The sequence below is a fragment of the Kitasatospora sp. NPDC043950 genome, from assembly GCF_056435345.1.
The window spans coordinates 59,953-117,623 of sequence record NZ_JBWKER010000010.1 but is presented as its reverse complement, the minus strand read 5'-3'; the positions used below and the strand labels follow the sequence as shown (position 1 = coordinate 117,623).

The 57,671-nt window shown below is 72.9% G+C and carries 45 protein-coding genes and 2 CRISPR repeat arrays (1 of these 47 running past the window's edge); of the genes, 22 read left to right on the top strand and 23 right to left on the bottom strand.

What is annotated here, in order from left to right; translation table 11 throughout:
• From AC07BF_RS09545 to AC07BF_RS09505, 9 genes are all read right to left on the bottom strand, one after another.
• Window positions 1-1,221, bottom strand: partial view of a lantibiotic dehydratase family protein gene (locus tag AC07BF_RS09545; protein ID WP_478333155.1) — the 5' portion only. It extends 1,104 nt beyond the left edge of the window; the window shows 1,221 of its 2,325 coding nt (coding positions 1-1,221); the start codon lies at window positions 1,219-1,221; its stop codon lies beyond the left edge, outside the window.
• Window positions 1,218-2,708: a hypothetical protein gene (locus tag AC07BF_RS09540; RefSeq protein WP_478333154.1), complete on the bottom strand. Its 1,491-nt coding sequence runs from the start codon at window positions 2,706-2,708 to the stop codon at window positions 1,218-1,220. The genes AC07BF_RS09545 and AC07BF_RS09540 overlap by 4 nt, the downstream gene beginning before the upstream one ends.
• An 8-nt stretch (window positions 2,709-2,716) precedes the next feature.
• Window positions 2,717-5,038 (bottom strand): lantibiotic dehydratase family protein, encoded by a 2,322-nt coding sequence (locus AC07BF_RS09535; RefSeq protein ID WP_478333153.1) that lies wholly within the window; start codon window positions 5,036-5,038, stop codon window positions 2,717-2,719.
• Window positions 5,035-7,545 carry a hypothetical protein gene (locus tag AC07BF_RS09530; RefSeq protein WP_478333152.1) on the bottom strand — a complete coding sequence of 837 codons (2,511 nt, stop codon included), beginning with the start codon at window positions 7,543-7,545 and terminating at the stop codon, window positions 5,035-5,037. The genes AC07BF_RS09535 and AC07BF_RS09530 overlap by 4 nt, the downstream gene beginning before the upstream one ends.
• A gap of 4 nt (window positions 7,546-7,549) precedes the next feature.
• Window positions 7,550-9,337, bottom strand: coding sequence for a hypothetical protein (locus tag AC07BF_RS09525; RefSeq protein ID WP_478333151.1), 1,788 nt, complete (start codon window positions 9,335-9,337; stop codon window positions 7,550-7,552).
• Between the two features lie 14 nt (window positions 9,338-9,351).
• Window positions 9,352-9,642 carry an ammosamide/lymphostin RiPP family protein gene (locus AC07BF_RS09520; RefSeq protein ID WP_478333150.1) on the bottom strand — a complete coding sequence of 97 codons (291 nt, stop codon included), beginning with the start codon at window positions 9,640-9,642 and terminating at the stop codon, window positions 9,352-9,354.
• 147 nt (window positions 9,643-9,789) lie between these two features.
• A complete protein-coding gene (locus AC07BF_RS09515; RefSeq protein WP_478317464.1) occupies window positions 9,790-10,431 on the bottom strand; it encodes an NADPH-dependent FMN reductase in 642 nt (213 codons plus the stop codon).
• Window positions 10,432-10,517: 86 nt separating this feature from the next.
• Window positions 10,518-11,348, bottom strand: a complete 831-nt coding sequence (locus AC07BF_RS09510) for an AfsR/SARP family transcriptional regulator (protein ID WP_363586677.1) — start codon at window positions 11,346-11,348, stop codon at window positions 10,518-10,520.
• A gap of 331 nt (window positions 11,349-11,679) precedes the next feature.
• Complete coding sequence (locus AC07BF_RS09505) at window positions 11,680-11,997, bottom strand: hypothetical protein (RefSeq protein WP_478333149.1); 318 nt, start codon at window positions 11,995-11,997, stop codon at window positions 11,680-11,682.
• A gap of 370 nt (window positions 11,998-12,367) precedes the next feature.
• A CRISPR array of direct repeats spans window positions 12,368-13,312; the repeat unit is 29 nt; unit sequence CGGCTGACCCCCGCGGGTGCGGGGAGGAG.
• A gap of 457 nt (window positions 13,313-13,769) precedes the next feature.
• On the opposite strand from AC07BF_RS09505, the gene cas3 reads away from it, so the two are divergent.
• From cas3 to AC07BF_RS09460, 9 genes are all read left to right on the top strand, one after another.
• Entirely contained in the window at window positions 13,770-16,595 is a 2,826-nt protein-coding gene (gene cas3 / locus AC07BF_RS09500) for a CRISPR-associated helicase Cas3' (protein ID WP_478333148.1), read from the top strand.
• Between the two features lie 215 nt (window positions 16,596-16,810).
• Entirely contained in the window at window positions 16,811-18,409 is a 1,599-nt protein-coding gene (gene casA, locus AC07BF_RS09495; protein ID WP_400843352.1) for a type I-E CRISPR-associated protein Cse1/CasA, read from the top strand.
• Entirely contained in the window at window positions 18,406-19,275 is an 870-nt protein-coding gene (gene casB, locus AC07BF_RS09490) for a type I-E CRISPR-associated protein Cse2/CasB (RefSeq protein ID WP_478333147.1), read from the top strand. The genes casA and casB overlap by 4 nt, the downstream gene beginning before the upstream one ends.
• Before the next feature lie 56 nt (window positions 19,276-19,331).
• A complete protein-coding gene (cas7e, locus tag AC07BF_RS09485) occupies window positions 19,332-20,501 on the top strand; it encodes a type I-E CRISPR-associated protein Cas7/Cse4/CasC (protein WP_478333146.1) in 1,170 nt (389 codons plus the stop codon).
• Window positions 20,498-21,325, top strand: coding sequence for a type I-E CRISPR-associated protein Cas5/CasD (cas5e, locus tag AC07BF_RS09480; protein WP_478333145.1), 828 nt, complete (start codon window positions 20,498-20,500; stop codon window positions 21,323-21,325). The genes cas7e and cas5e overlap by 4 nt, the downstream gene beginning before the upstream one ends.
• Window positions 21,322-21,978, top strand: a complete 657-nt coding sequence (gene cas6e, locus AC07BF_RS09475; RefSeq protein WP_400328477.1) for a type I-E CRISPR-associated protein Cas6/Cse3/CasE — start codon at window positions 21,322-21,324, stop codon at window positions 21,976-21,978. The genes cas5e and cas6e overlap by 4 nt, the downstream gene beginning before the upstream one ends.
• Window positions 21,979-22,043: 65 nt before the next feature.
• Window positions 22,044-22,967: a type I-E CRISPR-associated endonuclease Cas1e gene (cas1e, locus tag AC07BF_RS09470; RefSeq protein ID WP_400803801.1), complete on the top strand. Its 924-nt coding sequence runs from the start codon at window positions 22,044-22,046 to the stop codon at window positions 22,965-22,967.
• Between the two features lie 43 nt (window positions 22,968-23,010).
• The gene (gene cas2e / locus AC07BF_RS09465; RefSeq protein WP_400802902.1) at window positions 23,011-23,331 is read left to right on the top strand and encodes a type I-E CRISPR-associated endoribonuclease Cas2e; all 321 of its coding nucleotides are present in this window, start codon (window positions 23,011-23,013) and stop codon (window positions 23,329-23,331) included.
• A 349-nt stretch (window positions 23,332-23,680) separates the two neighbouring features.
• Window positions 23,681-24,442: a hypothetical protein gene (locus AC07BF_RS09460; protein ID WP_478333144.1), complete on the top strand. Its 762-nt coding sequence runs from the start codon at window positions 23,681-23,683 to the stop codon at window positions 24,440-24,442.
• A 345-nt stretch (window positions 24,443-24,787) separates the two neighbouring features.
• On the opposite strand, the gene AC07BF_RS09455 is transcribed toward AC07BF_RS09460, so the two are convergent.
• A complete protein-coding gene (locus AC07BF_RS09455) occupies window positions 24,788-24,994 on the bottom strand; it encodes a NaeI family type II restriction endonuclease (protein ID WP_478333172.1) in 207 nt (68 codons plus the stop codon).
• Window positions 24,995-25,183: 189 nt separating this feature from the next.
• Window positions 25,184-26,921: a CRISPR direct-repeat array (repeat unit 29 nt; unit sequence CGGCTGACCCCCGCGGGTGCGGGGAGAAC).
• Between the two features lie 1,440 nt (window positions 26,922-28,361).
• Window positions 28,362-29,168 (bottom strand): exodeoxyribonuclease III, encoded by an 807-nt coding sequence (locus AC07BF_RS09450; RefSeq protein WP_478333143.1) that lies wholly within the window; start codon window positions 29,166-29,168, stop codon window positions 28,362-28,364.
• A 276-nt stretch (window positions 29,169-29,444) separates the two neighbouring features.
• Between AC07BF_RS09450 and AC07BF_RS09445 the strand changes: the two genes are divergently transcribed.
• The gene (locus AC07BF_RS09445) at window positions 29,445-30,218 is read left to right on the top strand and encodes a GntR family transcriptional regulator (protein WP_363586693.1); all 774 of its coding nucleotides are present in this window, start codon (window positions 29,445-29,447) and stop codon (window positions 30,216-30,218) included.
• A 187-nt stretch (window positions 30,219-30,405) separates the two neighbouring features.
• Here the strand turns inward: AC07BF_RS09445 and AC07BF_RS09440 are convergent, their stop codons facing one another.
• From AC07BF_RS09440 to AC07BF_RS09430, 3 genes are all read right to left on the bottom strand, one after another.
• Complete coding sequence (locus tag AC07BF_RS09440) at window positions 30,406-31,584, bottom strand: ROK family protein (protein ID WP_363586694.1); 1,179 nt, start codon at window positions 31,582-31,584, stop codon at window positions 30,406-30,408.
• 247 nt (window positions 31,585-31,831) lie between these two features.
• Window positions 31,832-31,981 (bottom strand): hypothetical protein, encoded by a 150-nt coding sequence (locus AC07BF_RS09435; RefSeq protein ID WP_363586695.1) that lies wholly within the window; start codon window positions 31,979-31,981, stop codon window positions 31,832-31,834.
• A 20-nt stretch (window positions 31,982-32,001) separates the two neighbouring features.
• Window positions 32,002-33,639 carry a hypothetical protein gene (locus tag AC07BF_RS09430; RefSeq protein WP_478333142.1) on the bottom strand — a complete coding sequence of 546 codons (1,638 nt, stop codon included), beginning with the start codon at window positions 33,637-33,639 and terminating at the stop codon, window positions 32,002-32,004.
• A 431-nt stretch (window positions 33,640-34,070) separates the two neighbouring features.
• Here AC07BF_RS09430 and paaK point away from each other — a divergent pair, with 431 nt between their 5' ends.
• The 5 genes from paaK to AC07BF_RS09405 all read left to right on the top strand — a co-directional run bounded on the left by paaK (window position 34,071) and on the right by AC07BF_RS09405 (window position 38,728).
• Entirely contained in the window at window positions 34,071-35,327 is a 1,257-nt protein-coding gene (paaK, locus tag AC07BF_RS09425) for a phenylacetate--CoA ligase PaaK (RefSeq protein WP_363586719.1), read from the top strand.
• Between the two features lie 268 nt (window positions 35,328-35,595).
• Window positions 35,596-36,651, top strand: a complete 1,056-nt coding sequence (locus AC07BF_RS09420; RefSeq protein WP_478333141.1) for a substrate-binding domain-containing protein — start codon at window positions 35,596-35,598, stop codon at window positions 36,649-36,651.
• A gap of 45 nt (window positions 36,652-36,696) precedes the next feature.
• Window positions 36,697-37,428, top strand: a complete 732-nt coding sequence (locus AC07BF_RS09415; protein WP_363586698.1) for a class I SAM-dependent methyltransferase — start codon at window positions 36,697-36,699, stop codon at window positions 37,426-37,428.
• A 66-nt stretch (window positions 37,429-37,494) separates the two neighbouring features.
• Window positions 37,495-37,962: a GNAT family N-acetyltransferase gene (locus AC07BF_RS09410; protein ID WP_363631093.1), complete on the top strand. Its 468-nt coding sequence runs from the start codon at window positions 37,495-37,497 to the stop codon at window positions 37,960-37,962.
• A gap of 127 nt (window positions 37,963-38,089) precedes the next feature.
• Entirely contained in the window at window positions 38,090-38,728 is a 639-nt protein-coding gene (locus AC07BF_RS09405) for a hypothetical protein (protein WP_478333140.1), read from the top strand.
• Between the two features lie 78 nt (window positions 38,729-38,806).
• Here the strand turns inward: AC07BF_RS09405 and AC07BF_RS09400 are convergent, their stop codons facing one another.
• Both AC07BF_RS09400 and AC07BF_RS09395 read right to left on the bottom strand, forming a co-directional pair.
• Window positions 38,807-40,243, bottom strand: coding sequence for an aminopeptidase P family protein (locus AC07BF_RS09400; protein ID WP_478333139.1), 1,437 nt, complete (start codon window positions 40,241-40,243; stop codon window positions 38,807-38,809).
• A 230-nt stretch (window positions 40,244-40,473) separates the two neighbouring features.
• Entirely contained in the window at window positions 40,474-40,884 is a 411-nt protein-coding gene (locus tag AC07BF_RS09395) for a DUF397 domain-containing protein (protein WP_478333138.1), read from the bottom strand.
• Between the two features lie 199 nt (window positions 40,885-41,083).
• Between AC07BF_RS09395 and AC07BF_RS09390 the strand changes: the two genes are divergently transcribed.
• Window positions 41,084-41,311 carry a hypothetical protein gene (locus AC07BF_RS09390; protein ID WP_363586702.1) on the top strand — a complete coding sequence of 76 codons (228 nt, stop codon included), beginning with the start codon at window positions 41,084-41,086 and terminating at the stop codon, window positions 41,309-41,311.
• A 220-nt stretch (window positions 41,312-41,531) separates the two neighbouring features.
• Here the strand turns inward: AC07BF_RS09390 and AC07BF_RS09385 are convergent, their stop codons facing one another.
• From AC07BF_RS09385 to bioB, 4 genes are read right to left on the bottom strand one after another with little or no spacing between them, the layout of a single operon-like run.
• On the bottom strand, window positions 41,532-41,978 hold the full coding sequence (locus AC07BF_RS09385) for a hypothetical protein (RefSeq protein WP_363586703.1): 447 nt from the start codon (window positions 41,976-41,978) through the stop codon (window positions 41,532-41,534).
• A 54-nt stretch (window positions 41,979-42,032) separates the two neighbouring features.
• Window positions 42,033-42,791 carry a dethiobiotin synthase gene (bioD, locus tag AC07BF_RS09380; protein WP_478333137.1) on the bottom strand — a complete coding sequence of 253 codons (759 nt, stop codon included), beginning with the start codon at window positions 42,789-42,791 and terminating at the stop codon, window positions 42,033-42,035.
• The gene (locus tag AC07BF_RS09375; RefSeq protein ID WP_478333136.1) at window positions 42,788-44,092 is read right to left on the bottom strand and encodes an adenosylmethionine--8-amino-7-oxononanoate transaminase; all 1,305 of its coding nucleotides are present in this window, start codon (window positions 44,090-44,092) and stop codon (window positions 42,788-42,790) included. The genes bioD and AC07BF_RS09375 overlap by 4 nt, the downstream gene beginning before the upstream one ends.
• 22 nt (window positions 44,093-44,114) lie before the next feature.
• Entirely contained in the window at window positions 44,115-45,347 is a 1,233-nt protein-coding gene (bioB, locus tag AC07BF_RS09370; protein ID WP_478333135.1) for a biotin synthase BioB, read from the bottom strand.
• A gap of 306 nt (window positions 45,348-45,653) precedes the next feature.
• Between bioB and AC07BF_RS09365 the strand changes: the two genes are divergently transcribed.
• On the top strand, window positions 45,654-46,505 hold the full coding sequence (locus tag AC07BF_RS09365; protein ID WP_400987117.1) for a hypothetical protein: 852 nt from the start codon (window positions 45,654-45,656) through the stop codon (window positions 46,503-46,505).
• A 61-nt stretch (window positions 46,506-46,566) separates the two neighbouring features.
• On the opposite strand, the gene AC07BF_RS09360 is transcribed toward AC07BF_RS09365, so the two are convergent.
• On the bottom strand, window positions 46,567-49,059 hold the full coding sequence (locus AC07BF_RS09360) for a DEAD/DEAH box helicase (RefSeq protein WP_478333171.1): 2,493 nt from the start codon (window positions 49,057-49,059) through the stop codon (window positions 46,567-46,569).
• 171 nt (window positions 49,060-49,230) lie between these two features.
• Between AC07BF_RS09360 and AC07BF_RS09355 the strand changes: the two genes are divergently transcribed.
• Both AC07BF_RS09355 and AC07BF_RS09350 read left to right on the top strand, forming a co-directional pair.
• The gene (locus AC07BF_RS09355) at window positions 49,231-50,430 is read left to right on the top strand and encodes an 8-amino-7-oxononanoate synthase (protein WP_363586709.1); all 1,200 of its coding nucleotides are present in this window, start codon (window positions 49,231-49,233) and stop codon (window positions 50,428-50,430) included.
• Window positions 50,431-50,513: 83 nt separating this feature from the next.
• Window positions 50,514-51,035, top strand: coding sequence for a hypothetical protein (locus AC07BF_RS09350; protein WP_363586710.1), 522 nt, complete (start codon window positions 50,514-50,516; stop codon window positions 51,033-51,035).
• A gap of 4 nt (window positions 51,036-51,039) precedes the next feature.
• Here the strand turns inward: AC07BF_RS09350 and ligD are convergent, their stop codons facing one another.
• Window positions 51,040-52,047 carry a non-homologous end-joining DNA ligase gene (ligD, locus tag AC07BF_RS09345; RefSeq protein ID WP_478333134.1) on the bottom strand — a complete coding sequence of 336 codons (1,008 nt, stop codon included), beginning with the start codon at window positions 52,045-52,047 and terminating at the stop codon, window positions 51,040-51,042.
• A gap of 128 nt (window positions 52,048-52,175) precedes the next feature.
• On the opposite strand from ligD, the gene AC07BF_RS09340 reads away from it, so the two are divergent.
• Complete coding sequence (locus AC07BF_RS09340; RefSeq protein WP_363586712.1) at window positions 52,176-53,237, top strand: ATP-dependent DNA ligase; 1,062 nt, start codon at window positions 52,176-52,178, stop codon at window positions 53,235-53,237.
• Window positions 53,238-53,317: 80 nt separating this feature from the next.
• Here AC07BF_RS09340 and AC07BF_RS09335 read toward each other — a convergent pair whose 3' ends face one another.
• On the bottom strand, window positions 53,318-54,751 hold the full coding sequence (locus AC07BF_RS09335) for a serine hydrolase domain-containing protein (protein WP_363631117.1): 1,434 nt from the start codon (window positions 54,749-54,751) through the stop codon (window positions 53,318-53,320).
• 467 nt (window positions 54,752-55,218) lie between these two features.
• Here AC07BF_RS09335 and tdh point away from each other — a divergent pair, with 467 nt between their 5' ends.
• Window positions 55,219-56,247: an L-threonine 3-dehydrogenase gene (gene tdh / locus AC07BF_RS09330; protein ID WP_363586714.1), complete on the top strand. Its 1,029-nt coding sequence runs from the start codon at window positions 55,219-55,221 to the stop codon at window positions 56,245-56,247.
• A gap of 31 nt (window positions 56,248-56,278) precedes the next feature.
• On the top strand, window positions 56,279-57,472 hold the full coding sequence (locus AC07BF_RS09325; RefSeq protein ID WP_400802855.1) for a glycine C-acetyltransferase: 1,194 nt from the start codon (window positions 56,279-56,281) through the stop codon (window positions 57,470-57,472).
• Window positions 57,473-57,671 lie beyond the last annotated feature (199 nt).

Here is a 57,671-nt window from a genome sequence, read left to right as displayed (position 1 = left end):
CGCCGCGCGCTGGGCGGCTTGCCCGTGCGCGGCGCACACCTCCATCACGGGGGCGAGCTGCCGCTCCCAGTCGCCGACCAGCCCGGCTCCGAGGGTCAGCGCGAAGGGCGACGCGCACTCCTCGAAGAACACGGCGCGGTCGGCGTACGCCGCACCGGCGCCCCGCCTGGCCGGCCTGCCGGTGAACTCGGTGAACCGCTCCTCCAAGGCGGCGACGGCGGCGGCCTTGCGCTCCAGCGGCACCTCCGCCAACTCGCCGATGAGGGACGAGAGTTCGGCTGTCCGGTCGAGCCACAGCTCGCGGGCCGGCGAGGCGGGCAGCGCGGAGAGCTGGTCCCGCAGGGTCGCGAGGGGCTCCAGGTCGTAGTCGCCGCCGCCGAGGCCGATGGTGACGGCCTCCTCGGCCACCAGCCGCATCAGCGTCCTGGCCACGTCGCGGGCCGGTTGCCCGGCGGCGCGCACCACGTCGCGGAACACCGTTCCGTCCGGGGCCACGAGCGGCAGCAGCGGCTCCCGCGCCGCGTCACCACGTCCGGTGGAGTGGAACGCGAGATGCGGAAGGATCTTGGGGTCCCGGGCGATCGCCGTGGCCAGCGCACGCGCCGCCCAGTGCGAGAAGAACACCCGGCGGACGCGGGGCACGTCGTCGCGCAGTACGGCGCCCTCACCCTCGCCCACCGTGCCGTACGCCATGGGCCCGAAGAAGCTCACCGTCTCGTTCTTCGCGCAGAACCGCTGCACGTACGTGAACATCTGCCGGCGCACCCGGCGCCAGCGCGAGGTCAGCGGGCCTTCGTACGCCAGCAGCGGGAGCAGCATGTTGCGGTACGCGTCCGGGTTGGACAGGAACACGGCCTCGGAGACCCGCGGATCCGCCAGTAGGTCCCGCAGCCGCTTGCCGGCCTCGTCGTCGGCCTGCCGGCAGGCGAGCGCGTAGCGTTCCCAGGCGTCGGCCCAGGCGCTCACCGCCGGGCTCCACTGCGCCCCGCCGGACGCCGGCAGCTGCCGCGCCCGTCCGCGCAGCACGTCGGAGCGCAGCGACTCGGCGCGGGGCCCGCTGAACTGCGTCTCCACCAGCTCCAGTACGGTCCGCTCGCGGTCGAGCAGCTCGTCCGCGAGTTCCAGCAGGGAGTGGGGCGCGCCCAGCTCCTCCAGCCAGTCGAACGGCATTCCCGCATGGCGCAGGATGAACTCCCGCCCGATGCGCCACTGTCGGCTCACTGGCTCCTCCGCATCACACCGGCCTGGACCAGCCGGTCGGTCAGTTTCCTTCGGGCACCGTCGCTGATCCGGTCCAGGACGGCGGTGTCGCCGGACGAGAGCCGCTCCACGACCGGCGTCAGCTTCGGATGCAGCCGGAACGCGCTGCCCGTCCGCAGGTTCACCACGAACGAACCCGGGCCCTGGCCGTCCGGGCCGGGCCCCTCCCCGGCCACGACGGCGGCCGACGGCTCCCACACCGCGGGCCCGTCCGGTGCGGCGAGCACGCAGCAGGCGAACCGGCCGGGGAACAGGTCGGCCACGGCACCGAGTTCGGCGTTGAGTGCGCCGATCGCCGCGGCGCGCGCCGCTTCGTCGAGCGTCCCGGGCCCGCTGAACCGGTCCCAGCGGGGCAGATCGTGCCCCGGGGCCGTGTGCCGGATCAGCGGCACGCCGTCCCAGGCCTGCGGTGCCGCACCGCCACCGGCCGTCGGCAGTCGGAACGGGCTGAGCCCCGCGAGCCGGGGGCCGGGCCCGGACAGCAGGCTCCGCGCCGTGCCGGTCGTCTCCTCGGCACCCACCCCGGGCGCCCCGACGAGCAGTTCGACCCGGAGCAGGGCCCCGTCCGCCCCGTCCACCGCGTCCGCAGCGTCCAGGACGGCCCGCAGATCGGTACGGCTGCCGTCCGCCCCCGTCACCTCGGCCCAGGACGCCAGCCGTGCCACGGTCAGCGCCGCGCCCCGGCACTCGCGCCACGCCCCGGCGGGCAGCGCCGCCGCCTCGTCCGGGGCCAGCCAGCCCGCCCAGGGGGCGCCGGCCTGCCAGTCGGCCGCGCGGCGGACCCAGCGGACCGGCGTGTCGTCCCCCGACCACTCCTTGCCCAGCCGCCAGGCCGGAGCCCAGTCGTCGAAGCCCGCCGCCGCCGAGAACGGGGCGAGCGCGCGCAGCGCCTCCCGGTGCGCGGTGGCGAAACGCCCGCACAGCACGACCCTTCCGGGGCCGAGCGCCTCCAGGAGCACCGCGGCCGCAGGGAGTTGCTGGTCGGTCTCGATCACCAGGTGCACCCGCCCGTCCGGGGCCGCCGCGCGCGTCCACCGCGCCTCGGGCCCCAGCAACTCGGTCCGCTGCGCGGCCAGCACCACATCGGCGCCGCACTCGGTGGTGCCGTCGACGAGTTCCACGTCGTCCGCGGCCAGCCGCAGGGCCGGATCGGCCTCGCCCGCCAGCCGCAGCGCCATGCCCATGGCGCGCAGCCGGCCCGCGCCATGGCCGCCCCGCGCGGTGACCAGCGCGGTGACCCGTGCGGCGGCCCGCGCGAACAGCGCCCTGGTCCGGTCCTCCGCGGGGTCGCTCCCGCCGCGCCTGCCGAGGGCGTAGTCGTCGGCCAGCGCGGCGAGTGCCCCGGTGCCCGCGAGGCGTGCGACGAAGTGCGCGTTCACGTCGATCAGTTCGTCGTCCGGCCCGAGTTCCGGTTCCAGACTCGGATCGAACAGGGGAGGGAGCACCACCCGGCGCGTCACCGCTCACCACCGCCCCGCAGATACACACAGCGCAGCTCGGAGGCGAAGCGCAACTCCCCGTCCCGCAGCCAGGCGTCCTCGGGTGCGGGCAGCGTCTCGGACAGCAGGAGCTGTTCCGCCGTGCCCGCCAGCCGGGCCATGCCCTTGAGGAGTTCGGGGCTCGCGGTGTCCACGTACACCGGTTTGCGTTCGGCCGGTGACTTCGCGAAGAAGCGGTCGGGCAGGCCCCGTTCCCGGAGCAGCCGGGCCGAGGCGAGCAGCCGCTCGGCCTCCCGCCGGCTGCCGTGCGCCTCCAGCAGCGCCGCGCTCGGCAGCGCCCAGCGGCGCCGCGAGAACACCACGTTGCCCCAGCGCAGCCGCGGCACGTGCGGCAGGTCCGGCAGCACCGGGCGGCGGATCCGGGGCAGTGCCAGCGCGGTGTGCACGGCGGTGTCGAGCTCGCCGTTGTGGAACAGCAGGCTCCGGCCGGGGTGGGTGTCGCCGTGCAGGACGACCCGTTCGCCGTCGCTCTCCAGCCACAGCTGGTCCAGGCCGATCCGCTCCCGGTCCGCGCCGGCCCTGCCGCCCAGTTCGAGCACCACGCCGGGGAACTCCAGCGGCGGCAGCCCGGTCGTACGACGGGAGATCACGTTGACGGCCAGCTGGTCGCCCAGGGCCCTGCGCACCCCGGCGTCCCGCTCGGCGAGCAGCGCCGCGGCGTCCGGATGGAACTGCAGCGCCCACGGGGTGAGCAGCGCCGCGTCGTGGATGTCGCCGAGCACGAGCGGGGTCACCCCCGGCTCGTACCCGGCCAGGTCGGGCGCCGCGATCAGGACGTCGATGGAGCACAGCACCGGGGCGGCAGGCGGTGGCGGTGCGGCGAGCAGCCCCGCCACGTCGAGTTCGGCCCGGTCCGCGCCTTCGGCCTCGACCACCCGGCTCAGCTCGGCGCCGAGCTCTCCACCCGGCTCGATGGCGAGGTCCGCGCACTCCCGCAGCGCCCGCAGCAGCGGGATCCTTCCCGCTCCGAGCCGGGCCGCGACCGCCCGGTTGGTGCGTACGCGGGTCGCCTCGGCCTCGTGGGCCAGCAGGTCGAGCACCGGCGCGACGGCGTCGCACATGTCGCGGGCCAGCGGTCCACGGACCTCCAGCCCAGCCGTGCCGACGGCGGCCTCGTGGATGATGACCCGGTCGTTGTAGAAGCGTCCGCGTTCCGCCGAGCGGTCGGTGACGGGCAGCAGCGACTCCAGTTCGGCCTGGACGGTCAGTTTCCGCTCGGGCGGCGCCGACGGGTAGCCGTCGAGCAGTTCGAGCACCTTCACCAGCAGGGCCCGCACCCCGGCCGCGCGGGCGGCCGTCTCGGTGTCCGAGGCGTCGATGCGCTCCAGGGTCCAGCGCAGCGGGTCGACCACGGTCGCCGGCGGACACAGGGTGTGCGTCAGCGTCCCCTTCGCCACGGCGGCCGCGAACGCCTCCACCGCCTCCAGGGCACCGGCGCCGCACCCGGACGCGATCCCGGCCACCGTCCGTACGCCGTCGGCCTCCCGCAGCAGCGCCGCGCCGACGCCCGTACCGCGGGGCGGCCCCGTCATCGTCTTGCGCACCGGTGCCAGCCGCTCGGCCAGCGCCGGGTCGCCCAGCAGCAGGTCCTGCACGGCGTCGTTGACCCGGGCCGCGGTGTGCGCCTGGCGGACCCGGATCGCCGTGTGGCCCTCCCAGTCCAGCGCCGTGGCGGCGTCGGAGCCAGGGCTGAGCCTGCCGTAGTTGATGGGCCCGAAGAAGCTCATCGTCTCGCTCTTGGACGCCAGCCGCTGTGCGTAGGAGGCGAGTTGGCGCCGGATCCGGCCGCCGGTCGCACCCCGTGCGAGATCGCGGTGGACGGCGGGCGATGAGCAGACGATGGCGTCGTTGACCCGCGGATCGGTGCGGACGGCGGCGAGCGCCTCGTCGACCGCCGCCGTGTCGGCCTCGACGGTGGCGGCGAGCCGCTCCCGCACCGCGCTCACCCGCTCCGCCGCGGCGTTCCACTCGGCCAGCCAGTCGGCGGGCAGGTTGTCCGACGCGGGCAGCGGCCGCAGACCGCGCAACTTCGCCTGCTGGCCCCGGGACAGCCGCCCCGCCGGGTGCAGCCGTGACGCCACGTCGCCCGACCGGGCCTCCAGGGCGAACAGCTCCTCGGTGAGCAGACGGGTCCGTTCGCAGGCCAGTCGCTCGACCATCTGCCAGGGGAACCCGGCGCTGCGCAGGACGACCGTGGGCAGCAGCTCCCAGCCGTGCCGCCGCGGCGCCGGCGCCGACTCCTGCGGCGACAGGTCGGATCGGTCGGATCGGTGGGTCATGACGATGCCCTCTTCATGGCGATCCGGAACTCCGAGGTCACGCGGGCCCCGCCGTGGCGCAGCCACAGCGCGTCCGGCGCAGGCCTCATCTCGGCCAGCGACACCGTCGCACTGTCACCGGCCAGCACCATCGCCACCAGGGCGTCGACGGCCAGCGGACTGTCCAGGTCGATTCCGACCGGTTTCGGCTCGTGCGCGAGGGAGGCGAAGCAGAACCGGGGCACTCCGTGCCGGGCCCGCAGCGACTGGACGGCGAGGAAGGCGGCGGCGGGGTCGCGCGCCGCGTCGACCCCGAGGTCGGCCCGGTCGAACCACCAGCGCGCCCGCTGCACGAGCAGGTCCCCGACCACGATCCTCGGCGCGAAGTCCCCGATCCGCACCAGCGGCAGCCCCACTCCGGGTGCGGCGAAGGCCCGCAGGTGCACGTGGTCGTCCTCGCCGGCGTACAGGGTCAGTTCCCCGTCCGGGGTGCGCAGCCGGGGCGTGCCGTCCACCACGACGACGGTCAGATCGGTCAGCGGCACCGTCCGCTCCCGGTCGTCGGTGGCCACCGAGGTGATCTCGATGAAGCGGCCCGGGAACCAGTCGGCCACCAGGCCCTTGTGGCGCCTGCGGCGGATCACCGTGGCCAGCCGCTCGGGGCCGCCCCACGGTTCGAGACCCGCCGCGAAGTCGCCCAGCATCCGGTCCTGTTCGTCGCTGAACAGCCCCTGCGAACCCCAGGCGAAGACGTACGGGTGCAGCTCGCCCAGCACCAGCAGTCCGCCGCCGTCCTCCCGGCTCTCCAGCATCAGGTCAGGGCTGACGAAACGGGGCCGGCCGGGCTCGGGCGCGAACCCCGCGAGTTCGGTGGGGGAGAGCCGGGCCTCCTGGCCCCGCACGGCGGATTCCACCAGTGCCGCGTAGTCCCGCTTGAACCCGATCAGTGGCCCGGCGAGCCGGTCCAGACCGCCCGCCTCGACCGAGGCGCGCATCCGGCGGATCAGCTCGTCGTACGGCATGGCGCCGCCGCCCGCCTCGTGCAGGATCCCCGCGCACAGCTCGGCCGCCGCGTGCTGCTGGAGCTCGCCGTAGCGGGCGGCCACGTCCAGTACCGGGCTGAGCTCGGACTCCCAGCGCCCGGCCACGTCGCCACCGACCACCACCGGGCTCTGGTCGCCCTTGGCGTCCAGGGACACCACCAGCCGGTCCGCGTACATCCGGCCGCCGGCGCGACGTGCGTCGACCTCGGTGAGCCGGGTGAAGCACTCCTCGACGCGCTCCAGCGCGGCCGCCCGGGCGCGGTGGCCGTCGGCCGCCGCGTAGGCGTCGCCCAGGTCGCGCAGTTCCCGCAGCCGCACCGGCCAGGCGGTGCCCTCCGCGTAGCGGTCGGCCCAGGAGACCAGCCAGTCCAGCGGCCGCGCCGCCGTGGACGGCGGCTCGGGCCAGAGCCGGACGGCCCCGGCCTGCCGCAGCCGGTCCAGGACCCGGCGCGTCTGCGCGAGGTCGAGTCCCGCCAGCGCCGCCAGTTCGACGGGGGAACGCCGCCCGTCGACGGCCTCGGCGAGCTGCCACCGCACCCCGGACAGGGTGATCCGGCGGCCGTCGGCGGACTGGATCGTCCCCGACGCCGTCCCCGGCACCTCGCCCGACCCCGGTGTCCCGCCCGGTGTCCCGCCCGGTGTCCCGCCCGGTGTCCTGCGGCAGGACGGCATCCAGGCCACGGGCGGGCGGTCCCGCACCTGCGGGTCCGTACCGATGAGCTTGGCCAGCTCGCACACCGCCCAGAACGCGGTCTGCGCCTCCAGGACGTGGTAGCCGCAGGCCGTCTCGGGGCCGAGGACGGTGCCCTGGGCCCCACGGTCGACCCGGCCGTGCACCAGCGGACCGAAGAAGCTGGTCGTCTCGTTCTTCGCGCCGAGCCGCTGGCCGTACAGGTAGACCCGGCGGTAGAAGGATCGGTCCTTGGCGCGGTTGCGGCCCGTCGCGCTGTCCTGCTGCTGCCAGCCGTCGACCCAGCGCACCGCCTCGGTGTGGAAGGACGGCGACAGCTGGAGCAGGGCGTCGCACACCCGCTCGTCGCGGAGCAGGTCGCGGACCCGCTCCGGCCGCCGCAGCACCTCCTCACCCAGCGCGGCGGTCAGCCGCTCGCCCGCCTGCTGCTGAGCGGAGTGCGCCGCGCGGTAGCCGTCGACCGCCGATGCCACGTCGCCGCCGCGCGGGTCGGGCTCCACCGGCAGCCGGCGGCCCACCCGGCCGCGCAGCTTCGACAGTTCGCGCAGTCCGGCCCGGTCCCGCTCGCGGTCGGCGCCGGTGACGGACTTGGCGATCGCCTCCTGGAGCCGGGCGCGGCTCCGCTCGAACCGCGCCACCACCTCCCGGTACTCCGCGGCCGCGGCACCCGCCGGTCCGTCACCGAGAGCGGTCAGCAGGCCGATGCCGAAGCCCGCCCGCCGCAGCAGCAGCCGATCGTAGAGCTGCCACCTGGCCCGCTGTCCCGTCTCCCCCTGGGTCGCATGGTCGGTCATGGCCTCAGTCCTGAAAGTTGATCAGGTCGAACGGGCGGTTGAGCTTGGTCCGCGGCTTGGGCAGCAGCCCTTGCAGGTCACCGCCGTCGGCGACGGCCTTGGCGAGGGCGTCCGCCGCACCGGGACGGGTGAGGCTCAGCGGCGCCATGGCCGCCACCGACCCGGCCGCGGCCACGGAGCCGGTCGTCATCACCCGACCCGCCTGGGCCAGCGCGATGCGGTACGGGTCGCCCAGCAGCCGCGCCGCGGACTCGGCGCGCTCGTACTGCTCGGCGCCCGTCCTCGCGTCACCGCCGGAGGCGTGCAGCATGCCCAGTTCGAGACGCACCTCGGTCTCGTGGAAGCGGTCACCGAGCTCGGCCGCGTTCTCCAGCGTGGTGTCCAGGTCCGCCAGGGCGGCGTCCCGCTCGCCGACGAGCAGCCGCAGCCCGGCGCTGCGGTACGCGTGGTGCTTGCGGAAGCCCGCGTTCGACGAGCCGGCGGCCTGCTTGAACTTCTCCCAGGTCGCCAGGGCCGAGGCGTGCTTGCCCGCCTTCTCCTGGAGCACGCTGATGTTCGAGTACAGGTTGATCCGCAGATGCGCGGCACTGGCGTCGGTCAGACCCGCCATGCAGGCCAGCGCCTGCTTCTCGTGCTCGAAGGCCGCCCCGAGGCGCCGCTCCGCGAACAGGGTCAGCCCGCGCAGGTTGTGCAGCCAGCCGCGCTCGCGGCGTACGCTCTCGGCCTCGCCCGGACGTTCCCCGACGACCTCGAAGCCCTGCTCCACCTCGGCGACGGCCTCCGCCAGCCGGTTCTTGCGCTTGGACAGGGTGAGCGCGGAGTACAGGTGCGACTGGGCACGCAGCTCCGGGGACAGGCCGGCGGCGTCCTCCCGGATGGCCCGGAAGCAGGCGAGGGCCGTGTCCTGGTCCCCGCGGAAGCCCGCCTGGATGCCGAGCACCTTGAGCAGGAAACCGCGTACGTCGGCGGTGCCGCGCAGGATCGCCGTCTCGAACTCGATGGCGTGGACGAGCTCCTCCTCGCGCTCCGCCTCGGCGAGCAGCCCGGGTATGCCCGACTCGGGGATGCCGGCGAGCAGCCCGATCGCCTCGTCGGCGACGACCGCCATGCCCTCCCAGTTCGTGGAGAAGAACGCCCGGCGGCAGTAGGCCAGCGCGGCGGCCACCCGGTCCACGGCGGAGCCCTCGGAGTCCCTTGCCTGCAGGAAGAGTTCGCCCTCCTCGGACACCGGCTCGAATCCGGCGTCCGGAGCCGTACCCAGGTCCACGGCCAGGTCGCCCTCGGTGACCGGCAGCCCCATGCGGCGCAGACAGCGCACCCGCTCCCCGCGGTAGTCGGCGTACCGGCCGACCGGCTCGCGCACGGACGTCGGTGCGTCCAGCAGCAGTTCGGCGCCCTCGACGAGCTGCGCGTGCTCGAAGGCCCGCATGAAACCGCGCAGCGAGGACAGGTCGGTGCCGCCCATCCCGCTGAGCAGCAGGGGCCTGCCCAACTGCGCGGTGCCCGTGCAGAGGGCGGTCGCGGCCACCGTCAGCACGCGGTAGACCTGCTCGCTCTCCCGGTGCAGCCGCCGCTCGGAGGGCGCGAGCGCGATCTCCTCCAGCGGCGCGGTGCCGGGCGCGGTCTCGGCGGGAAAGAGCTCCGCCCATTCGGACGGGTGCCCGGCCGCGAGGCCGGTGAAGTCGGCGCCCTCGGCACGCAGGGCGTCGATGCCCGCCCGCAGCCCCGTGTACGAGGCGGCCGGGCCGGTGTTCACGTCGACCAGGACGGAGTCGGTGGATACGCGGCTCACCTCGGCCGCCCGCGTCACCATCGCGAGGGCTCGGTGGCGGCGAGGGCGAGCGGCGCGATCTTGTTCTCGACCTCGTCGAGGTCGAAGTCGACGTCGTCCAGCTCGTCCAGCGCGTCCAGTTCGGTGTCCTCGGCGGATTCCGTCCCGGCGGTCTCCGCCTGAGGGGTTTCCGCCTGGGGGGTTTCCGTCCCGGCGGTTTCCACCTCGGGGGCTTGCGCTTCGGGGGCTTCCGCTTCGAGGGCGAGAGCCTCGGCGGTCTCCTCCGGCTCTGTGGACTTCGCGGTGGACTTCGCGGTGTCTTCCATGGCGCGCTCCATTCGGAATCACGGTCGGACGTGGGAATGCGGATGCGAAGGATCCGGTGTCAGGGCAGCCGGAACCAAAGGGGTGGGCGGGGATCGTGACGGCGGACGTACGGGGGCGGCAGCGGTCGGAGGTAGGCCCCCGGACGCTCAGCCGGCCGGCGTGCGCATCCGGGCGAACTCGACCACTTGCCGTCCGACGGTGGCCAGTTGCGCGGTGAGATGCGGGTCGCCGGTGCTGCCGCCGGTGCTGTCGTCGGACGCCAGGGTGACGCTCTCCGTGTTGATGGCCACGCCCAGGGGAGTGGGCCAGCCCCTCAGGGCGTGCACGACGGAGCGCAGCCCCGCCAGCGTCGAAGCAGCCTGCGTCCCGCGTGCGGTGACGACACAGCCGACGGCGCGGCCGTGCAGATAGGGACGCGCGTCCTCACGCAGGTCCTCCAGGTAGTCGAGGGCGTTCTTCACCAGACCGGAAACGCCCCCGTGGTACGCGGGCGTGCCGATCACCAGGCCGTCGGCGAGGGCGACGGCCTCGACCAGCCGCCGGGCCGCCGGGGTGCGCAGTGACTCCCCCGGGGCGTAGAGCGGCAGTTGAAGTTCCTCGGCACCCAGCAGCAGGGTCCGGGCCCCCGCCGCCGCGGAGGCCGCGAGTACCGCCCGGACCGCCCGTTCCGTCGAGGAACCGGAGCGCACGGTGCCCCCGATGCCGACGATCAGGGGCCCGGCATCGGCTGGGGCACCAACACCGGGATTCTCCACCGAAAGAACGGAACCCTGGTTCGTCTCCAGCACGGTTACACCAATCTCCTTGACCGGTCGCGGTTTTCGGAGTCTAGACAGGGCGGTTATGCGCTGGTTATGAGCTGGTTATGCATTGGTTATGCATTGGTTACGCCTGGGCCGGAGGTCTGGTCCGCAGTGCGGGCGGGCGCGTCCTGGGTGCGCAGAACCCGGTCCAGGAGCCGCTGGGTGTCAGGGCTGACATCGATGTCCAGACCGTCCGACATCCGGGCCCGGCACAGCTTGTACCAGGACCTGGCCTGCGCTAACTGGCCCAGATCGCCGTGCACTTGGATCAGGGTCCGGTAGACGTCCTCCTGGTACGGGTCGATGTCCAGCGCGCGGCGGCACATGTCGATGACCTTCGGCAGCTCGCCCCGGTCCAGTGCCTCCTGGAGGAGGAAGTCCGCCGCTCCCAGCGCGAGGGACCGCACCCAGTCCCGCTGCTCCCTGGCCCAGTCGGCGGTCTCACCGGGCAGGAAGTCCCCGGTGTGGAGATCCAGCGCGCTGCGGTAGTACTCCGCGGCCGCGCGCGGATCACTTCGGGCCGCCGCCCGGTGCCCTTCGTTGCACAGCCGCTCCAGTTCCTCGAAGTCCAGCCAGGCGTCGTGGAGTTTGAGGGAGTACCCGTACTCGCTGCAGACGATCTCCGCGGCCGGCTGCTCCTCCGCGGCCTGCTGCCCGCTGAGTATCTGGTGCACCGCGTGCTTGGCGACCTTGAGGGAACTGGAGCCCGCCGACCGGGTGCGGTCGGGCCACAGCGCGGCGTGCAGTTCGTCGCGGTCGACCGTGCGGCCCCGGTTGATGAGGAGGTAAAGGAACAGTGTGCGCGCTTTGCCGGCCCGCCAGCGTCTGACCGGGAGTCCCCCCAAGTCCAGTGAAAAGCCGCCGAGGCAGCGTACGACGGCAAGCGTGGAAATCTCGGTCATGTTGGAAACCCTCCTTCTTCGTGGGGGTAACAGGATGCGAACGCACTGGCGGGGTCGGTCGGGCCAGGCCTGTGGGGGAGGCAACCCGGTCGACCGGTGGTACGACCGGGGTGAGGGCCGGTCGCCTTATCTGTGTTGACGTACGGGAACGTCGTGGCCGTTCGGAGAATGCCGGTCAGACGGACGGCGGGAAGCGGAGTCTCCGGTTCGACTCAGGGAATCGGCGGACGGCTTCCGGGGTCGATTCACGGCCCTTCACGCGCGCGGGTCGGCCCGATCGGCCTGGCGTCGGTGCTCCGCCTCGGCTGCGACGCGACGGGAAGCCCTCGTCTCACCGGAAGGCGCTGATGGTGTACTCGCTCATGGTGAGGTGTCGCGGCGATTCGGACACGCCCTCACGCGATTCGGCCGGTTTTCCGCGAACTTCGGCGCTCTTTCCGGCCTCGTCGATCGGCAGCTTCACGAAGTCGATTCCGAGAAGGCGCCGCCGGCCGCCGAACCCGGGTCGGTGTACGCACGATCGGCGCGCTGATTCCGTCGACACGTCCCACCCCATGGCGGCGGCGGAGGCCCGGGCCGGCGTGACGAGCGAGAGCCCGGCGGCCGCCGGAGCGGCGGCGACCAGGGCTCCAAGTAGCGTGCGCGGCATGATGTACGTTCTCCAGAGTTGCCTGCCGGGCACCGTCCGGCCGCCCGAGTCAGGAAGATCAGGAATGACTCTGGCTCCTGGCAATAAACAAGCAATGAACAGCAGATACGGCCCCGGCACCCGCCCGTTTCGACTCGCCGGGTGAACGAACTACACCACCCCGAAGCCCGAATCAAACCCGCCCGCCGTTCGCCCCCGCGCGATCACGCGCCACGACGCTCCAGCACACCCCCCGAAGGATGAACCCTCGCCGCCCCGCCCCGACACTCACACGCCGAAGCGCCCCACACCCGCCCCTGCCACCCCGCCCGCCTACGGCGCCGCGCCCCGCCCCGGGAACGGCCGCATGCCTGGCCCCCGTCACGCCGGTCGGGCCATCCCCGCGGGTGCGGGGAGGAGTCCCTCACCACCCCGGCCTGGTCGGCGACGACCGGCTGACCCCCGCAGGTGCGGGGAGGAGGGCCGGGTGGTCCCGAACTCGGGCTTGAGGATCGGCTGACCCCCGCGGGTGCGGGGAGGAGGAAGAGCGCTGGCCGGGCGTCGACTACGGCACCGGCTGACCCCCGCGGGTGCGGGGAGGAGACATCGCGCGCGCCTTCGCCTTCGACACGCGCCGGCTGACCCCCGCGGGTGCGGGGAGGAGGAGGACCGCGCGCTGGTGGCCGAACTGAGCGCTGGCTGACCCCCGCGGGTGCGGGGAGGAGCGGCCGGATCTACCTCGGCACCACCGTGGAACGCGGCTGACCCCCGCGGGTGCGGGGAGGCGTCGGGCCGGGGCGACTCGTCGTCCTCACTGGGCGGCTGACCCCCGCGGGTGCGGGGAGGAGACATCGCGCGCGCCTTCGCCTTCGACACGCGCCGGCTGACCCCCGCGGGTGCGGGGAGGAGGAGGACCGCGCGCTGGTGGCCGAACTGAGCGCTGGCTGACCCCCGCGGGTGCGGGGAGGAGCTCAACCCGATCGGAACCCCCAACACGATCACCGGCTGACCCCCGCGGGTGCGGGGAGGAGGACTCAGCCACACTCAAGCGGGCCATCGCCCACGGCTGACCCCCGCGGGTGCGGGGAGGAGGAGGCGCCTGGTGCCGTGGTAGGTACGCCAGTCGGCTGACCCCCGCGGGTGCGGGGAGGAGTTCGGCGGCATGAACCTCACCGGGAACAGCTTCGGCTGACCCCCGCGGGTGCGGGGAGGAGCGGTAGTCGGTGCGGCCCTTCTCCGTGCTCTTCGGCTGACCCCCGCGGGTGCGGGGAGGAGCTAACCCGCAAGCACATTCGATCGCGATGGAGCGGCTGACCCCCGCGGGTGCGGGGAGGAGGCTTCGTGACCTGCGGTGAAGCAGGGGCTTTGCTATTTCTTGACCATGTGGGGTGGCGTGCCGATTGCTCCGGTCGCCGTCGGGTTCTTGAGATGTCAAAGAGCCTTCACATGATGTCACGGGCAATCAGAACCCGAGTCCGTCCGCCTGGTTCGTTTGGTGCGTTCGCTGTTGAGGCTCGCCCGCCTTTCGCCGTGCGGGGATCCGCGCCATCAGTGGCTGTGCCCGGCGTGAGGGACCAGCTCACTCGGGCCTTAAGGAGGCCAAAGGGTCCAACTTACGGTGCAGTTGATGCCGACTGGGGGTGCGGAATCGTTACACGACTTGCCCGCGCGTGGCTCCGGCGTCAGCGGCCTCGACTGATACGCCGAGAGGGTCGCCGTTGGTTCCTGATGCTCCGTCGGCCCTGATGTCGCGGCCGTCGGGTTTGTCAGTGGTAGCTGATAGCTATTCAGGCATGACTGACGGAACAGCCTTTGGTGATCCGGGATCCGTCGCTCCGGACTCCCGGATGTGGGGCAAGAGTGCGGGCCTGCCCGGCCCGTACCCCCTGATCTGCCATCTCCTGGACACCGCCGCCGTCGCGGGTGCCCTGTGGGACGCCGTCCTGAGCGAGCGCGTGCGGAATCGGATCGCCGAGGCCATGGGCGTCACGGACGGCGAGGCCCGGGGGATGGTGGCGCTGTGGGCTGGGTTGCATGACATCGGGAAGGTCTCGCTGCACTTCCAGCAGCAGGTTGCGGAGGAGTTCGCGAAGCTGGTGGGGGACCCGAAGTACGCGGAGGACAACCCGGCGGCGGAGCGCAGCGGGTACTTGAGGCACGAGACGGCGACGCACTGGGGCCTGGTCGAGTTCTTCGAACAGTGCGGCTACCCGCTCGGCAAGTGGGTCAGGCGGTCACCGGCCCACCAGATCGCTCAGCTGCTCGGCGGGCATCACGGCTGCTTCGCCGCTGCGCTGCTGCGCAAGGAGATCGCCACCCCGTCCGGCTACCAGCCCGGCCTCGGTACCGCGGAGGGGTGGCTGGAGCAGCGGCTGGCCCATGCGCACGCGGTCCGTCGGACGGTCGGAGCCACCAGGGCGCTGGAGTCGGTGCTGCCGGGGGAGTTGGCGGTGGTGGTCGCGGGGCTCGTCGTGGTGGCGGACTGGCTGGCCAGTCAGGTCGACGTGATCGAGCCGCGGATGCCCGGGGAGGGGTGGAAGGCCGGCGACGCCGAATTCGGCGAGCACTTCCGGGTGGCGGTGAAGGCCTCGCCGAGGTGGGTGCGCGAGGCCGGGCTTGGCTGTGCGGCGTTCCCGGACAAGCCGTTCGTCGAGCAGTTCCCGTTTCCTCCGAACGCGCTGCAGGCCGACGTCGCGAAGCACTTGCCCGGTGTGGTGAAGGGGCCCGGGCTGCTGTTGGTCACCGCTCCGACCGGGGACGGTAAGACCGAGACCGCCTTGCATGCGGCGTCCGTGATGGCGAGGGCTTCCGGCGCGTCCGGGGTCTACTTCGCATTGCCGACGATGGCCACGGCGGACGCGATGTTCACCCGGGTCCGCAGGTTCGCGGAGCAGAACGTCGAGGGCGACCGCGCGCTCACCCTGCTGCACAGCATGGCTTGGCTGAGTCCGGACTACGCCCTCGGCGAGGGTGCGGCGGACGGGACGGCCGTGCTCGCGGACACCGAGGCCGGGCAGTGGCTGCGGACCGGGCGGCGGGGCCTGCTCGCGCCGCTCGCCAACGGCACGATCGACCAGGCGCTCACCGGGGTGCTCCCGGTCCGGTACGGATTCCTGAGGTTGTTCGGCCTCTCGAACAAGGTGTTGGTGGTGGACGAGGCGCACGCCTACGGCCCGTGGATGCACAGTCTGCTGGTGCGGTTGCTGGAGTGGCTCGGGGCGTTCGGCGCCCCGGTCGTGCTGCTGTCGGCGACCCTGGCCGGGAAGGCGGCCTCGTCGCTCGTCGATGCGTACCGGCGCGGCGCCGGCTTTCCCGAGCCCACCACGGTGAAGCCCTGCTACCCGGGGTGGCTGTTCGTGGACGCGGACGGCGGATCGGTGTCCAAACCGCGCGAGGTCGGCAGCAGTCGGGCCCGCACCTTGCAGGTGGAGACCCGCCAGGTGCGTTGGGACGTTCAGGAAGAGGGCGTCGCGCAGAAGTCCGGACGGCAGGGGCGTCGCGCGGCCCTGCGCGAGATCCTGGCTTCCGTCACCACCGAGGGCGGCTGCGTCCTCGTCTGCTGCACCACCGTGGACGAGGCCCAGCGCACCTACCGCTACCTGCGGTCCGTCCTGCCCGAACTCGCCGCGCGTGAGGGAGGCCTGAGGCTGCTCCACTCCCGCTTCCCCGCCCACGAGCGGCAGCGCATCACCGCCGAGTGCGAGGTCGCCTACGGGAAGCCCGCGAACGACGCAGCGGCGGGCGCACCGCGCGAGGGGTCGATCCTGGTGGCCACTCAGATCGTCGAGCAGTCCCTCGACCTGGACTTCGACCTGATCGTCTCGGACCTCGCCCCGCTCGCGCAGCTCCTCCAGCGGGCCGGCCGCGGCAAGCGCCACGAGCGCCCCAACCGCCCCGCGTGGACCGGCCAACCGACCGAGCCGCGCCTGATCGTGCTGGAACCGCTCGACGACAAGGGCCGCGTGGCCGCGCCCCGTACCTGGGGCACCGTTTACGACGCCTCCCTGTTGCGCCGCACCAGCCTCCTGCTCCAGAAGCTGTCCAGCGGCGTGGTCAGGGTGCCGGAGGACATTCAACGACTCGTGGACGAGGTCTACGCGGACGACTTCGGAGCCGATCTGGAAAAGGCCGCCTCGGCGGAGCTCGATCGAATGGACGCCGAGCGCATCGCCTCGGCCACCGCAGAGGAGCAGCTCGCGAAGCTGACTGGCATCGACCCGCCGTACGACGTGACCGGCGACCTCTCCCCGCTCAGCGACCGCGGCCTCGGCATCACCGAGGACCTGCTGACCACCCGACTGGGGGCGGACAGCGGACGGGCTGTGTGCGTCTTCGCGCGGGAGGGCGGGTGGAGCCTCGCTCCCGACCATGACGTGCCGCTGCCTACGGCCGCAGCGAACCGGGACGACATCGCGCTGATCATGCGACACACCGTGCCGCTGCCCGGCCGCTGGCTCGCCGGCCGCACCGGCGATAACGCCGTGCCGAGGGCCTGGAGTGACCGGCCCCTGCTGGCCGGCCTGGCGCTGCTGCGCATGCGCCGTGACGGTGACTGGTGGACGGGCCTGATGGGGGAGAGGCGGCTCGTGTACTCGAACGTGGGAATTTCCGAGAAATGACGTCCTAGGCACCGCACTTGACACTAAGTTGGCTGTGCCGGTCCCGGACAGGCTTGTCGCCCGTCCGAGATCAGCGTGACCCCCGCTTGTGCGGGGACAGGACTGCCAACGCGGCCGTTTCCTAGGCACCGCACGGCTCACCCCCGCTCGCTGCGGGGACCGCGGCAGAGCCTACCCACTCTGTGATCACCCGTACCCGCCTCGCCGGAGGCCGCATGCCATCCGCACCACCCGCCTACAACCTCTTCGACGAGGCGTGGATCCCCGTCCGCTGGATCCCCCACAGGGAGGAGGGCGACGCGGACCACAACAAGGCCTACCCGCCAGCGGTCGGCCTGCGCGAACTCCTGCTGCGCGCAAACGAGATCGAGCAGATCGCGATCGCGACCCCGCCGGCCCTCTCCGCGTTGTACCGCGTCCTGTACGCGATCACCGCCCGGGTGTCCGGCCTCGACGAAGCCGGACCGGGCGACTGGTCCGAGCGCCGCGCCGACCTGGTCGACCGGGCGGGCCTCGACCTGGAGAAGATCGCGACGTTCGTCGAACGCCACCGCCACCGCTTCGACCTGTTCGACTCCGCACGCCCGTTCCTCCAGGACCCGCGGCTGGCCGAGCAGTGCGACCCCGCGAACACCGCCGGCGTCGACAAACTCATCACCACCCGCCCTTCGGGCAACAACCACTCCTGGTTCCAGCACGTCAACAGCACTGCTCCTGACCTGCCGACCCCGGCCCAAGCAGTCCTGCACCTGCTGGTCTGGCACTACTACGGTCCCTCCGGCCGTTGCTCCAGCCGCACTGTCGGTGCCACCAAAGCAGCCGGAAGCAAGGCGGGCCCGTTGCGCAGCACGCTCTCCTACCACCCGGAGGGCGACACCCTCTTCGAGACCCTCCTGGCCGGACTGCCCCGGCCTGGCCGTGACGTCCGTCGTGACAGCGACCTGTGCCCGTGGGAACGCGAGGAACTGCCCGATCCTGCGGCCGTCCCGCCGCCGTTGAAGGGTCCGTGCTCCGCACTCACGGCCCGTTCCCAGCACGCGCTGCTGCTCATGCCCGACGCCACCGGCCAGTACGTCGAGGACGCGTTCATCACCTGGGCCAACCAGTTCAAGATCCCCCGCGAGGGCGATCCGTACCTGATCTGGCAGACCAGCAAGGAGGGCAACCCCTACCCGCGCCCTGCTGACTCCCGCCGTGCGCTGTGGCGCGATCTGGACGCACTGCTGCTCAAGAATCCTGCAGGCAGCACGAAACCACGTCGTCCCGAAGTGTTCGTCACCGCGCTGGAAGTCTCGGAGGAACTGAGGGTGCGCGCGCTCGGATTCGAACAGGACGGCCAGGCCAAAGACGTCCAGTTCGTCGACGCCGTCACCCCGCCCGTGCTCGGCCTCGCGGAGGACAGGGAACCCGCGATCGCCGTCGAGATCGGCCGCCTGCGTCTGCTGGGGGAGCGGTACGGCAAGCACCTCGACCGGGCCGTCAAGAAGGCCTGGGCCGACTTCACCGAGGCCCCCAGGATCCGCGACTGCACCTGGGCCGTCGACGCCGCCGCCCGCTACTGGCCCACCGCCGAGGCCGAGTTCTGGAAGCGCCTCGACAAACGGGACTTCGACGGGGCCGCCGTGGCCTTCCGCAGCCTCGCCGAGCGGGCCTACGACACCGTCACCTACGGAGCCTTGGGAACCGTGCGCGGAGCCAAGGCCTGCACCACCGCCCGCCTTGAGCTGTACGGCGGGCCGGTGAAGCGCCCCGCCAAGACCGGCGGCACCGGCATCGGCACCGGAGGCCGCAGCACCAGCACGGAGGACACGTGAGCAACACCGCCGCTATCCCGGGCCCCGCCAAACCCGCGGACGACGAGGTCCGTTGGCCCAAGGAACTCGTCCTGATTCCCTCGCTGGGACGGGCACGTACCTTCACCGCCCGGATCGACCAGCGCAGCCACGACGACCCCGGCGTCCGCGCGGCCCTGCGCCGCGGTGTGGGCAAGGACCTGGACGCCGTGCCGTTCATGCACCGCTACGTGGCCTCCTGGCTCACCGACGAGCAGGCGCGCAGCCTCGACGTCCAGCGCGCGTTCTACACCGTCGCGTCGCTGATCGCCGCGCAGCGCCGCGACCAGTACGCCGCCGCGAAGGCCGAGACGTCGAAGAAGGCCGAGCCGAAGAACGAAGAGGGCAAGAACGAGGCGCCGAAGAACGAGGAGCCGAAGAGCGAAGAACCGAGGAACGACGCGGCGGCGCCGGACCTCCTCGGCGACCCGGTCGGCCGCGCGGAGGGCACGGAGCCCGCCACCGCCAAGCGGATCCCGTCGCGCAGTCTCGGCCACGCCTTCGCCGACGGCGTCCTCAAGGGAGGCCACGGAGCCGGCCTGCGGGAGTCCTCGGCCGAGACCCGCCTCAACCTGCTGACCCGTCAGAGCGTCGACGGACTGCACCGCCACCTGCCCGGAGCCGTTCGGCAACTGCGCGGCTGCGACGTGGAGATCGATTGGGCCCAGCTCCTTGTCGACCTCTGCCAGTGGCGGCACCGATCCGGCGCCATCAAGCGGACCTGGCTCCAGGACTACTACCGGGCCCTGCAGGCGGACGGCGAGCGCAGGGCCCGCGAGCACGACGCGGACCAGGCCGATGCCGTCGGCCCGGACAGCGCTGAGCCCGAGCCCGAGCCCGAGGCCTGACCCGGCGGACCCCCTACCCCCCACCCCCAACACACACCAACCCCAAGGAGCAGTGCATGCCCGGCCCCGACCGCACCACCGCCCGCTTCCTCGACATCCACGTCGTCCAGAGCGTCCCGTTCGCCAACCTCAACCGCGACGACAACAACTCCGTCAAAACCGTGTGCTACGGCGGCACCGAACGCACCCGCGTCAGCAGCCAGTCCTGGAAGCGCGCCGTTCGCGAGTACTTCCAGGACAGCTTCGGCGAGCAGGCCCTGCGCACCCGCCGCATCGGCGCCCGCGTCACCCGCCTCCTCCAGGAGGAGCGCGGCTGGCCCGCCGAGCTCGCCCAGCGCGCCGGCCAGCACGTCGCCGCCGGCAGCAGCATCAAGTTCGAGACCAAGGACTCGCCCGTCATCACCACCAACGCCATGGTCTACGTGCCCGAGACCGCCGTCGCCGAACTGGCAGACCTCGCCGAGGAGCACCGAAGCGACCTCGAAAACGCGAAGGACATCAAGAAGACCAGCGACAAGAGCGTCCTGCCCAAGGACGCCATCGACGCGATCCTGCGCAGTCGCAACGGCGTCATCAACCTCTTCGGCCGTATGCTCGCCGAGGTCGACGACGCCGGCGTCGACGGCGCCGTCCAGGTCGCCCACGCCCTCACCACCCACGGCACCGACGTCGAACTCGACTACTTCTCCGCAGTGGACGACGTCACCTCCGCCTGGGGCGACACCACCGGCAGCGCCCACATGGGCCACGCCGAGTTCAGCGCCGGCGTCTTCTACCGCTACGCCACCGTCGACCTCGCAGACCTCGAACGCAACCTCGGCGGCGACCACGACGCCGCCCGCGAACTCGCAGCCGGATTCGCCGAGGCCTTCATCCTCTCCCTCCCGCGCGCCAAGAAGACCGCCACCGCCCCCCACACCATCCCCGACCTGGTCCACATCGCCGTTCGCAGCGACCGCCCCCTCTCCTACGCCGCGGCCTTCGAACAGCCCGTCCCCTCCCAGGAGAACGGCGGCTACGCCCCCGCCTCCCGCGCGGCCCTCGCCCGCTACGCCACCGCCGCCAACAAGCTCCTCGGTAACCGCGGCACCGTCACCGCCGCCTGGGCCAGCCTTGAGGACAAGGACCTCGACGGCTTGGGCGCCCGCGTCGACTCCTTCCCGCAGCTCATCGACACCGCCGTTGACGCCGCCTTCACCACCGCCCCCGCCGAGGCCGGCGTATGAACCCCGCGGCCACCGACACCTGCGGATTGCTGCTGCGTCTGGCCGCACCGCTGCAGTCCTGGGGCGAGACCAGCCAGTTCAACGAACGCGACACCGCGCCATTCCCCACCCGTTCCGGCGTCATCGGCCTGCTCGCGGCGGCCCTCGGCAGGAAGCGCGGCGACGACATCAGCGATCTCGCCACCCTCTCGCTCACCGTGCGCACCGACCGCACGGGCGTCGTCCTGCGCGACCTGCACACCGTCGGTGGCGGGCTGCCTGCGGCGCGGACCGTCACCACCGCAGAGGGGAAGAAGCGCTCCGGCGCCACCGCCACGCTGCTGTCCCACCGCTACTACCTCGCCGACGCGGCCTTCACCGCCGTCATCACCGCGGACCCGGGGCAGCTCGCCGAGTGGGCGGAAGCACTCCGGAACCCGCACTGGCCCCCCTACCTCGGCCGACGCTCCTGCCCGCCCGAAGGGCCGCTGCTGCTCGGTCTCGTCGACGACCCCCTGTACCACCTCGTCCACCTGCCGATCGCCCGACGAGTCCCTACGGAAACCGAGACCGTCGACACCGTCTTCCACGGCGACCAGCCGCTCGACCGCCTCGGTGACCACTCCCAGCCCGGGGACGACGACGGCAGCGCCGCCGCCGGAGAGGTCACCGACGACCCGCTCACCTTCCACCCCCGGAGGCGGACCTACCGCGCCCGCCCCCGCTACCAGCGCACCCTCATCCTGCCCGCCAGCCGCTGCAAGGGCCTCGCCGCCGGCTACCTCACCGCCCTCGGCGACTACCTCGACCAGCACACCATCCGTCCCGAAAGCGTCCCCGCATGACCCTGTGGCTGACCCGCATCATCCCCGACCCGCGCAGCCGCGAGGCCCGTCGCGACAACGCCGGCGCCGTCGACCTGCACCACCGCATGATGTCGCTCTTCCCCGATCGCGTCGCCGCCGATGAACCGCGCCGCCGACTCGGGGTCCTCTTCCGCAGCGAGTCCACGCCCGTCGGCGACCAGATCCTCCTGCAGAGTGCGCAAGCGCCCGACCTCAACCGCCTCCCCACCGGATACGGCCAGGCCGCGGCCAAGTCCCTCACACCACTCCTGGACGCTCTCCGGCCCGGCCTGCACCTCCGCTACCGCATCGCCGCCAACCCCATCCGCAAGCCCAGCCGCACCACCCGCGAGCTCTACCAGCTCAAGGCCGTCGTCCCCCTCCGGGGCGCGGCCGCCGACGACTGGTGGGCCCGCCAAGCGGAGTCGTCGGGACTGAACCTCGGCACCCTCCACTCCACCCCGCTCGACGCCGCCCGGGGAGACCGGCGCAGCGACCAACGGCCCGTCAAACACGACCGCGTCCTGTTCGAAGGCACGGCCGTCATCACCGACGCCGACCGCCTGCGCACCCGCCTCACCGACGGCATCGGCAAGGGCAAGGCCTACGGCTGCGGCCTCCTCAGCATCGCCCCGCACCGGGGGCCACAGTGACCGGCCGCCGACCCGACCCCGACCCCGGCGCCGCGCGCCGCAAGCTGGCCGCCCCCACCGTCGCCATGCTGCCCCGGGTCGCCGACTCCCTCTCCTTCCTCTACCTCGACATCGTCCGCATCGTCCAGGACGACACCGGAGTCTGCGCCGAAGTCACCAGCCCCCACCGCGGCACCGAAACCGTCTACCTCCCGACCGCCGCCCTCAGCTGTGTCCTCCTCGGTCCCGGCACCTCCATCACCGCCCGGGCCCTCGCCACCCTCGCCCGCCACGGCACCACCGTCGTCATCGCCGGATCCGGCGGCGTCCGCTGCTACGCCGCCACTCTCCCCGACTCGCTCACCACCACCTGGCTCGAACGCCAGGCCCGCACCTGGGCCGACGACAGCACCCGCCTCGCCGTCGCCACCGCCATGTACGAGCAACGCTTCGGCCGCGGCACCGTCCCGGCCGGCAGCAACCTCAACAAGCTCCGAGGCCTCGAAGGCCAACGCATCAAGGCCCACTACCGCCTCCTCGCCCAGCAACACCGCATCGGCCGCTTCCGCCGCAACTACGACCCGGACTCCTGGGACACCCAGGACCCCGTCAACCTCGCCCTCTCCTCCGCCAACACCTGCCTCTACGGCATCGTCCACGCGGCCATCCTCGCCCTCGGCTGCTCACCGGCCCTCGGCTTCGTCCACAGCGGCAACCAGCAGGCCTTCGTCTACGACGTCGCCGACCTCTACAAGGCCGAACTCACCATCCCGCTCGCCTTCTCCCTCCACGCCTCCCCACAACCGGAAGCCGACGCCCGCCGCGGCTTCCGCGACGGCCTGCGCCTGTTCCGCCTCCTGCCGCGCATCGTCACCGACATCCAGCGCCTGCTCGCTCCGGACCAGGACATCACCGTCCCGGACCCGGAGGAACAACTCGTCGACCTGTGGGACCCGGTCTCCGGCCCCATCCCGGGCGGGGTCAACTACGCGGGAGAGGAACTGCCGTGAAGCGCTTCCGTACTCTCCGCTCGCGCTTCGCCGAGGAGTGGCCATGGCGACCATGACCGTCCTGTCCGCCACTGCCGTCCCCGACCACGTACGAGGCGCTCTCACCCGCTGGCTCCTTGAGGTCACACCCCAGCTCTACGTCGGCACCATCTCTGCGAAGGTACGCGAGGAACTGTGGCAGGCCGTCAGCGGATGCATCGGAACCGGCGTTGCCGTCCTGGTCCACCCCGCCGCCAACGAGCAGGGCTTCGAGCTGCGAACAGCCGGCGAGCAACGGAGGAAGCCCGTCGACTTCGACGGCATGACGCTGGTCGCGATGGTCCGCCCACAGCTCACGGACGGTCAGGAAGAGGCAAGGCCGTAGGAACGTCGCAGTTCGGGCAGTGAGGGCCGGCCGTCGGGTCCTCCCCGGACAACGTCGTGCCCGGTTCTGCCCCGGGTGAACTGCTTCGGCCCGTGGTGGGCACTGGCACGGAGGTGGTGGGCGGGGCCGCGGCCAGCCCCGACGGCACGAGCGCATGGAAGGACGGCTGGCACATGGCGGCACACAACAGCCTGTGACAACAGGCGGCACCCAGCTGTTCTGCACTGTCTGGTATCAGTGAGCAGAGTACCGATCACGCCGAAAGGAAGTCGATGACCGACGCAAGCAGCACCCCGGCGACGTCCAACGCCGTGTCGAGGTCCAACGCCGTGTCGACGAGGCCCGGGCCATGATGACCGAAGAGGTCTTCGAGGAGATGCTGCGGTCGAAGGCGGGAGCCGATCCCGCCGACCTGGCCGTCCTGCTGGACCTCCTGGCGATCGGCCTCACCAACGGTGCCTGGCGCAACGGCTGCGTCGAGAACTGGCATGCCGAAGGGCGCCTGTCCGACGGTGACATGATGCGGATCAACAGCCACACCACCCACGGGGTGCGGCAGCGGCTCCGCGGATGGGCCAGGGAACACGGCGTCAGGTCCGGCACCGGTGAAGGGCTGGCCGCACTCACGATCGAGGACGCCGACGCGCTCGCCTTCCGGCTCTACCGTTGGCTGACGAACCCCGCACGCAAGCTGGCGACCGGTACGACGCTGGGCGATCTCGTCAAGACCGACGCCGACCTCGACGACTACATCGAGCACGCCGACCAAAGCCTGCGCGGCTTCGTCGCGCAGATCGAGGACACGGGCGTCCGTTTCGGACTGCTGTACACGGCCGGCCACGGTGCACTGGCGTGCCCGCAGTGGTGGGGCCACCCGTCCTGGCCCGCACGAGTCGACCAGTTCACCGCTGTTCTCGACCGGCCCGGAGACCACCACTGGGGCCCCAACGTCGAGTACCGCGAACGACTGCCACCAGAACCGCCCGCCCTCCAGGACCGCAGCGCCCTGCGTGCGACGCTCCTGAGGGCGCCGTGGGAGCTCGACGGCACCACCGCCGAGTGGATCACCAGCGCGGGCATCGGCTACCTGAGGCTGCCCACTGACACCTGAACCGGACCGAGCCCACCCGCAGCCACGAGGAACCGGAGAACGCCACACGCGACGGCGAGTCCCGGCGCGATTGCGCGGTCGCCCGCTTCGCCCTGCCCGCCTCCGGCGGGTGCCTCCTGCAGTTCGGCCGGCAGGTTGGCCGCCTCGAATGACACACGGCTGTGCCAGCCTCTGAGTGAGGGGCGGGGAGGCCTGCACTCACCTGCTCCGAGCGGTTGGGGACAGAGAGTCCCAAGGATTCGGCACCGCGCCCGTCCGCGTCACGCAGGCGGACGCGGACTCGCGGGAGGAACTGGTGTTCATCACCGCCTCCCTGTCCTCCCGGAGGGGCGGTTCGCGCCACTTTCAGGCCGCGCCGAGACGACCGTGAGACGCCAACACCCTTTTATCAGACAAGTTTTGATTGCTAGTCAAGTCCAGGGAGTTTTCACGAGAGAGCCCTGCGCTCCACCGAGACATCCTGTCGCCAGCCCAGAGCATGAGACAGATGTGGCCCACAGCCTCCGAAGGGAACGTCCAACCTCTGGAACTGAAGCTGAACTTCCACGCCACATCAAGCCCGTGGGCGAAGGGCTCCAGCACCGGCAGTAGCAGTCAGACCCTCCCGTATGGGCCGAGTTCTCCTATCCTCAATATCGGCTGTGGTGGCGAGATTCATCACCGCTCTCGGTGGCGGCTCGATAGCTATGACGGTCGTTGCCTCGGTACGGGCGTCCACATCGCTCCGAGCGATCCCGATGACCGCTGACCCCCGCGGGTGCGGGGAGAACAGGACGTTGACGACCCGGCCCTGGTTGTGGAGCGGCTGACCCCCGCGGGTGCGGGGAGAACAGCGCACCCCTCATGCCCGGCTACCGCGACCGCGGCTGACCCCCGCGGGTGCGGGGAGAACCCGGGCAGCGAGATCGCGTTCCGCCTCGGTGTCGGCTGACCCCCGCGGGTGCGGGGAGAACACAACGACCAGGACCACACCGCGGGGCACCAGCGGCTGATCCCCGCGGGTGCGGGGAGAACAACGCTCTCGGCGGCCCCGAGGTCCGTGAATGCGGCTGACCCCCGCGGGTGCGGGGAGAACCTGGTCCGTGGCGATGGTGGTGGTCACGATGCCGGCTGACCCCCGCGGGTGCGGGGAGAACCTGCGGGCCGGGGGTCCGCCCCTCATACTCGGCGGCTGACCCCCGCGGGTGCGGGGAGAACCATGGGCCCCACCACCCGCACACGGTCAACGCCGGCTGACCCCCGCGGGTGCGGGGAGAACGGCAGCAGGAACTTTGCCCTCCAGCTGTACTGCGGCTCACCCCCGCGGGTGCGGGGAGAACCACCGCGACGCGCTCCGGCCCGGCGCCGGGTGACGGCTGACCCCCGCGGGTGCGGGGAGAACGATGTCGCGTACAGGGGCCCGTGCGGTGGTCCGGGCTGACCCCCGCGGGTGCGGGGAGAACGCGGTGTCCTTGCTCGTGTCGCGCAGCAGGAGCGGCTGACCCCCGCGGGTGCGGGGAGAACGTCACCGACCTGCCCGGCCTGCCCGCGGAGGGCGGCTGACCCCCGCGGGTGCGGGGGGAACGTCGCAGCCGTCGTCGTCGTGGGCTTCGTCTACGGCTGACCCCCGCGGGTGCGGGGAGAACAGTTCCCGGGCGAATCGCGCGGGCTGCTGCTGCGGCTGACCCCCGCGGGTGCGGGGAGAACCCGAACTCCCCACCCGCAACAAGGTCCCGAACCGGCTGACCCCCGCGGGTGCGGGGAGAACCCCACCTCGACCCCAGGCTCCAGGACGTACTTCGGCTGACCCCCGCGGGTGCGGGGAGAACCGCCGCCGCGTGCCGACCGGCGACCGCAGAGCCGGCTGACCCCCGCGGGTGCGGGGAGAACGGCACGCTGTGGAGTTGTGAAGTAGGCGGGCACGGCTGACCCCCGCGGGTGCGGGGAGAACCCTCCAGGGCCGCCCAGCGGACCCGTACGCGCCGGCTGACCCCCGCGGGTGCGGGGAGAACGGCAGCTGACGATCCGAAGCACTCCACCGCGTCGGCTGACCCCCGCGGGTGCGGGGAGAACCCGATCCCGCAGTCCACCGCCGCCCGGATGCGCGGCTGACCCCCGCGGGTGCGGGGAGAACGGTGAGCAGCTGGTGCAGCGCGTCCAGGACGACGGCTGACCCCCGCGGGTGCGGGGAGAACGCAATACCCTGCTTGGCGCGCTCCACCAGCTCCGGCTGACCCCCGCGGGTGCGGGGAGAACCTGTTCTTCGGGCGCCACCACCGCGAGGTCCTCGGCTGACCCCCGCGGGTGCGGGGAGAACACGCGCTGGGGCGCCGCCCGAAGGTCGTGCGGCGGCTGACCCCCGCGGGTGCGGGGAGAACTGGGCGCCCCCGGAGACGGACGACGAGATCGACGGCTGACCCCCGCGGGTGCGGGGAGAACCAGCGCAAGGAGTACGCCGAGGTCCTGAAGGACGGCTGACCCCCGCGGGTGCGGGGAGAACCCTTCGCGACCTGGGACGTTGTGGCGGCTTTGCCATTTCTTTGCGTGGCTTGGCGCGTTGTTGTGGGGACGTCTCAACGTCGCTGGCGAGGTGTTGAGGTGTCAAAGGGCTTGCGAATCATCCCACGTGTCGGTGACGTGCGGGGCCGATCGCCCTATACGTACGGTTCGCTGCCGCCGGGCCCGCGGACCGCCCAGTTTCGTAAGCGCTGGGAGGTGTGGACTGCGCCTGCTGGGCCGAGTGGGATCCGGGCGCAGCGGGTGCGCGAGGCCGTGGAGGAGGTGACGTGAGGTGCGCGGAATCAGGGTTGGCGTGGGTCCGATCGGGAACAGTTCGTGCTTCCCGTGGCGGTTTCGGAAGTGGTTGTTGCGGCTGGCGCCTTCGGCAGGTGGGCCGGCTGTGCGCCAGGCGTGGTGAAAGGATCTGTCCGGGCCGCCACCGCCTCCTCACCTCCCTCGGGGGCCGCACCCAGTCCCCCCCGCAGGACCTTGACGCAGCCGCCGCCCTCTGCCGCTCCCTGCTCGCCGAACTCCGTGTCCTGGTCGTCCTCGACAACGTCGCCACGGTCAGCCAGGTTCGCCCCCTGCTACCCGGCAGCGCCAGCAGCCGGATAGTCGTTGCCAGCCGCAGCCGGCTCTCCGGCCTCGCTGTGTGCGACGGCGCCCGCCGCCTCATCCCCGGCACCCTGCCGGAGCCTGAAGCCGTCGCCCTGCTGCGCACCGTCACCGCGGGCCACCGGCCGCGGGGTGACCCCGCCCAGCTTGCCGAACTCGCCCGGGTCTGGGCCAAACTGTCCCTGTCCCTGGTCCTGCACATCGCGGTCGAACGCGCCGCCGGCCTGCCCCACAGGGGATTGGACGAGCTGATCTCCGACCTGCGCTACGGATCCGCCCTGTGGGACGCCCCGAGCGTGGAGACGACGAAGACGCCAACGCCGTCCGCCCTTCGGCAACTCGACTGCCACGGCGCCACCCCCGAACGCCTGCGCGTCATCGCCCCTTCCGCGCCCTCGGCCGCGAAGCCCGCGGAACCTGCCGCAGCCTCAGCGCCTGGACCACCGACCTCCTCGACGTCGCCGCCAGCCGCGTCAAACGCCGCTTTTACGTCATCGGCGACCGCGCGCCCCACGTCGGTGTCCTCGCCGCCGAACTCCCCGCCTGCCACCATTCACGCCCGCGGCACCTGGCCCCGCGACGACCCAGGACAGGCGGATGCACCCGGGTAGACCGTTCGGCGGCGCCGTCCGGAGCGCGGGAGATTTGTCGGACGACGGGCGGTCTGAAGCTGCCATCGTCGAGAAGCGGTGAAACGAACCGACTTGTCAAACCGGCCCGGGCGAGCTGGCAGGCCTCGTCAGGTGATCCGAGCGGCCCTGAACCCGGGGAGGCGCCGTCGGTCGAGGCCGCCCCTGGGCTCTGCTCAACTGTGGCTGCCTGTGGGTCAGTTGTCGCCCAGGTCGTAGGCCGCGGTGACGGGCGCGTGGTCGGACCAGCGCTCGGTGTGGGTGGCGGCGCGTTCGACGCGGGCGTCGGTGGCGCGGGCGGCGAGGCCCGGGGTGGCGACCTGGAGGTCGATGCGCCAGCCGGAGTCGTTGTCGAAGGCGCGGCCGCGGTAGGACCACCAGGAGTAGGGGCCGGTGCGGTCGGGGTGGAGGGTGCGGACGACGTCGACGTAGCCGGCTTCGTCGTAGACGCGGGAGAGCCAGGCGCGTTCTTCGGGGAGGAAGCCGGCGGACTTCTGGTTGGCCTTCCAGTTCTTGAGGTCTTCGGGGCGGTGGGCGATGTTCCAGTCGCCGCAGACGACGACCTCGCGGCCGTCGGCGGCGGCGCGGGTGCGGAGGGCGGTGAGGTGGACGAGGAATTCCGCCATGAAGCGTTCCTTCTCGTCCTGGCGTTCGGTGCCGACCTCGCCGGAGGGGAGGTAGAGGCTGGCGACGGTCAGCCCCGGCAGGTCGATCTCGACGTACCTGCCCGTGTTGTCGAACTCCTCGGACCCGAATCCGATGACGGTCCGCTGCGGCTCCTGGCGGGACAGGACGGCGACGCCGGCCCGGCCCTTGGCGACGGAGGGGGCCCAGACCGCGTGCCAGCCGTCGAGGTCGCGCAGTTCGACGGGCAGTTGCTCCGGCTCGGAGCGCACCTCCTGGAGGCAGACCACGTCCGCCTCGGTGCCGGCCAGCCACTCGACGAGGCCCTTCTTGGCCGCCGCCCGGATTCCGTTCACGTTCACACTCGTCACCACGATCACCCGGGCAGCCTACCGAGTGCCGGGGCCTGCGCCGAAGCGTGACGCGCGCCGCCGCGGGATGACGTGAACGCGGCATGAATGTGTGCGACAGTCGCACCAAGCCGCGCCATTGGTCTTGACCATCTCCGGACGATGCCCCTAGGGTCGCTTACTGCAAAGACCTTTAATAAAGAAGGACGGATAAAAGCCCGCTCTCCCACCTGCCGCATCCGCGGACAGCGGGCCCGGGATCCGCCCTCCTTACCGCAGGGTGGACGAAGCAGGGTGGAGGACACGGTGGGGACGACTGGACAGCTTTCGGCGGTGCCGGAACCGAAGTACTGGCACCTGCGTACGGTGCTGCTGCGGGCCATCGACTCGGAGTTCTCCACCGGCCAGGTCCTGCCCAACGAGCGCGAGCTCTCCGCCCGCTTCGGAGTCGCCCGGGCGACCCTGCGGCAGGCCCTCGACCAGCTGGAGCTGGAGGGTCGCCTGGTGCGTCGCCGGGGGATCGGCACCCTGATCGCCGCCCCGCGGGTCGGCGTCCCGGTCAACCGGCAGGAGGAGGGCTGGCCCGGCGTCGGCCGCAGCCACGCCTGGCGGACGGTCGACTGCACCACCGCCCCCGCCCCGGCGCAGCTGGCCAAGGGCCTCGGCATCGCCGAGGGCGCCACCGTGCACACCGTTCGCCGGGTTCGCCTGGTGGAGGGCCGGGCGGTGGCCACCGAGTCGCTGCACGTGCCGGCCGCCGCGCTGCCGCACCTGCCCGGCTTCCGGGCAGAGAGCGACCGGGCCCGCTCGGTGCTGCGCCAGCTGGAGCGGCTGGAGGTGGACGGCGAGTCCCGCGCGGTCGAGCTGGGTGTCGCCGAGGCCGACGAGGCCGCCCTGCTGGAGCGCCCGCCCGGTTCGCCGGTGCTGGTGATGACCACCCAGTACGCGTCGGCCGGCCGCCTGGTGGCGCTCGCCGTCGCCACCTACCGGGCCGACACCTGCAAGCTGACCTTCGGCTCGACCGGGCTGGTCGAGGTCACCCCGGTCGGGGCTGCGGCCGAGGTCCGCACCGCCTCCTGAACCACTTTTCCGACACCCTCAGACCGAGGCCCGAACGCCCAACTGGCGTCCGGGCCTCGGCCGTTGTGTGGGTTGAGTTGTGTGGGCGGAGTGGTCCGGGCGGAGCTGGGTCCGGACCGCTGCCCGGGCGGAGCTGAGTCCGGACCGCCGCCCCGGGTTCAACCCAGGGCGGGGCGGTCCGGGGCCGTCAGGCGCGGCCGTTGCCGGTGGTCGGCGGGTCGACGGCGAACAGCTGGTCCTCGACGTGGTCGAGGGCGACGCGCAGCGCGCCCATCGCCACGACCTCGGAGCCGAGCGCGGCGAGCGCCACCTCGGGGGCGCGGAGGGTGAACTGGGCGAGGCGCTCGCGCAGCGGTTCCAGGACGCCGTCGAGGCCGGCCGCCCAGCCGCCGATCACGACGAGCTGCGGGTCGATGGCGAGGACGAGCGCGGCGACGCCCTGGACCAGGCGGGTGAGGAAGCGGTCCATGGCGACCTTCGCGACCTCGTCGCCCTCCCGTGCGAGCCGCAGGACGCGGGCGACGGCGGCCTCGTCGAGCGGGTTGAGCGGCTTGCCGGTGGTGGAGAGGAGCCGCTCGGGGGTGACCTCCTGGCCGAGCAGGTGGAGGGCGCCGATCTCGCCGGCCGCCCCGCCGTAGCCGCGGTGCAGCCTGCCGTTGATGAGGGAGCCGGCGCCGGGGCTGAGGCCTGCCATGACGAAGACGACATCGCCGGCGCCGACCGCCGCGCCCTGCCAGTGTTCGGCGATGGCGGCGAGGTTGGCGTCGTTCTCGATCAGGACGGGGCAGCGGAAGGAGCGCCGAAGCCGGGCGCCGAGGTCGAGGCCGGTCCAGCCGGGCATGGCGGTGCCGAGTTGGATGGTGCCGTCGCGGTCGACGATGCCGGGGGTGCCGATGCCGACGGCCCAGAGGTTGTCGCGGGAGATGCCGGCCTTGCGCAGGACCTCGGCGACGGCGGTGCGGACGGCGGCGAGCCGGTCCTCGGCGTCCAGGGTCTCGTCGACCGGCTTGAAGTGACTGCCCACCACCTCGCCGGTGAGGTCGGCGAGGATGACGTGGATGTCGTGCACGCCGACCTCGATGCCGAGGATGTGTCCGGCCTCGGCGCGGAAGCGGAACCAGCGGGCCGGTCGGCCGCGCCGGCCGGTGCCGGGCTGGCCGTCCTCCTTGGGCTGGTCGACCTCGGCGACCAGCCCGGTTTCGACCAGACCCTCGATGACGCCCTCGACGGTCGGGCGGGAGAGCCCGGTCTCGCCGACGAGCTGGGTGAGGGTCACGGAGTGGCCGGTCCGCAGCGCCCGAAGCGTGACCGCCGCGTTGATCCGCCGCAGCAGCGAGGAGTCTCCTCCGGTGAGCCGATCCGCCAATGCGATGCCCTTCGCCGTTCGCGCGACTGCCCTGGCGCGCGGTGTCGAGTGCGCGGTGCCCACCGAATGGCCCGCGGGGGTGTGCCACCCCCGGAACGCGGCACGGCGGCGCGGGGCCGCCTGCGCCAGGGCCGGAGGACAAGCGGAGCCTACCCGGGGGTGGGCCCGCTGGGCGAGAATCCCTGCAGCTCATCCAGGCTTCGGTATCGAAATGGTACGCATCGGGTGGTGGTGCACGACCCGGGCTTCACGGCCCGGCCACGGGCCGCCCGCCGCCGGGCCGCCGGGACCGTACCGACCAGCGGGAACGGGCGGAGAACAGCGAGCCGAGGCTCAGCCGGGAGCCGGCCGACAGGGCGCTGAGCACGGAGCCGGCCGCCACGGGGGAGTCGGGCACGGCCCGATGGTAGCGGCGGCTCAGGGCATCCGCGCCGCGAACAGCCGCTGCCCGAGCAGTCCCATCGGGTGCCCGTCCTCGGGCAGCGCGAGGACGGTCGGGCAGCCGGCGGAGGTGAGGGCGGCCCGCCAGCGCTCGGCGGGGAGCGCCGGGAAGGCGGGGAAGCCGGGGGCAGCGGCGGACACCGGGAAGGTGGGAGCGGCAGGGTGGACGGGAGCGGCAGGGTGGACAGGGGAGGCGGGGAAGGCCGGGGAGTCGGTGCGGGCCTCGGCGTCCCCCGTGATCAGCAGGTCGAGCTGTTCGCCGGTGGGCGCGAGCAGCAGCAGCTGCCCACCGGGCGCGAGCTGGTCGACCACCTCCGGGACGACGGTGTCCGGGTGGCCGGTCACGGTGGCGACGACGAGGTCGTATCGGCCGCCGTCGGGCAGCTGGTGGTGGTCGGCGCCGGGGCGGGGCCGGGTGGCGAGGGCCCGGGTGACGGTGGAGTCGGCGTCGTCCTGGCCGAGTTCGAGGATGCGCAGCGGCTGCGGCCCGTCGTGGGTCTCGGCGATGCCGCGGACCAGCGCGCCGAGGGCGGCGCCGAGGTAGCCGCGAGCGGCCGTCCAGCGGATCGGGGCGGCGGCCGGGCGGGGGGCCTCCTCGCCGGTGATCAGCCGGGGCAGCCGTAGTGCGCCGCGCCGGATCCGGTCCAGGGCGGAGACCGGGCCGAGTCCGTCGTTCCAGGCCTCGACGGCGGGCCGCCAGGCCTCCCGGACCTCGGCCGCGGTGAGCTCGGGTCGGCCGTAGTGGACGTCGCCGTGCCGGGTGATCAGGCCGTGCCGGGTGAGGGCGTCGAGCCAGCGGCCGACCCGGGGCCGCTGGGCGGGGGTGACGAGGGCGGCGGCGAGGATCTCGGCCTCGGTGTGTCCGCGCCCGGGGTCGGTGAGGACGCCGCTCTGCTGGAGGGTCAGCAGCAGCGCGGACAGTACGGCGTGGTCGAGGTGGGTCCCGAAGGCCTGGACCTGTTCGGCGGTGACGCCTATGGCGTGCTTCCAGGCGATGGCGTCGGCGGCGTCGGCGGCGGTACGCAGTCGCCGGTCGGCGGCTTCGGCGTGGCTGTGCGGGGCGCGGACGTGGGCGAGGACGGCGCCGAGCGCGTCGACGGCGGCGTACACGTCGTCCTGTCGGGGTTCGGGGCCGACGTGCAGGACGAGCCGCAGGGCGCCGAGGTCGTGGTCGGCCAGGTCGGGGCGGCGGCTGAGGCGCCACAGCAGGGTGGAGGGCAGGCTGAGGTGGGTGGCGGCGCTGGCGGCGAGGTCGACGAGCTGCCGCTCGGGGTCCTGCCGGGGGTCGCCGCAGTGGACGGTGCCGCCGGCGAGCAGGGTGGCGAGGGCGAGTTCGACGGCGAGGTCGGTGGCGGGGTGGAGCACGGTGTGCCGGATGGGCGGCGGGCCGAGGACGCCCGCCCAGTGCCGCAGCTGCTGTTCGGCGGTGCGGGCGGCGGAGGGCGGCAGCGCGGCGTGGGCGGCGACGCGCTGGGCGAGGGCCCGGGGCAGGCCGCCCGGCGGGGAGACGCCGAGCAGCAGGCCGATGCCGCTGATCGCGCGCCCGTCGGCGACGACGGCGGGTCGGTCGCCGAGTTCGCGCAGCGCGCTGACCAGGGCTGGAGTCGTGGGCACGGTGATCACTCCGGGGTGCGGGGGAGAAGCCGCACTACTGAACCACGCGGTCGGGCCGGGTGATGCCGTGCACGGGTCAAACTTCTGTAATGATTTTCATATCGGACAGCCAAGGTGGGGGTCCGATCTCCACCCGAAGTGGTCGGAACTTCACATTCCGGATCCGGTGTGCGACCCCTTGACAGTCGGTGCGGGCGCTGGGTTACTTGGCGTGGGGGTCGTCCTGACCGAACGATCGGTCGGTGCGCCCGTCCTGGCCGACCTGCGGAGGAGCGACGATGACCGGCAGCGCACCCGCCCCGCGCCCGTACGGCGATGAGCCCGCCTACGGCGAAGCGCCCGTTTACGGTGAAGCGCCCGCCTGCGGCGAAGTGCCCGCCCGGCGCCTGGGTGAGCCGATCCCGCCCGCGCTGCTGGACGCCGGCGAGCGGATGGGCGTTGACGAGCTGCGCGCCCACCAGCTCACCCGTCTCCGGGCCACCCTGCGCCACGCGTACGACAACGTCGAGCTGTACCGCCGCAAGTTCGACGCGGCCGGCGTCGGCCCCGAGGACTGTCGCACCCTGGCCGACCTCGCCCGCTTCCCCTTCACCACCAAGGCCGACCTGCGCGAGGGCTACCCGTTCGGCATGTTCGCCGTCCCGATGGAGCGGGTCCGCCGGCTCCACGCCTCCAGCGGCACCACCGGGCGCCCGACCGTCGTCGGCTACACCGAGCACGACCTCTCGATGTGGGCCGACGTGGTCGCCCGGTCGATCCGCGCGGCCGGCGGCAGGCCCGGGCACAAGGTGCACATCGCGTACGGCTACGGGCTGTTCACCGGCGGCCTGGGCGCGCACTACGGCGCCGAGCGGGCCGGTTGCACCGTCATCCCGGCCTCCGGCGGCATGACTGCCCGGCAGGTGCAGCTGATCCAGGACTTCCGTCCCGAGATCATCATGGTCACCCCCTCCTACCTGCTCACCCTGCTCGACGAGTTCGAGAAGCAGGGCGTCGACCCGCGCAGCACCTCGCTGCGCATCGGCATCTTCGGTGCCGAGCCGTGGACGGAGGAGATGCGGCGCGAGATCGAGGACCGGCTCGACCTGCACGCCGTCGACATCTACGGCCTCTCCGAGGTGGTCGGCCCCGGCGTCGCGCAGGAGTGCGTGGAGACCAAGGACGGGCTGCACATCTGGGAGGACCACTTCTACCCGGAGATCGTGGACCCGTTCACCGACCAGGTGCTGCCCGACGGTGCGAGCGGCGAACTGGTCTTCACCTCGCTCACCAAGGAGGCGCTGCCGGTCATCCGCTACCGCACCCGCGACCTCAGCCGGCTGCTGCCCGGCACCGCGCGGCCGGCCTTCCGACGGATGGAGAAGGTCACCGGCCGCAGCGACGACATGATCATCCTGCGCGGGGTGAACGTCTTCCCGACCCAGATCGAGGAGGTCCTGCTGCGGACCCCGGGCGTCGCGCCGCACTTCCAGCTGCGGCTCACCCGGCAGGGACGGCTGGACCGCATGACCGTCCGGGTCGAGGCGCGGCCGGACGCCCCGGCCGAGCAGCGGGCTGCGGCGCGGGAGGCGATCGTCCGGGGGGTGAAGGACGGGGTGGGCGTCACGGTCGCGGTCGAGGTGGTGGAGCCGTACGCGCTGGAGCGCTCGGTCGGGAAGATCCGGCGGGTGGTCGACGAACGGGGGTGAGGCCGACGGGGGCCCGCAGCCCTGGGGCCTGCCGGAGGCGTAGGGCTGTCCGGGGGGATGCCCTACGCCTCCGGCGTCTATCGCCGTCCCGCCGGCCCCCGGCCGCTGCCTGCTGTCCCGCCAGCCTCCGCCTCGCGGACGCCTTTTGACGGACACCCGCCGACGGAGGCTTGAGACCCATTCGGCGCACCGGGATCGTGGTCGCGGCCGAAGGTTCCCAGACTCGAACGAAAGAGGGGTGGACCCAACCAATCGGAAAGGCATCCTCATGAGCATCGGGCTGCGCCGCGTCCTCGCGGTGACCGCAGCGATTTCCCTCGGCCTGGGCGCGGCGTCCTGCGACAGCGCGTCGCAGTCGTCCAGCGGCGGCTCCGGCGGCGGCCCGGCTCCCCTCCCGGCCGCGGCCGGGGGGGGAGCCGGGCGGATAGCCCTGCTGCTGCCGGAGACCAGGACGACCCGCTACGAGCAGTTCGACCGGCCGCTGATCGAGAAGAAGATCAAGGAACTGGCGCCGGACGCGCAGATCGACTACTACAACGCCGGCCAGGACACCGCCGTCCAGCAGACCCAGATCGACGCCGCCGTGAAGAAGGGCGCCAAGGTGCTGATCCTGGACGCGGTGGACGCCAAGTCGATCCAGGCGGCGATCCAGAAGGCGCACGACGCGGGCGTCAAGGTGGTCGCCTACGACCGCCTCGCCCAGGGGCCGGTCGACGCCTACGTGTCCTTCGACAACCGCAAGGTCGTCGAACTGCGGGGCCAGGCCGCGGCGGCGGTGGACGGCACGGCGGACGGCGGCGAGACGATCACGACCAACGGCTCGCCCACCGATCCCAACGCGGCCGACCCCAACACGGCTGACCCGAACGCGGCCGACCCCAACACGGCTGACCCGAACGCGGCCGACCCCAACACGGCTGACCCGAACGCTGCCGCACCCAGCGCGGTCGACTCCAGCGCGTCCGGTTCCGAGGTGTCGGGCCGGAGTGTCCCGCTGACCGGCCAGGACTTCCAACTCGACGGCGTGCAAAGGATCCTGGCGGGCGCCCAGGCCATGTCGGTCTACAAGCCCTTCAAGTCGGAGGCCGACGTGGCCGCGCAACTGGCCGTCGACCTGGCCTACGGCCAGGAAATCGGCGGTGCCCTCGTGCCGACCACGGTGACCAGCGGCAGCAGCGACAAGGTGCCGGCCGGCCTGATCGCCCCGGTCGCGCTCACCAAGGACAACATCAAGGCCACCGTGGTCGCCGACGGCCTCTTCACCGTCGCCCAGATCTGCACGCCGGACTACGCCGCCGCCTGTTCCGCGGCCGGCCTCCAGTAGCTGCGGCGGGCGTGAGCACCCCCGTGCGGGCCCTATGCTGCGGAGATGCCGAGTGAGCTGCGCACTCTCAAGCCGGAGACCGATCAGCCGGAGACCCACCAGTCGGAGACCCACCAGTCGGAGGCCGATCCGTCGGAGGCCGACCTCGCCTTCATCCGGCGCGAGACTGAGCTGAAGCCCGTCCCGTTCGTCCCCGAGGTCGGCCTGCACATGGCCGAGGACGCGATCACCCTGTGGGAGACCACCGAGCGGGCGCGGGGGGAGGTCGGACTGCCGCCGCCGTTCTGGGCGTTCGCCTGGGCGGGCGGGGTGGCCGTCGCCCGCCACGTGCTGGACCACCCCGAGCTGGTGGCCGGGCGGGCGGTGCTCGACGTGGCCGCCGGGGGCGGGGTGGTCAGCGTCGCGGCCGCGCTGAGCGGCGCCGCGTCCGTGCGTGCCGCCGAGATCGACGCCTACGCGGTGGCCGCCATCGGCCTCAACGCCGAGGCCAACGGCGTGCGCGTGGAGGCCGCGCTGGTGGACCTGGTGGACGGCGACGGCGCCCCGGCCGACGTGGTGCTCGCCGGCGACGTCTTCTACGAACGGGCCATGGCCGCCCGCTTCCTGCCCTTCCTGGAACGGGCCGCCGCGCGCGGCGCCACCGTCATCGTCGGCGACCCCGGCCGGGCCTACCTGCCCCGGGAGCGGTTCACCGCGCTCGCCGCCTACCAGGTGCCGGTCGTCGCCGACCTGGAGGACACCGCCGTCAAGACCACCACGGTGTGGCGGCTGGGCTGACGGCCCGTCCGTCCAGGCTGCGGAATTCCCGGCCGTCGGGCGGAACCGCCTGCTAGACAGGCCGCCATGACCGAAGAGATCGCCCCGCGCACCGCTGCCCCCGACGGGATCGCCCTGCGCACCGCCACCCCCGACGAGATTCCCGCCCTGCTCGCCCTCTGGGCCCGGGCGGCGAAGGGCGCCAGCATCACGGACGACGCCCCGGGCGTGGCCGCGCTGCTCGCCCGGGATCCGGAGTGCCTGATCGTCGCCACCCCGGCGGGCGACCCGGCCGCCGTCCTCGGCACCGTGATCGCCGGCTGGGACGGCTGGCGCTGTCACCTCTACCGGCTCGCCGTCGACCCCGACCACCGCCGCCGGGGCATCGGCGCCGCCCTGCTCGCCGCCGCCGAGGAGCGCTTCGCCGCGCTCGGCGGCCGACGCGCGGACGCCATGGTGCTGGACGACAACGCCCTCGGCCACCGCACCTGGGCGTCCGCCGGTTACCGCCCCGAACCGCAGTGGAGCCGCTGGGCCAAGCCGCTGACCGCCTGATCCCGCCCCCGTCCGTGGACGCCGTCCAGCGGGTGGGGACGGCGCTGGGGAAGCTGAAGTAGCCGCAGCCCGCCGGGACGTGCCCCGGCGGCGGGAGGGCGCGCGACGGCCGGATACCGTGGGACGTATGCGAATGCCGAGGCGGTGGTTCCGTCGGCCGGACCACGGCGAGGAGGCCTTCCAGGACGGGCTCCAGAGGTCGCTGGAGCGGTTCCACGGCGACCTGCTGAACTACCCCGCCGACGGGCCCTGGGACGAAGTCGCCTACTGGGACCCGCTGTCGGCCGTCCGGCTCTCCGGCGGCGGGGTCGGTGATGGGCGCTGGGAGGACCGGAGCCGGCTGGGCGTGCCCGGACCGTTCTACGCCGGTATGACGGACACCGGCCTCAACGGGCCGTTCTACCTGCCCGCGCACGTCCTCTCCGGCGAGGAGCACTGCGAGTTCGTCTACCGCCAGCCTGGCGGACTCCGGGAGTTGGCGGCCCTCGTCGGGGTCGCCCAGATGGAGCCGATCGGCGGCTTCAACTGCGACGGCGGCGACTACTGGACGCCGGAGACCGTCCGGGCGCGGTGGCACGGGCGGGACGCCGTCCGGGAGTGGATCGCCGCCGAACTGGCCGACACCGACGGGCGCAACGACCCCGAGGCGTTGCGCGGGTACGCGGCGTACCTGGACGACGGGCTGGAGGACTACCTGCGGGGCTACGTCTTCTGGTTGACCGAGGGGCGCGAGCCGGGGCTCGACGAACCGCTGCCGACACTCTGACGCCTCACGCTCTGCACGCGGCACTGCGACGTGCGGCACCCGGGCGTTCCCGGGTGCCGCAGCTGTCGTTCCGGGGGCTCAGCCTCGCAGTTCGGCGAGCCAGGCCTCGACCTCGGTGGAGGTGCGGGGGAGGCCGGCCGAGAGGTTCTCGTTGCCGTCCTCGGTGACCAGGATGTCGTCCTCGATCCGGACGCCGGTGCCGCGGTACTCCTCGGGCACCGTCAGGTCGTTCTGCTGGAAGTAGATGCCCGGCTCGACGGTGAGCACCATGCCCGGCTTCAGCGGGCCGTCGACGTGCTCCTCGGTGCGCGAGTGGGCGCAGTCGTGGACGTCGAGGCCGAGCATGTGGCCGGTGCCGGCCAGGGTGAAGCGGCGGTGCAGGCCCAGCTCGTACACCTTGTCGGCGGTGAGGTCGCCGAACAGGCCCCAGGAGGTGAGGTGTTCGGCGAGCTCGCGCTGGGCGGCGTGGTGGAAGTCGCGGAAGTCGGCGCCGGGCTTCACCGCGGCGATGCCGGCTTCCTGTGCTGCGAACACCGCGTCGTAGACCTTGCGTTGCAGGTCGGTGAAGCGGCCGCTGACCGGGAGGGTGCGGGTGACGTCGGCGGTGTACAGGCGGTTGGTCTCCACGCCGGCGTCGAGTAGCAGGAGGTCGCCGGGCTTGGCGTGGCCGTTGTTGCGCACCCAGTGCAGGGTGGTGGCGTGCGGGCCGGCCGCGGCGATGCTGCCGTAGCCGATGTCGTTGCCCTCGATCCGGGCCCGGACGAAGAAGGTGCCCTCGATCAGCCGCTCGGGGGTCTCGGTGTCGGTGCCGAGGATGCGCACCACGTCCTCGAAGCCGCGGGCGGTGGCCTCGCAGGCGAAGCGCAGCTCGGCGATCTCGAACTCGTCCTTGACCAGGCGCTGGCCGGACAGGAAGACCTCGAACTCCGCGTCCCGCTCGGCGACGGCCCGGCCCTGGAGGGACTGCTCCACGCCCGCGTCGTGGCGGCGCAGCACGCGCACCGGGCCGGTGGCCGCGCGCAGATCGGCGTGGACGGTGCGGACGTCCCGGCAGGGCAGGCCGAGCAGCTGCTCGTTCTCGGTCAGGCTGTTGCGGCGGCCGTCCCACAGCTCGCCGTGGTTGTCCAGCCAGAACTCGCCGTTGTCGGTCCGGGAACGGTCGCGCAGGTAGACGGCGGCCCGGTGGCCGGTGTCGCCGGTGGGCTCCAGGACCAGCACGGCGTCCTGGGACTGGTCGCCGGTCAGGTAGACGTAGTCGGAGGACGGGCGGAACGGGTAGTCGGTGTCGTTGGCCCGCACCTTCGGGTTGCCGGACGGGATCACCAGCAGCTCGCCGGGGAAGGCTGCGGACAGCTCGGCGCGGCGGCGGGCCGTGTGCGCGGCCTGCGGGATCGGCTCCAGGGCGCTGCGCTCGGTGTCGGCCCAGCCCTGCTTCATGTGCTCGGCGAGCTCGTCCGTGACGCCGCGGGTGAGGCCGTTCTTGCGGTACTTGATGGTCTCGGCGGGTTCGGTCACAGCAGACTCTCCAGGTGAGGGTGGTGGATGCAAGGTGCTTCGCTACGCTGACCTGCCCGGTACGTAACAAGCGTTATGTACGGTATATCGAGCAGAGTTCGAAGAGAAGGGGTAGACGCCTCGCGGAACCGGCCGGCCCGGCGGCCGGGCCTTCCACCTGCGCAACGACAACGCCACCCGGCGACCTGGATCAAGTACGGCATCCCGACTGGGCCCCGCCGGTTGGCAGCTCAGACGGTGCCGAAGTCGCCGGACTTGACGCCGGCGACGAAGGACTGCCAGGCGTCGGCGCCGAAGGCGAGTCGAGGGCCCTCGGGGTCCTTGCTGTCGCGGACGGGGAGGATGCCGGGGAGCCCGGGTGCGACCTCGATGCACTGGCCGCCACCGTTGCTGTACGAGGACTTCAGCCAGGAGGTGGGCTTGACCGTCGCGACGGGGAACATGGCGTGCAACTCCTTGAGACGGGTGCGGATGGAAGCCAACGAGTCCTCGCACGAGAGGGCTTGGGCCTGGAGCCAATGGTAAGTCTCTGCGAGGGAGCGGATCTTGTCCTCGTCCTCGCGCTCGACATAGCCCCGTTGGATGGTTTCGAGGTAGGCCATCCACTTCTTGTCCGTGCTGGTCAGCAGCGTGAACGGCATGGTCGCCGGGAGGGCTTCGCCCGTCCGAGCCCTACCGGCCGGCCGTTGTCGGCGAGCGGGTCTACGACGTCCGCTCCGGGTGCTGGGCCGTCTTCATGGGGTGGCAGCACGGGCTGGCCTTCCTCCGGCCCGTCGGAGGTGGCGTGGAGTGGGACACCGAAGCGCGTTGGATCACGAACAGCGAAGAGTGCGATGCCCCATGAGCAGCATGATCGACAAGGTCACGGCCGAGGACCGTCGCGCCGCGGCCGACATCCTCGACGACCTCCAGGCCGTCCTGAGCGCCGCCGAGGTCAAACTGCCCTCCCTCGGCATCGACTGGCGCTCGGCCAAAGCCACCGGAGTCATCCTGATCGACCTCGGAGCCGCCCGGCCGGACGTCATCGAGCGGCTGGTCGTCGTCCTCCGCAGGGGAATGCGACCGTAATCGCCTCCGGCGCCATCGCCATCGGGAGCTTCGCGCTCGCGGGTGTGGTTTTCCTCGCGATTCCTGAGCGTGTTCCCACGGAGGCGAGTGCCTTGGTGTTCGTCCTTATCCTCTTCGCCTCCTCGACGGGGGGATTCGCGCTTGCCGCAGGGTGGATGAGGGTGCAGACATGACGGCGCGGGCTTCGAGAGGTCTCGAAGCTCGCGCCGAGGTTCCGGTGTCAGGCGCCGTTGAGGGCGTAGGTGCGGAAGGTGGCCAGCAGGGGGAGGACCTCGGTCTGGCTCGGGTCCTCGGTCACGGCGCGCATGGAGTCGATCACCGCCCGGGCGATGGCCTTGGTCACCGCCAGGTCGTCCGGGGGCGCGAGGGCGCCCCAGGTCTTCAGGGCCTGGGTGAGCAGGGCGCTCATCCGGGCGCCGATGTTGGAGCTCACCGCGTCGGAGAGTTCGGCGATCTCCTCGTCGCTCATGGTGGACCGCAGGCCGAAGGCCAGGGCCATCAGGGTGTCCATCGCGTGCTCGCCGTACGCGGCGACCAGCGCCGGGAGCGACCGCTCGTCCGCACCGCCCGCGGCGAGGGCGGACAGCGCCTCGTCGTCGTCCTTCCACGCAGCCTCCAGGGCGGCCAGGGCCCGAAGAGACTCGTCTACCGTCATCCCGTCTGTCATGGGAGGAACGGTATTGAGCCCGTAGCGTCCGAACCCAGGATTCGGGCGCCGGAATCACCCCTTCGAGCGAAGCGGGGCCTGTTCGGGCCGATGGGTGTGCGCGAAGTGCTTCGCGTCCCAGCTGCCGCCCAGCTCCGGGGCCAGCGAGGCGAGCGCGAGGGCGGCGAAGTCCGCGGCGGCTGCGGCGCGTTCCGGCAGGGCGCCGAGCAGCGGGGCGCCGGCCGAGCGCGGCAGGTCGGCGAGGTTGCACCGTTCGGCGAGCCCGGGGGAGGAGGGCCAGGAGCCGACGACCACGCCCGCGAGCGGGAGTTGACGCGAAGTCAGGGCCTCCGCCGAGAGCGCGACGATGTTCAGCGTGCCCAGCCCGGCGGAGGCGACGAGCAGGACCTCGGCCGGCAGCCCGGCGTCCAGGACGGCCCGGGCCTGGTCGGCGAGGGTGCGGCCCTCGTCGTCGTAGCGGACGAGCAGCCCGCCCGCGCCCTCGACCAGGACCAGGTCGTGCGCGGCGGCCAGTTCGGCGACGGCGGTGGCCACCTCGGCGGGGGAGAGGAAGGGCATCCCGGCCCGCCGGGCGGCGGTGTCGGGCGCCAGCGGCTCCGGGTAGCGGACGAGTTCACGGATCGTCAGATCGCCTGCCAGGCGCCGGACTCCGGCCGCGTCCCCGGGCTCGCCCGGCGCGACGCCGGTCTGCCCGGGCTTGAGCACGGCGACCTTCTGCCCGCCGCGCAGCGCCGTCGAGGCGAGGGCTGCGGTGGCGACGGTCTTGCCGACGTCCGTGTTGGTGCCCGTCACGAACAGGATGCGGGCGCTCATCCGGCCACCGCCGCAGCGGTCACGGCGTCGGCGATGCGTGCCACGTCCTCGTCCTCCGTCACGTAGGGGGGCATGGTGTAGATCAGGTCCCGGAAGGGCCGCAGCCAGACGCCGGCCCGGGCGGCCGCCTCGGTGGCCGCCGGGACGTTCACCGGGTGGTCCAACTGGACGACGCCGATGGCGCCCTGGACCCGGACGTCCCGGACGCCCGGGAGGTCGGCGGCGGTCGCGAGCCCGTCGGCCAGTCCGGCCTCGATGCGCTTGACCCCGACCGTCCAGTCCTGGCTCAGCAGCAGCTCCAGCGAGGCGTTGGCGGCCGCGCAGGCCAGCGGGTTGCCCATGAAGGTCGGCCCGTGCGCGAGCACCGGCATCTCGCCGCGGCTGATGCCGTCGGCGATCTCGCCGGTGCACAGCGCGGCGGCGAGGGTCAGGTAGCCGCCGGTGAGCGCCTTGCCCAGGCACATCACGTCCGGCGAGACGCCCGCGTGGTCGGCGGCGAACAGCGCGCCGCTGCGGCCGAATCCGGTGGCGATCTCGTCGAAGACGAGCAGCACCCCGTACCGGTCGCAGAGTTCGCGCAGCATCCGCAGGTAGGCGGGGGAGTGGAACTGCATCCCGCCGGCGCCCTGCACCACCGGTTCGACGATGACGGCGGCCAGCTCGTCGGCGTGCCGGGCCATCAACTCCTCGAACTCGGCCGCGTACCCGGCGTCGAGCGGGGCGTCGAACCCGGCCGGCGGCTGCGGGGCGAACAGCTGCCCGGGCAGCACCCCGCCCCACAGGTGGTGCATGCCGCCGTCCGGATCGCAGACGGACATCGGGTGGAAGGTGTCGCCGTGGTACCCGCCGCGCCAGGTCAGCAGCCGGCGCTTGGCCGGGCGGCCGGTGGACTGCCAGTACTGGAGGCACATCTTCATCGCGACCTCGACGGCCACCGAGCCCGAGTCGGCGAGGAAGACGTGCTGCAGCGGCTCGGGCGTGATCTCGACCAGCGTCGCAGCCAGTCGGACGGCGGGCTCGTGGGTGAGCCCGCCGAACATGACGTGGCTCATCCGCCCCAGCTGCTCGCGCACGGCCTCGTCCAGCACCGGGTGCCGGTAGCCGTGGATGGCCGCCCACCAGGACGACATCCCGTCGACGAGCTCGCGCCGCCCGTCCGCGACGGGCTCGGCGAGGCGCAGCCGGACCCCCGAGGCGGATTCGACCACGTACGGGGTGGCGGTGCCGGGCATCGGCCCGTACGGGTGCCAGACGTGGGCGCGGTCGAGGGTGAGCAGCGTGTCCGCGGACAGCTGGGGCATGATGCGTCAGTCTCCAGAACTATCAGGCATTGGGCGCGAGTTCGGTGCCGGCGCCGCGCAGCCGGACCTTGACGAGGTCGCTGCGCAGCTCCCCGTCCGAGGCGTCGGCGTCCTCCGCGGCCGACGCAGGGGTGTCCTCCGAGGCCGGGGCGTGCGCGTGCCCGCCGCACGGGCCGCAGCCGCCGCCGCTGCCGCAGGCCGACGCGGCGGTGCCGCAAGCCGACACGGCGGAGGAGGCCGCCGCGACGTCCGCGCGGTGGCGGGGCAGGGTGGCCTCGCCGGCGCCCTCGACCTCGAACCCGGCGTCCTTGATCATGTCGAGGTCGGTCTGCCCGGCCTGGCCTTCGCTGGTCAGGTAGTCACCGAGGAAGATGGAGTTGGCGAGGTGCAGGCCGAGCGGCTGCATCGAGCGCAGGTGCACCTCGCGGCCGCCGGCGATCCGCACCTCGGTGTCCGGGTTGACGAAGCGGACCATCGCCAGGATGCGCAGGCAGCGCTGCGGGGTGAGGTTCCACTCCTTGGCGAGCGGCGTGCCCTCGAACGGGATCAGGAAGTTGACCGGGACGGAGTCCGAGCCGAGCTCGCGCAGCGCGAACACCACGTCGACCAGGTCCTCGTCGCTCTCGCCCATGCCGGCGATCAGGCCGGAGCAGGCGGACAGGCCCGCGCCGTGCGCCTTCTTCACGGTGTCCACCCGGTCCGCGTAGGTGTGGGTGGTGGTGATGTCGCCGTAGGTCTTCTCGGAGGTGTTGAGGTTGTGGTTGTAGGCGTCGGCGCCGGCCGCCTTCAGCCGCTCCGCCTGGTTGTCGGAGAGCAGGCCGAGGCAGACGCAGATCTCGACCTCGGGGTCGGCCTCCTGGATGGCGGCCATGGTGTCGGTGACCCGGTCGATGTCACGGTCCGTCGGGCCGCGGCCGCTGGCGACCAGGCACACGCGCTTGGCGCCGCCGGCCACCCCGGCCCGGGCCGCCTCGGCGGCCTGGTCGGGCTTGAGCCAGGTGTACTTGAGGATCTCGGCCTTGGAGCCCAGCCGCTGCGAGCAGTAGTTGCAGTCCTCCGGGCAGAGCCCGCTCTTGAGGTTCACCAGGTAGTTGAGCTTCACGCGCCGGCCGAACCACCTCCGGCGGACCTTGCCGGCCGCGGCGACGACGTCCAGCAGCTCGTCGTCGGTGGTGGCGAGGACGGCCAGCGCCTCCTCGCGGGTCGGGACTTCGCCGCGCAGGCCCTTGGCGGTGAGGGTATCGAGCAGATCCATGGGGCCGATCCTGCCTGGTGGCGCTTGAATGGCGCCAGAGGAAACCCGCCAGAAGATCGGCGGAAGGATGTGCCACTTGCCACAGTGTCGAAGCTCACGGTGTCGCCGCTGGTCACGAGCTTGACGCCGGTACGAATCGGAGGTTACCGGCCGGTAGGCGGTGGTCGCGGCGAAGGGCCGGGGAGGCCGGCGCAGGGCGGTCGCCGGTACGCGTGCCGGACGGTCGCGGACGCCCGCGCGCGGCGGTGACCGGCAACCGCCCACCCAGTGATCCACGCCACCCGACGGTTGCTTAGAATCTGCGCCATGACCACGCAGGGGGAGCGCACCCCGACTCCGGGAGAGGGCCAGAACGGCCAGGCAGTGCGGCGGACCGGCGGGGCCCCCGCCGGCGCGGGCACGGACCTGATCGGTAGTCGGGGCGGCGGCAGGGGCAGGCGGTTGACGGCCCGCCGGGCGGTGGGCTGGGTCGTCGTGGTGGGAGTGGTGGCCGCCGGCGGATGGATCATCACCCGCCCGATGCCCGGCGACTACATACCCGGGCTCGGCCCGTCCACCAAGGATGCGGCCAGGACGCCCCCGGTGGTCGGCACCCCGCCGCCGCACACCGACTCCGAGGGCCTCAATGCCGACAGCCTCTTCCCCGCCCAGCGGCCGGTCGAGGCCGCCGGGTACAAGGCCCGGCGTGGCGCCATCCGGCAGGGCGAGAACTGCGCCGAGGTCCTGCAGGACCGCACCCAGGAGCTGTTCCGGGACAGCGGCTGCCATGCCTACCTGATCGTCAGCTTCTCCGGCGTCGACCGCCCGGTGCTCAGCAGCGTCACCGTCCTGCGCTTCGGCGACCAGGCCGCCGCCACCCGGGCCGCCGACACCCTGCGCGGCAAGCCCGGCGCACTCGCCTTCATCCTTCCGGACGCCAACACCGCCCCCGCGCCGTCGTCCGGCGCGCCCAAGTCGGCCGAGCCGCGGGTCGAGGCGGTCGGGCACTACGTGACGGTGACCGGCTCCCGGCTCAGCGAGGCCCGCACGCCCGGCCCCGGCGCCCCGTCCACCCCGGCCGCGACATCGTCGGGCCCGGCGCCCAGCGCCGAGCAGACCCTGGAGGAGGCGACCCGCGCGCTCTCCTACGCGGCGGGCGCGCCGTTCGTCTGGATGTGACGCCTCGCCGGCCCCCCCCGCTCCGGGGGCCGGCGACTTCGAAGCCGGGGTTGACGGTCCGTCAGCCGCCCAGCCGGTCCACCGCGGTGACCCGCAGCACCGCCCGGCCCTCCTCGTCCGAGCCGTACAGGTCGACCTCGGCGCTGATGCCCCAGTCGTGGTCGCCCTCCGGGTCGTCGAAGATCTGCCGGACCTTCCAGGCGGAGTCCTCCTCCTCGATGATCAGCATCTTGGGGCCGCGCGCGTTCGGGCCGGTGCCGAGGTCGTCGTACTCCTCCCAGTACCCGTCCATGGCGTCCGCCCAGCGGTCCGCGTCCCAGCCGTACGAGCCGTCCAGCTCGGCGAGCTCCTCGTAGTGCTCCAGCGCGCACAGCTCGACCCGGCGGAACAACTCGTTGCGCACCAGCACCCGGAACGCCCGCGCGTTCGCCGTCACCGGCGCCGGCTTGTCGTCCAGCGTCACCTCGGGGGCCTGCGGGTCCGTCGGGTTGGCCAGCTGCTCCCACTCGTCCAGCAGGCTGGAGTCGACCTGGCGGACCAGCTCGCCGAGCCAGGCGATGACGTCCTTCAGGTCGTCGGTCTTCACGTCCTCGGGGACGGTCTGCTCCAGCGCCTTGTACGCGCTCGCCAGGTAGCGCAGCACGATGCCCTCGGTGCGCGCCAGCTCGTAGAAGCCGACGTAGTCCGAGAAGGTCATCGCCCGCTCGTACAGGTCGCGGACCACCGACTTCGGCCTCAGCTCGTGGTCGCCGATCCACGGGTGCGCCCGGCGGTACACCTCGTACGCGTGGGTGAGCAGTTCCTCCAGCGGCTTCGGGTAGGTGATCTCCTGGAGCCGCTCCATCCGCTCCTCGTACTCGATCCCGTCGCGCTTCATCTCGCCGATGGCCTCGCCGCGCGCCTTGTTCTGCTGCGCGGCGAGGATCTGGCGCGGGTCGTCGAGGGTCGCCTCGACCACCGAGATCACGTCCAGCGCGTACGAGGGCGAGGTCGGGTCGAGGAGTTCGAAGGAGGCCAGGGCGAAGGTGGAGAGCGGCTGGTTGAGCGCGAAGTTCTCCTGGAGGTCGAGCGTGAGGCGCACGATCCGGCCCTCGGCGTCCGGCTCCGGCAGCCGCTCGACCACGCCGCCCTGCAGCAGGGAGCGGTAGATCGCGATCGCGGTGCGGATGTGCCGGCGCTGCGCCGCGCGGTCCTCGTGGTTGTCGGTGAGGAGCTTGCGCATCGCCTCGAAGGCGTTGCCGGGGCGGCCGATCACCGACAGCAGCATCGCGTGGCTCACCTTGAAGCGGGAGACCAGCGGCTCCGGGTCGGCGCCGATCAGCTTGTCGAAGGTCTCCTCGGTCCAGCCGACGAAGCCCTCCGGCGCCTTCTTGCGCACCACCTTGCGCTTCTTCTTCGGGTCGTCCCCGGCCTTGGCGATCGCCTTGTCGTTCTCGATCACGTGCTCGGGCGCCTGCGCCACCACCTGTCCGACGGTGTCGAACCCGGCCCGGCCGGCCCGCCCGGCGATCTGGTGGAACTCCCGCGCGCGCAGGATCCGCACCCGGGTGCCGTCGTACTTGGACAGCGCCGTGAACAGCACCGTACGGATCGGCACGTTCACCCCGACGCCCAGCGTGTCCGTCCCGCAGATCACCTTCAACAGGCCTGCCTGGGCCAGGCGTTCGACCAGCCGGCGGTACTTCGGCAGCATGCCCGCGTGGTGCACGCCGATGCCGTGGCGCACGAAACGGGACAGGTTGCGGCCGAACTTGGTGGTGAAGCGGAAGCCGCCGATCAGGTCGGCGATGGCGTCCTTCTCCGCCTTCGAGCACATGTTGATGCTCATCAGCGACTGCGCCCGGTCCACCGCCTCCTTCTGCGTGAAGTGCACCACGTAGACCGGCGCCTGGCCGGTCTGCAGCAGCTCCTCCAGGGTGTCGTGCATCGTGGTGCGGCGGTACTCGTAGAACAGCGGCACCGGGCGGGTCGTGTTGCGCACCACCGTCGTCGGGCGGCCCGTCCGGCGGGTCAGGTCCTCCTCGAAGCGGCGCACGTCGCCGAGCGTCGCCGACATCAGCAGGAACTGCGCCTGCGGCAGCTCCAGCAGCGGGATCTGCCAGGCCCAGCCGCGGTCCGGCTCCGCGTAGAAGTGGAACTCGTCCATGACCACCTGGCCGACGTCCGCCCGGAGCCCGTCGCGCAGCGCGATCTGCGCCAGCACCTCGGCCGTGCAGCAGATGATCGGCGCGGTCGGGTTCACGCTCGCGTCGCCGGTCATCATGCCGACCTGCTCGGTGCCGAACATCTTGACCAGGTCGAAGAACTTCTCCGACACCAGCGCCTTGATCGGCGCCGTGTAGAACGTCCGCTTCCCCTCCGCCAGCGCCGCGAAGTGCGCCCCGGCCGCCACCAGGCTCTTACCCGACCCGGTCGGCGTCGCCAGGATGACGTTGTTCCCCGACACCAGCTCGATCAGCGCCTCCTCCTGCGCCGGGTACAGCGTGATCCCGCGCTCCTCCGCCCACGCGGCGAAGGTCTCGTACAGCGCATCGGGCGTGGCGGGCTTCGGCATCAGATCAAGGAGGGTCACCCGGCTATCTTGCCTGCTCGCCGCCACCCCGGGCAAAGCCCGCCCTCCGCCGGCACCCGCCCCGGGACTGTCCGGATCGCTGCACCGGCGGCCGCGAAGCTGTGCGCGGCCGCCCATTGATCGCGGCGGCGGCGCCGTGCCAGAGTGCCGGGCATGGTCCAACCGCTCGCGTCCGCAACGCACACCACCGACCTCGCCCCGGCGGCCGTCTTCGACTGGCTCGACGAGGCCGCCGAACTGCGGGCCGAGGCCGGGCTGACGCGCCGGCTGCGCAGCCGCGCGGCGCAGGACCCGGTGCTCGACCTGGCCGGGAACGACTACCTGGGGCTGACCAGGCACCCGGCGGTGACGCAGGCGGCCGCCGAGGCGGCGCTGCGCTGGGGCGGGGGGTCGACCGGGTCGCGGCTGGTGACCGGGACGACCGCGCTGCACACCGAACTGGAGGAGGAGCTCGCCGCGTTCTGCGGGGTGGAGGCGGCGCTGGTGTTCTCCTCCGGCTACACCGCCAATCTGGCCGCGCTGACCGCGCTCACCGACCCGGACACGCTGATCGTGTCGGACGCCTACAACCACGCCTCGCTGATCGACGGCTGCCGGCTCGCCCGCGCGGACGTCCACCGGGCCCCGCACAGCGACCCGCAGGCCGTCCGGGAGGCGCTGGAGCGCCGGACGCAGCGGCGGGCGCTGGTGGTCAGCGACTCGGTGTTCTCGGTGGACGGCGACGCCGCCCCGCTGGCCGGGCTGTCCGCCGCCGCCCGGGCGCACGGCGCCGCGCTGCTGGTCGACGACGCGCACGGGCTGGGCGTCCTCGGCCCCGGCGGCGCCGGGGCGCTCGCGGCGGCCGGGCTCGCCGGGCAGCCGGACACCGTCGCCACCGTCACGCTCTCCAAGTCGCTCGGCTCGCAGGGCGGCGCCGTGCTCGGGCCGCGCCGGGTGATCCGCCACCTCACCGAGACCGCCCGCACCTTCATCTTCGACACCGGCCTCGCCCCGGCCGCCGTCGCCGCGGCCCTCGCCGCGCTGCGCCTGCTGCGCGCCGAGCCGCACCGCGCCGACCGCACCCGCGAGGTGGCCCGCGGCCTCGCGGCCCGGCTGACCGCCGCCGGGCTCCGGGCCTGCGAGCCGGACGCGGCCGTGGTGTCGGTGCGCGCTCCGGGCGCGGAGGCCGCTGTCGCCTGGGCCGCCGACTGCCGGCGGGCCGGGCTCGCCGTCGGCTGCTTCCGCCCGCCGTCCGTCCCGGACGGGGTGTCCCGGCTGCGACTCACCGCGCGCGGGGACCTGACGGACGCGCAGCTCGCGGAGGCGGTTCGGATCATCGCCGAGCTGGCGCCGGAGGGCGCCCGGGTCGGCTGACACCTGGGCCGGGAGGGCCGCCCGCCAGGCCGCCCGTGCAACCGTCCGGCCGTCGGTGGCGTCACCCCAGCGGGGGTGAGCCGATGGGGGTGGCGGTGCGGCGGTGGGGGCCGGTGGCGGCCGGGGTGCTGTTGGTGCTGCTGGCCGGATGGCTGGTGGGCGGGCCGGTGCGGCAGTTCGGGCAGGCGGCCGGGCTGGTGGGGGCGCCCGGGACGTTCCGCGCGGAGCGGTGTCTGATCCCGGCGAACGGGGACGGCCCGCCTCCTTCGGACTGCCGGGGCGTGTTCCGCCCGGACGGCGGCGGCCCGGCGCACGAGCACGCCAGGATGCGGGCGGGCGCGCCGGTCGGCGAGGGCGTCTGGGCGGTGTGCGAGGGCGACGAGTGCCACCTGGTGTCGGACGCCGAGGTGGCGCGGACGGTGATGCTGCTGGCGCTGGCCCTGGCACCGGGTGTGGCGGGCGTGCTGCTGACCGGCGTCGGCCTGCGCGCGCGGCGCGTCGGCCGGGGGCTGCTGCTCTCCGGCGCGGTCGTGGGCGTCCTGCTGTTCACCCTGATGGTGCTGGGCGGCGTCTTCTGGTTCGTGCTGGCCATGACGGGGGTGTGAGCGCCTAGGGTTTCCGGGCCCGGCTGGGCTGCACCCTGGTCGGCTCGCCGGCCGCCTTGGGGTGGTCGGGCGGGTACGGGAGCTCTCCGAGGCCCTCGTCGCGCAGCTGCTTGTCGTACAGCTCCAGCAGGCCGTCCAGGCGGTACGCCCGATCGTCCATCTCGGCGTTCAGGTCGCCGAGTTCGGCGAAGCGGGCGGGGACGGTGCGCAGGTCGAAGTCCTCGGGGGAGGCGTCGTCGAGCTCCTCCCAGCGCAGCGGGGTCGAGGCGGTGGCGCGCGGGCGGGCGCGCAGGGAGTAGGCGGAGGCGATGGTGCGGTCGCGGGCCATCTGGTTGTAGTCGACGAAGATCCGCTCGCCGCGCTCCTCCTTCCACCAGGCGGTGGTGACCTGCCCGGGCATCCGCTGCTCCAGGACCCGGCCGAGGGCGATCACGGCGTGCCGGCCGTCGGTGAAGGTCCACTCGGGCACCAGCGGGACGTACACGTGCAGGCCGCGCCCGCCGGAGGACTTGGGCCAGCCGCGCAGCCCGTACTCCTCCAGCAGGGCGCGCAGTTCGTGGGCGGCGCGGACGGCGTCGTGGAAGTCGGTGCCGGGCTGCGGGTCGAGGTCGATGCGCAGCTCGTCGACGTGCTCGGTGTCGGAGCGGCGGACCGGCCAGGGGTGGAAGGTGAGGCAGCCCAGGTTGGCGGCCCACAGCACGGCGGCCGGCTCGGTGGGGCAGATCTCGTCGGCGGAGCGGCCGCTGGGGAAACTGATCCGGGCGGTGGGCAGCCAGTCCGGCAGGCCCTTGGGGGCGCGTTTCTGGTAGAAGAACTCGCCGTCCACGCCGTCCGGGAAGCGCTGCAGGGTGGTGGGCCGGTCGCGCAGTCCGCGCAGCACCCCGTCGGCGACGGCCAGGTAGTACTGCGCGACGTCCAGCTTGGTGAAGCCGCGCTCGGGGTAGTACACCTTGTTCGGGTTCGACAGCCGGACGCTGCGCCCGGCGACATCCAGTTCCACGGCTGAGCCCATGCCCCTCACGCTAAGGGCGCCGTGCCCCGCGCGCGTCTTTTCGCCGTGGGCCCTTTCCGCGGTGGGCCCTCTTCGCCGTGTGCCCTTTCGCCGCGCGGCTTCCGGCCGTGCGCGCGAGGATCGGAGCCATGGACCTGCCCGTGATGCCGCCGGTGGCGCCGATGCTCGCCAAGTCGGTGGCGAAGATCCCGCCGGGGATGCAGTACGAGGCCAAGTGGGACGGCTTCCGGACGATCGTGTTCCGCGACGGCGACGAGGTGGAGCTCGGCAGCCGCACCGGCAAACCGCTGACCAGGTACTTCCCCGAGCTGGTCGCCGCGCTGCGGCGGGAGCTGCCGCCGCGCTGCGTGCTGGACGGCGAGGTGGTGATCGCCCGGGACGGCCGGCTGCGGTTCGAGGAACTGCTGGAGCGCATCCACCCCGCGGCGAGCCGGGTGCGGCTGCTGGCGGAGCGGACGCCCGCCTCCTTCATCGCCTTCGACCTGCTCGCGCTCGGTGACGTCGCGCTGCTGGACGAGCGGCTGTCGGTGCGCCGCGCGGCCCTGGAGACGGCGCTCGGCGCCGCCCGCGACCCGGTGTTCACCGCCCCCGCCTCCACCGACCGGGACGTGGCGCAGACCTGGTTCGCCGAGTACGAGGGCGCCGGGCTGGACGGCGTGGTGGCCAAGCCGCTGGACCAGCCGTACCGGCCGGGCGAGCGGACCATGTTCAAGATCAAGCACGAGCGCACCGCCGACTGCGTGGTGGCCGGCTACCGCGAGCACAAGAGCGGCCCGGTGGTCGGCTCGCTGCTGCTGGGCATCAACGACGCCGAGGGCCGGCTCCAGCACGTCGGCGTCTGCGCCGCGTTCTCGATGGCCCGCCGCCGCGAACTCGCCGAGGAACTGGCCCCGTTGCGGATGGCCGACCTCTCCCGCCACCCGTGGGGCGGCTGGGCGGACGAGGCGGCGCACGCCGAGGGCCGGCTGCCGGGCGCGGTCAGCCGGTGGACCGGCGGCAAGGACCTCTCCTGGGTCGCGCTGCGCCCCGAGCGGGTGGTCGAGGTCGCCTACGACCACATGGAGGGCACCCGCTTCCGGCACACCGCGCAGTTCCGCCGCTGGCGGCCGGACCGCACGCCGGAGAGCTGCACCTACGCGCAGCTGGAGGAGCCCGTCTCCTACGATCTGGCCCGCGTGCTGGGCAGTTGACGACACCTCGGAGGCCCGGCCCGGTGATCCGGGCCGGGCCTCAAGCGGTCTGGCGCTCAGGCGCCCGGTCGGTCCGGAGCTCAGGCGTTGACCGTGGACGGCGCGCCGGAGGGGGACCCCGGGGCGCCGGGCGAGGCCGGGGACGAGGCCGACCCCGAGGGCGAGAGCGAGGGTGACGGCGACGCGGACCCCGAGGACGAGGCCGACGGCGAGGCCGTGTTGTTCACCGGCGGGATCGAGTAGACGTTCTTCGGCGAGACGATCTGCGTGATCGCCTTCGCGAGCAGCGAGGACGGCTCCGAACCCCGGTACGGCACATCGGTGTTGAGCAGCACCACCAGGGTGGCCTGGGACTGCGGCAGGTACACCGCCACGGTCTCGTAACCGGGCAGCGAGCCGTTGTGCCCGATCCACCCGTTGTTGTTGAACAGCCCGAGGCCGTAGCCGACGCCGGGGTCCCCGGTCGGCTGGGTCTTCAACCGCTGGGACTGGGTGTCCTGCTTCAGCAGGGAGCCGGTGGCCAGGGACTTCGACCAGTTCTGCAGGTCGGTGAGGTTGGAGATGACCGCCCCGGCCGACCAGGCCCAGGACGGGTTCCAGTCGGTGGCGTCCGTGGTCTGGCCGTTGGGCGTCTGGTCGGTGTAGCCGCGGGCGTGCGGGTCGGGGAAGGTCGCGTCGGTCGGGAAGACCGTCCCGTTCAGTCCGGCCTGGCTGAACACCTGGTCCTTGAGGAACTGGTCCACGGGCTCCCCGCCGGCCTTCTCGATGACCTTGCCGAGCAGGATGTAGTTGCTGTTGCTGTACTGGAACTTGCTGCCCGGCGGGAAGTTCGCCGGGTGCTTGTACCCGTAGGCGAGCAGCTCGTCGGGCGTGAACACCCGGTTCGGGTCGCTGATCAGCGCGTTCACGAAGTCCGGGTCGGAGGTGTACGGGAACAGGCCGCTGCGCATCCCGGCGAGCTGGCGGATGGTGATCTTGTCGCCGCCGGGCACGCCGTCCACGTACTTGGAGACCGGGTCGTCCAGGCCCACCTTGCCCTGGTCGACCAGCCGCAGCACGCCGGTCGCCGTGAAGGTCTTGGTCTCGCTGCCGATCCGCATGTTCAGGTCGGGCGACATCGGGGTGCCGGCGGACTTGTCGGCCTGGCCGAAGGCCCGCTGGTAGCTGCCGTCGGGGGTGGTGATCCCGACGATCACGCCGGGGGTGGAGGTCTGGTTCAGCACCTGCTTGATCGCGGCGTCCAGCTGGTTGGCGACGTCGGGGGTCAGCGGCACCACCGCGCCGGCCGAGCCGCTCGCCGAGCCGCTCGCGGCGCCCGAACCGGCGCTGGAGCCCGACGCGGACGGGCTGAGCGCGGCGGGCTCGGCGGTGAGGGCCGCGCCGCCGGCCTGCTTCGGCGGTGACCCGCCGGAGCAGGCCGCGGTCGCGAGCAGGCCGGTCAGCGCCAGGGCGGCGCAGGCCGCTCGGCGGGTGGAACGGGACGCGGCCGGATGTGGCCGTCGGAGCGTGGTCATAGGTCGAGGCGCCTCTCTGCGGCGGACGGCCCCGGAGCGCTGCTCCACGAGGCCGACGGGGGAGCGCCGCCACCGTAAGCACCGCCGGTGCGGCCCCGCTCGTCGACCGCCGCAGGGCTGACCCGAACGGACCGGCGGTCAGCCGACTGCCCCAGCCGGCTGGCGCATATCGCCTCTCGTGCTGTCAAGGACCACTGCCCACTGGGGGGTTGGTGTCGCGGAAGCGGGCTCGCGCTCGGCCGAACAGGTGAGCACCGGCACGCCGCACCCGTCCCCGGCCCCGGCTCGGGCACGATCGTTTAGCCCAGCTGTGGCCGCCCTTAAGAATTCCTCGATGGACCGAACCCACCCTCACCAGGCAGATTTCTGCCTGCCCGGATCGCGTCCGCCAGGAACGGCCACACCGGGGCCACTCGGCCTGCCCACCCGCGAAGGCCGCCCCACTCGCACGTCAGGAGCCGACGCCCGTGAAGGCACTCGTCAAGCAGAAGGCCGAGCCCGGGCTCTGGCTGGTGGACGTCCCGAAGCCGGAGATCGGCCCCGGCGAGGTGCTGATCAAGGTGCTGCGGACCGGCATCTGCGGCACCGACCTGCACATCCGCAACTGGGACGGCTGGGCGCAGCAGACCATCACGACCCCGCTGGTGCTCGGCCACGAGTTCGTCGGCGAGGTCGCCGAGATCGGCGCCGGCGTCGCGGACATCGCGGTCGGCGACCTGGTCAGCGGCGAGGGCCACCTGGTCTGCGGCAAGTGCCGCAACTGCCAGGCCGGCCGCCGCCACCTGTGCCGCAACACGGTCGGCCTCGGCGTCGGCCGGGACGGCGCCTTCGCCGAGTACGTGGCCCTGCCCGCCTCCAACGTCTGGGTGCACCGGGTGCCGGTCGACCTGGACGTGGCCGCGATCTTCGACCCGTTCGGCAACGCCGTCCACACCGCGCTCTCCTTCCCGCTGGTCGGCGAGGACGTGCTGATCACCGGCGCGGGCCCGATCGGCATCATGGCCGCCGCCGTCGCCAAGCACGCCGGCGCCCGCAACGTGATGATCACCGACGTCTCCCCGTACCGCCTCGACCTGGCCCGGAAGGTCGGCGTCACGCTGGCGCTGAACGTCGCCGAGCACACCATCGAGGAGGGCCAGCAGAAGCTCGGCCTGCGCGAGGGCTTCGACGTCGGCCTGGAGATGTCCGGCCGCCCCGAGGCGATGCAGTCGATGATCGCCAATATGACCCACGGCGGGAAGATCGCCGTGCTCGGCCTGCCCGCCGAGCAGTTCCCGGTCGACTGGGCCTCGGTCGTCACCTCGATGATCACCATCAAGGGCATCTACGGCCGCGAGATGTTCGAGACCTGGTACGCGATGTCCGTGCTGCTGGAGGGCGGGCTGGACCTCGCCCCGGTGATCACCGGCCGGTACGCCGCCGACGACTTCGCGGCCGCCTTCGACGAGGCCGCCGGAGGCCGCTGCGGCAAGATCATCCTCGACTGGACCGCCTGAGCCCCCCGTTCGTCCTCGTTAGGAGTCCGCAGTGTTCGACAACGTGCGCGCCGACATCGCCACCACCCTCGACGAGATCCGCGAGGCCGGGCTCTTCAAGCCCGAGCGGGTCATCGGCACCCCGCAGAGCGCCGCGGTCACCGTCACCGGCGGCGGCCGCCCCGGTGAGGTGCTGAACTTCTGCGCCAACAACTACCTCGGCCTGGCCGACCACCCCGAGGTGCTCGCCGCCGCCAAGGACGCGCTGGACCGCTGGGGCTACGGCATGGCCTCGGTGCGCTTCATCTGCGGCACCCAGGACGTCCACAAGGCACTGGAGGACCGCCTCTCGGCCTTCCTGGGCCAGGAGGACACCATCCTGTACTCCTCCTGCTTCGACGCCAACGGCGGCGTCTTCGAGACCCTGCTCGACGACCGCGACGCCGTCATCTCCGACGCGCTCAACCACGCGAGCATCATCGACGGCATCCGGCTCAGCAAGGCCCGCCGCCACCGCTACGCCAACCGCGACCTGGCCGACCTGGAGCAGCAGCTCAAGGAGACCCAGGACGCCCGCCGCCGCCTGATCGTCACCGACGGCGTGTTCTCGATGGACGGCTACGTCGCCCCGCTGCGCGAGATCTGCGACCTGGCCGACCGCTACGGCGCCATGGTCATGGTCGACGACTCGCACGCCGTCGGCTTCGTCGGCCCCGGCGGCCGCGGCACCCCCGAACTGCACGGCGTGATGGACCGCGTGGACATCATCACCGGCACCCTCGGCAAGGCGCTCGGCGGCGCCTCCGGCGGCTACGTCGCCGCCCGCCGGGAGATCGTCGCCCTGCTGCGCCAGCGCTCCCGCCCGTACCTGTTCTCCAACTCGCTCGCCCCGGTGATCGCGGCGGCCTCGCTGAAGGTGCTCGACCTGGTCGAGCAGTCCAACGAGCTGCGCGAGCGGCTGGCGGCCAACACGGCGCTGTTCCGCAGCAGGATGACCGAGGCCGGCTTCGAGATCCTGCCGGGCGACCACCCGATCGCCCCGGTGATGATCGGCGACGCGGCCAAGGCCGGCCGGCTCGCCGAACTGCTGCTGGAGCGCGGCGTGTACGTGATCGGCTTCTCGTTCCCGGTGGTCCCGCACGGCCAGGCCCGGATCCGGGTGCAGCTGTCCGCCGCGCACTCCACCGAGGACGTCGAGCGCGCCGTCGCCGCCTTCGTCGACGCGCGCGCCGCGCTGGGCGAGTAGCCCGGCGGTCGGTGAGGCGGCGGCCCCATGAGCTGCCCGCGGGCCGGTCCGCTCGGAACCGGACCGGCCCGCGGGCTCACCATCGTCGTGGGGGGGGGGGGGGGGGGGGGGGGGGGGGGGGGGGGGGGGGGCGGGGAGGGGGGGGGGGGGGGGGCCCCGGGGGGGGGGGGGAGGGGGAGGGGGCGGGGGGGAGGGGGTT

Excerpts from the sequence above, each read along its gene's own strand:
- AC07BF_RS09535 (WP_478333153.1), bottom strand. The coding sequence starts at position 5,038 with ATGACCCACCGATCCGACCGATCCGACCTGTCGCCGCAGGAGTCGGCG.
- AC07BF_RS09530 (WP_478333152.1), bottom strand. The coding sequence starts at position 7,545 with ATGACCGACCATGCGACCCAGGGGGAGACGGGACAGCGGGCCAGGTGG.
- AC07BF_RS09520 (WP_478333150.1), bottom strand. The coding sequence starts at position 9,642 with ATGGAAGACACCGCGAAGTCCACCGCGAAGTCCACAGAGCCGGAGGAG.
- AC07BF_RS09510 (WP_363586677.1), bottom strand. The coding sequence starts at position 11,348 with ATGACCGAGATTTCCACGCTTGCCGTCGTACGCTGCCTCGGCGGCTTT.
- AC07BF_RS09505 (WP_478333149.1), bottom strand. The coding sequence starts at position 11,997 with ATGCCGCGCACGCTACTTGGAGCCCTGGTCGCCGCCGCTCCGGCGGCC.
- cas3 (WP_478333148.1), top strand. The coding sequence starts at position 13,770 with ATGACTGACGGAACAGCCTTTGGTGATCCGGGATCCGTCGCTCCGGAC.
- casA (WP_400843352.1), top strand. The coding sequence starts at position 16,811 with ATGCCATCCGCACCACCCGCCTACAACCTCTTCGACGAGGCGTGGATC.
- cas7e (WP_478333146.1), top strand. The coding sequence starts at position 19,332 with ATGCCCGGCCCCGACCGCACCACCGCCCGCTTCCTCGACATCCACGTC.
- cas5e (WP_478333145.1), top strand. The coding sequence starts at position 20,498 with ATGAACCCCGCGGCCACCGACACCTGCGGATTGCTGCTGCGTCTGGCC.
- cas6e (WP_400328477.1), top strand. The coding sequence starts at position 21,322 with ATGACCCTGTGGCTGACCCGCATCATCCCCGACCCGCGCAGCCGCGAG.
- cas1e (WP_400803801.1), top strand. The coding sequence starts at position 22,044 with ATGCTGCCCCGGGTCGCCGACTCCCTCTCCTTCCTCTACCTCGACATC.
- cas2e (WP_400802902.1), top strand. The coding sequence starts at position 23,011 with ATGGCGACCATGACCGTCCTGTCCGCCACTGCCGTCCCCGACCACGTA.
- AC07BF_RS09460 (WP_478333144.1), top strand. The coding sequence starts at position 23,681 with ATGATGACCGAAGAGGTCTTCGAGGAGATGCTGCGGTCGAAGGCGGGA.
- paaK (WP_363586719.1), top strand. The coding sequence starts at position 34,071 with ATGGGCGTTGACGAGCTGCGCGCCCACCAGCTCACCCGTCTCCGGGCC.
- AC07BF_RS09420 (WP_478333141.1), top strand. The coding sequence starts at position 35,596 with ATGAGCATCGGGCTGCGCCGCGTCCTCGCGGTGACCGCAGCGATTTCC.
- AC07BF_RS09415 (WP_363586698.1), top strand. The coding sequence starts at position 36,697 with ATGCCGAGTGAGCTGCGCACTCTCAAGCCGGAGACCGATCAGCCGGAG.
- AC07BF_RS09410 (WP_363631093.1), top strand. The coding sequence starts at position 37,495 with ATGACCGAAGAGATCGCCCCGCGCACCGCTGCCCCCGACGGGATCGCC.
- AC07BF_RS09405 (WP_478333140.1), top strand. The coding sequence starts at position 38,090 with ATGCGAATGCCGAGGCGGTGGTTCCGTCGGCCGGACCACGGCGAGGAG.
- AC07BF_RS09395 (WP_478333138.1), bottom strand. The coding sequence starts at position 40,884 with ATGCCGTTCACGCTGCTGACCAGCACGGACAAGAAGTGGATGGCCTAC.
- AC07BF_RS09390 (WP_363586702.1), top strand. The coding sequence starts at position 41,084 with ATGAGCAGCATGATCGACAAGGTCACGGCCGAGGACCGTCGCGCCGCG.
- AC07BF_RS09385 (WP_363586703.1), bottom strand. The coding sequence starts at position 41,978 with ATGACAGACGGGATGACGGTAGACGAGTCTCTTCGGGCCCTGGCCGCC.
- bioD (WP_478333137.1), bottom strand. The coding sequence starts at position 42,791 with ATGAGCGCCCGCATCCTGTTCGTGACGGGCACCAACACGGACGTCGGC.
- AC07BF_RS09375 (WP_478333136.1), bottom strand. The coding sequence starts at position 44,092 with ATGCCCCAGCTGTCCGCGGACACGCTGCTCACCCTCGACCGCGCCCAC.
- bioB (WP_478333135.1), bottom strand. The coding sequence starts at position 45,347 with ATGGATCTGCTCGATACCCTCACCGCCAAGGGCCTGCGCGGCGAAGTC.
- AC07BF_RS09365 (WP_400987117.1), top strand. The coding sequence starts at position 45,654 with ATGACCACGCAGGGGGAGCGCACCCCGACTCCGGGAGAGGGCCAGAAC.
- AC07BF_RS09360 (WP_478333171.1), bottom strand. The coding sequence starts at position 49,059 with ATGCCGAAGCCCGCCACGCCCGATGCGCTGTACGAGACCTTCGCCGCG.
- AC07BF_RS09355 (WP_363586709.1), top strand. The coding sequence starts at position 49,231 with ATGGTCCAACCGCTCGCGTCCGCAACGCACACCACCGACCTCGCCCCG.
- AC07BF_RS09350 (WP_363586710.1), top strand. The coding sequence starts at position 50,514 with ATGGGGGTGGCGGTGCGGCGGTGGGGGCCGGTGGCGGCCGGGGTGCTG.
- ligD (WP_478333134.1), bottom strand. The coding sequence starts at position 52,047 with ATGGGCTCAGCCGTGGAACTGGATGTCGCCGGGCGCAGCGTCCGGCTG.
- AC07BF_RS09340 (WP_363586712.1), top strand. The coding sequence starts at position 52,176 with ATGGACCTGCCCGTGATGCCGCCGGTGGCGCCGATGCTCGCCAAGTCG.
- AC07BF_RS09335 (WP_363631117.1), bottom strand. The coding sequence starts at position 54,751 with ATGACCACGCTCCGACGGCCACATCCGGCCGCGTCCCGTTCCACCCGC.